General features: G+C 47.3%; 59 protein-coding genes and 1 riboswitch (2 of these 60 running past the window's edge). Of the genes, 32 read left to right on the forward strand and 27 right to left on the reverse strand.

Annotation, left to right across the window (positions count from 1 at the left end; genetic code table 11):
- The 7 genes from M2404_RS09430 to M2404_RS09460 form a co-directional block, all read left to right on the forward strand.
- Positions 1 to 359, forward strand: the 3' end of a protein-coding gene (locus M2404_RS09430; protein WP_259239473.1) for a DUF3667 domain-containing protein. The gene continues 568 nt to the left of window position 1, outside the view; 359 of the gene's 927 nt are visible here — the last part of the coding sequence; its start codon lies beyond the left edge, outside the window; its stop codon occupies positions 357 to 359.
- Positions 360 to 458: 99 nt separating this feature from the next.
- The gene (locus M2404_RS09435; protein ID WP_259239474.1) at positions 459 to 998 is read left to right on the forward strand and encodes a hypothetical protein; all 540 of its coding nucleotides are present in this window, start codon (positions 459 to 461) and stop codon (positions 996 to 998) included.
- 240 nt (positions 999 to 1238) lie between these two features.
- Entirely contained in the window at positions 1239 to 1952 is a 714-nt protein-coding gene (locus M2404_RS09440) for a hypothetical protein (protein WP_259239475.1), read from the forward strand.
- Between the two features lie 100 nt (positions 1953 to 2052).
- Entirely contained in the window at positions 2053 to 3054 is a 1002-nt protein-coding gene (locus M2404_RS09445; protein ID WP_259239476.1) for a DUF4062 domain-containing protein, read from the forward strand.
- A gap of 769 nt (positions 3055 to 3823) precedes the next feature.
- Positions 3824 to 4189 carry a cupin domain-containing protein gene (locus M2404_RS09450; RefSeq protein WP_259239477.1) on the forward strand — a complete coding sequence of 122 codons (366 nt, stop codon included), beginning with the start codon at positions 3824 to 3826 and terminating at the stop codon, positions 4187 to 4189.
- A gap of 115 nt (positions 4190 to 4304) precedes the next feature.
- Positions 4305 to 4682, forward strand: a complete 378-nt coding sequence (locus tag M2404_RS09455; protein WP_259239478.1) for a hypothetical protein — start codon at positions 4305 to 4307, stop codon at positions 4680 to 4682.
- Positions 4683 to 4946: 264 nt separating this feature from the next.
- Positions 4947 to 6407: a carbon starvation CstA family protein gene (locus M2404_RS09460; protein ID WP_259239479.1), complete on the forward strand. Its 1461-nt coding sequence runs from the start codon at positions 4947 to 4949 to the stop codon at positions 6405 to 6407.
- A gap of 65 nt (positions 6408 to 6472) precedes the next feature.
- On the opposite strand, the gene M2404_RS09465 is transcribed toward M2404_RS09460, so the two are convergent.
- From M2404_RS09465 to M2404_RS09490, 6 genes are all read right to left on the reverse strand, one after another.
- Positions 6473 to 8353 (reverse strand): tetratricopeptide repeat-containing diguanylate cyclase, encoded by a 1881-nt coding sequence (locus M2404_RS09465; RefSeq protein ID WP_259239480.1) that lies wholly within the window; start codon positions 8351 to 8353, stop codon positions 6473 to 6475.
- 88 nt (positions 8354 to 8441) lie between these two features.
- Positions 8442 to 8798 (reverse strand): YdbL family probable chaperone protein, encoded by a 357-nt coding sequence (locus M2404_RS09470; RefSeq protein WP_259239481.1) that lies wholly within the window; start codon positions 8796 to 8798, stop codon positions 8442 to 8444.
- Positions 8799 to 8805: 7 nt separating this feature from the next.
- Positions 8806 to 8994, reverse strand: a complete 189-nt coding sequence (locus M2404_RS09475; protein WP_068235700.1) for a YnbE family lipoprotein — start codon at positions 8992 to 8994, stop codon at positions 8806 to 8808.
- On the reverse strand, positions 8991 to 11579 hold the full coding sequence (locus M2404_RS09480) for a YdbH domain-containing protein (RefSeq protein WP_259239482.1): 2589 nt from the start codon (positions 11577 to 11579) through the stop codon (positions 8991 to 8993). Before M2404_RS09480 ends, M2404_RS09475 begins: the two co-directional genes overlap by 4 nt.
- Positions 11580 to 11736: 157 nt before the next feature.
- Positions 11737 to 13452 carry a M28 family metallopeptidase gene (locus M2404_RS09485; protein ID WP_259239483.1) on the reverse strand — a complete coding sequence of 572 codons (1716 nt, stop codon included), beginning with the start codon at positions 13450 to 13452 and terminating at the stop codon, positions 11737 to 11739.
- Positions 13453 to 13585: 133 nt separating this feature from the next.
- Complete coding sequence (locus tag M2404_RS09490) at positions 13586 to 14188, reverse strand: hypothetical protein (RefSeq protein ID WP_259239484.1); 603 nt, start codon at positions 14186 to 14188, stop codon at positions 13586 to 13588.
- Between the two features lie 98 nt (positions 14189 to 14286).
- Between M2404_RS09490 and M2404_RS09495 the strand changes: the two genes are divergently transcribed.
- Positions 14287 to 14556, forward strand: coding sequence for a DUF3081 domain-containing protein (locus M2404_RS09495; protein WP_259239485.1), 270 nt, complete (start codon positions 14287 to 14289; stop codon positions 14554 to 14556).
- A gap of 176 nt (positions 14557 to 14732) precedes the next feature.
- Positions 14733 to 14906, forward strand: a riboswitch (Lysine riboswitch).
- 91 nt (positions 14907 to 14997) lie between these two features.
- A complete protein-coding gene (gene lysC, locus M2404_RS09500) occupies positions 14998 to 16347 on the forward strand; it encodes a lysine-sensitive aspartokinase 3 (protein WP_259239486.1) in 1350 nt (449 codons plus the stop codon).
- Positions 16348 to 16366: 19 nt separating this feature from the next.
- Here lysC and M2404_RS09505 read toward each other — a convergent pair whose 3' ends face one another.
- From M2404_RS09505 to queC, 3 genes are all read right to left on the reverse strand, one after another.
- Positions 16367 to 18229, reverse strand: a complete 1863-nt coding sequence (locus M2404_RS09505; protein ID WP_259239487.1) for a DUF885 domain-containing protein — start codon at positions 18227 to 18229, stop codon at positions 16367 to 16369.
- A gap of 231 nt (positions 18230 to 18460) precedes the next feature.
- Positions 18461 to 19699, reverse strand: coding sequence for a dicarboxylate/amino acid:cation symporter (locus M2404_RS09510; protein WP_259239488.1), 1239 nt, complete (start codon positions 19697 to 19699; stop codon positions 18461 to 18463).
- A gap of 94 nt (positions 19700 to 19793) precedes the next feature.
- Entirely contained in the window at positions 19794 to 20462 is a 669-nt protein-coding gene (gene queC, locus M2404_RS09515; protein WP_259239489.1) for a 7-cyano-7-deazaguanine synthase QueC, read from the reverse strand.
- A 113-nt stretch (positions 20463 to 20575) separates the two neighbouring features.
- On the opposite strand from queC, the gene queE reads away from it, so the two are divergent.
- Both queE and M2404_RS09525 read left to right on the forward strand, forming a co-directional pair.
- Positions 20576 to 21241 (forward strand): 7-carboxy-7-deazaguanine synthase QueE, encoded by a 666-nt coding sequence (queE, locus tag M2404_RS09520; protein ID WP_259239490.1) that lies wholly within the window; start codon positions 20576 to 20578, stop codon positions 21239 to 21241.
- Positions 21242 to 21655: a hypothetical protein gene (locus tag M2404_RS09525; protein WP_259239491.1), complete on the forward strand. Its 414-nt coding sequence runs from the start codon at positions 21242 to 21244 to the stop codon at positions 21653 to 21655.
- On the opposite strand, the gene M2404_RS09530 is transcribed toward M2404_RS09525, so the two are convergent.
- Positions 21646 to 22224 (reverse strand): LON peptidase substrate-binding domain-containing protein, encoded by a 579-nt coding sequence (locus M2404_RS09530; protein WP_259239492.1) that lies wholly within the window; start codon positions 22222 to 22224, stop codon positions 21646 to 21648. The genes M2404_RS09525 and M2404_RS09530 overlap by 10 nt on opposite strands.
- A gap of 77 nt (positions 22225 to 22301) precedes the next feature.
- Between M2404_RS09530 and M2404_RS09535 the strand changes: the two genes are divergently transcribed.
- Positions 22302 to 23501, forward strand: coding sequence for a DNA recombination protein RmuC (locus M2404_RS09535; RefSeq protein ID WP_259239494.1), 1200 nt, complete (start codon positions 22302 to 22304; stop codon positions 23499 to 23501).
- Positions 23502 to 23513: 12 nt separating this feature from the next.
- On the opposite strand, the gene M2404_RS09540 is transcribed toward M2404_RS09535, so the two are convergent.
- Genes M2404_RS09540 through bepA form a run of 4 tightly spaced genes read right to left on the reverse strand, consistent with a single transcriptional unit; the run spans position 23514 to position 26336 of the window.
- Positions 23514 to 23933: a DUF2069 domain-containing protein gene (locus M2404_RS09540; protein WP_259239495.1), complete on the reverse strand. Its 420-nt coding sequence runs from the start codon at positions 23931 to 23933 to the stop codon at positions 23514 to 23516.
- A gap of 3 nt (positions 23934 to 23936) precedes the next feature.
- On the reverse strand, positions 23937 to 24515 hold the full coding sequence (wrbA, locus tag M2404_RS09545; RefSeq protein WP_259239496.1) for an NAD(P)H:quinone oxidoreductase: 579 nt from the start codon (positions 24513 to 24515) through the stop codon (positions 23937 to 23939).
- Positions 24512 to 24859, reverse strand: coding sequence for an arsenate reductase (glutaredoxin) (gene arsC, locus M2404_RS09550; RefSeq protein WP_259239497.1), 348 nt, complete (start codon positions 24857 to 24859; stop codon positions 24512 to 24514). The genes wrbA and arsC overlap by 4 nt, the downstream gene beginning before the upstream one ends.
- A gap of 31 nt (positions 24860 to 24890) precedes the next feature.
- Positions 24891 to 26336 carry a beta-barrel assembly-enhancing protease gene (gene bepA / locus M2404_RS09555; RefSeq protein WP_259239498.1) on the reverse strand — a complete coding sequence of 482 codons (1446 nt, stop codon included), beginning with the start codon at positions 26334 to 26336 and terminating at the stop codon, positions 24891 to 24893.
- A gap of 206 nt (positions 26337 to 26542) precedes the next feature.
- Between bepA and M2404_RS09560 the strand changes: the two genes are divergently transcribed.
- Entirely contained in the window at positions 26543 to 27616 is a 1074-nt protein-coding gene (locus M2404_RS09560) for an AI-2E family transporter (protein WP_259239499.1), read from the forward strand.
- Positions 27617 to 27638: 22 nt separating this feature from the next.
- Here M2404_RS09560 and M2404_RS09565 read toward each other — a convergent pair whose 3' ends face one another.
- The 4 genes from M2404_RS09565 to M2404_RS09580 form a co-directional block, all read right to left on the reverse strand.
- The gene (locus tag M2404_RS09565) at positions 27639 to 29675 is read right to left on the reverse strand and encodes a TonB-dependent receptor family protein (protein ID WP_259239500.1); all 2037 of its coding nucleotides are present in this window, start codon (positions 29673 to 29675) and stop codon (positions 27639 to 27641) included.
- Positions 29676 to 29679: 4 nt separating this feature from the next.
- Positions 29680 to 30786, reverse strand: a complete 1107-nt coding sequence (locus tag M2404_RS09570; RefSeq protein WP_259239501.1) for a PQQ-dependent sugar dehydrogenase — start codon at positions 30784 to 30786, stop codon at positions 29680 to 29682.
- A gap of 132 nt (positions 30787 to 30918) precedes the next feature.
- Entirely contained in the window at positions 30919 to 31383 is a 465-nt protein-coding gene (gene bcp, locus M2404_RS09575) for a thioredoxin-dependent thiol peroxidase (RefSeq protein ID WP_259239502.1), read from the reverse strand.
- Between the two features lie 13 nt (positions 31384 to 31396).
- Positions 31397 to 31924, reverse strand: a complete 528-nt coding sequence (locus tag M2404_RS09580) for a glycine cleavage system transcriptional repressor (RefSeq protein WP_259239503.1) — start codon at positions 31922 to 31924, stop codon at positions 31397 to 31399.
- Between the two features lie 179 nt (positions 31925 to 32103).
- On the opposite strand from M2404_RS09580, the gene dapA reads away from it, so the two are divergent.
- From dapA to M2404_RS09655, 15 genes are all read left to right on the forward strand, one after another.
- Positions 32104 to 32988 (forward strand): 4-hydroxy-tetrahydrodipicolinate synthase, encoded by an 885-nt coding sequence (dapA, locus tag M2404_RS09585; RefSeq protein ID WP_259239504.1) that lies wholly within the window; start codon positions 32104 to 32106, stop codon positions 32986 to 32988.
- A gap of 30 nt (positions 32989 to 33018) precedes the next feature.
- Entirely contained in the window at positions 33019 to 34077 is a 1059-nt protein-coding gene (bamC, locus tag M2404_RS09590; protein WP_259239505.1) for an outer membrane protein assembly factor BamC, read from the forward strand.
- A 91-nt stretch (positions 34078 to 34168) separates the two neighbouring features.
- Positions 34169 to 34885, forward strand: coding sequence for a phosphoribosylaminoimidazolesuccinocarboxamide synthase (purC, locus tag M2404_RS09595; RefSeq protein ID WP_259239506.1), 717 nt, complete (start codon positions 34169 to 34171; stop codon positions 34883 to 34885).
- Positions 34886 to 34970: 85 nt separating this feature from the next.
- A complete protein-coding gene (locus tag M2404_RS09600) occupies positions 34971 to 36029 on the forward strand; it encodes a DUF2066 domain-containing protein (RefSeq protein ID WP_259239507.1) in 1059 nt (352 codons plus the stop codon).
- The gene (gene hda / locus M2404_RS09605) at positions 36029 to 36724 is read left to right on the forward strand and encodes a DnaA inactivator Hda (RefSeq protein WP_259239508.1); all 696 of its coding nucleotides are present in this window, start codon (positions 36029 to 36031) and stop codon (positions 36722 to 36724) included. The genes M2404_RS09600 and hda overlap by 1 nt, the downstream gene beginning before the upstream one ends.
- 125 nt (positions 36725 to 36849) lie before the next feature.
- A complete protein-coding gene (gene pheS / locus M2404_RS09610) occupies positions 36850 to 37830 on the forward strand; it encodes a phenylalanine--tRNA ligase subunit alpha (protein WP_068235781.1) in 981 nt (326 codons plus the stop codon).
- Positions 37831 to 37845: 15 nt separating this feature from the next.
- Complete coding sequence (pheT, locus tag M2404_RS09615; protein WP_259239509.1) at positions 37846 to 40233, forward strand: phenylalanine--tRNA ligase subunit beta; 2388 nt, start codon at positions 37846 to 37848, stop codon at positions 40231 to 40233.
- Positions 40234 to 40235: 2 nt separating this feature from the next.
- The gene (ihfA, locus tag M2404_RS09620) at positions 40236 to 40532 is read left to right on the forward strand and encodes an integration host factor subunit alpha (RefSeq protein ID WP_068235786.1); all 297 of its coding nucleotides are present in this window, start codon (positions 40236 to 40238) and stop codon (positions 40530 to 40532) included.
- A 154-nt stretch (positions 40533 to 40686) separates the two neighbouring features.
- A complete protein-coding gene (locus M2404_RS09625; protein WP_259239510.1) occupies positions 40687 to 41628 on the forward strand; it encodes a YbgA family protein in 942 nt (313 codons plus the stop codon).
- A gap of 1 nt (position 41629) precedes the next feature.
- A complete protein-coding gene (gene phrB, locus M2404_RS09630; protein WP_259239511.1) occupies positions 41630 to 43051 on the forward strand; it encodes a deoxyribodipyrimidine photo-lyase in 1422 nt (473 codons plus the stop codon).
- A complete protein-coding gene (locus M2404_RS09635) occupies positions 43048 to 43491 on the forward strand; it encodes a nuclear transport factor 2 family protein (RefSeq protein WP_259239512.1) in 444 nt (147 codons plus the stop codon). Before phrB ends, M2404_RS09635 begins: the two co-directional genes overlap by 4 nt.
- Positions 43492 to 43526: 35 nt before the next feature.
- Positions 43527 to 44783: an NAD(P)/FAD-dependent oxidoreductase gene (locus tag M2404_RS09640; RefSeq protein ID WP_259239513.1), complete on the forward strand. Its 1257-nt coding sequence runs from the start codon at positions 43527 to 43529 to the stop codon at positions 44781 to 44783.
- Positions 44783 to 45547: a DUF1365 domain-containing protein gene (locus tag M2404_RS09645; RefSeq protein ID WP_259239514.1), complete on the forward strand. Its 765-nt coding sequence runs from the start codon at positions 44783 to 44785 to the stop codon at positions 45545 to 45547. The genes M2404_RS09640 and M2404_RS09645 overlap by 1 nt, the downstream gene beginning before the upstream one ends.
- Positions 45544 to 46785, forward strand: a complete 1242-nt coding sequence (locus tag M2404_RS09650) for an SAM-dependent methyltransferase (RefSeq protein ID WP_259239515.1) — start codon at positions 45544 to 45546, stop codon at positions 46783 to 46785. The genes M2404_RS09645 and M2404_RS09650 overlap by 4 nt, the downstream gene beginning before the upstream one ends.
- Positions 46786 to 47019: 234 nt before the next feature.
- A complete protein-coding gene (locus M2404_RS09655) occupies positions 47020 to 47211 on the forward strand; it encodes a CsbD family protein (RefSeq protein ID WP_259239516.1) in 192 nt (63 codons plus the stop codon).
- Between the two features lie 33 nt (positions 47212 to 47244).
- Here the strand turns inward: M2404_RS09655 and M2404_RS09660 are convergent, their stop codons facing one another.
- Positions 47245 to 48078: a CvfB family protein gene (locus M2404_RS09660; protein ID WP_259239517.1), complete on the reverse strand. Its 834-nt coding sequence runs from the start codon at positions 48076 to 48078 to the stop codon at positions 47245 to 47247.
- 137 nt (positions 48079 to 48215) lie between these two features.
- Between M2404_RS09660 and rlmF the strand changes: the two genes are divergently transcribed.
- Positions 48216 to 49145 (forward strand): 23S rRNA (adenine(1618)-N(6))-methyltransferase RlmF, encoded by a 930-nt coding sequence (gene rlmF / locus M2404_RS09665; RefSeq protein ID WP_259239518.1) that lies wholly within the window; start codon positions 48216 to 48218, stop codon positions 49143 to 49145.
- Positions 49146 to 49170: 25 nt separating this feature from the next.
- Here rlmF and M2404_RS09670 read toward each other — a convergent pair whose 3' ends face one another.
- Positions 49171 to 49377 carry a DUF2061 domain-containing protein gene (locus M2404_RS09670; protein ID WP_259239519.1) on the reverse strand — a complete coding sequence of 69 codons (207 nt, stop codon included), beginning with the start codon at positions 49375 to 49377 and terminating at the stop codon, positions 49171 to 49173.
- A gap of 125 nt (positions 49378 to 49502) precedes the next feature.
- On the opposite strand from M2404_RS09670, the gene M2404_RS09675 reads away from it, so the two are divergent.
- Positions 49503 to 49790 carry a hypothetical protein gene (locus M2404_RS09675; RefSeq protein WP_259239520.1) on the forward strand — a complete coding sequence of 96 codons (288 nt, stop codon included), beginning with the start codon at positions 49503 to 49505 and terminating at the stop codon, positions 49788 to 49790.
- Positions 49791 to 49792: 2 nt separating this feature from the next.
- Here M2404_RS09675 and M2404_RS09680 read toward each other — a convergent pair whose 3' ends face one another.
- Both M2404_RS09680 and M2404_RS09685 read right to left on the reverse strand, forming a co-directional pair.
- Positions 49793 to 51307 carry a DUF3413 domain-containing protein gene (locus M2404_RS09680; protein ID WP_259239521.1) on the reverse strand — a complete coding sequence of 505 codons (1515 nt, stop codon included), beginning with the start codon at positions 51305 to 51307 and terminating at the stop codon, positions 49793 to 49795.
- A 6-nt stretch (positions 51308 to 51313) separates the two neighbouring features.
- Positions 51314 to 51538, reverse strand: a complete 225-nt coding sequence (locus M2404_RS09685; protein ID WP_259239522.1) for a YejL family protein — start codon at positions 51536 to 51538, stop codon at positions 51314 to 51316.
- A 70-nt stretch (positions 51539 to 51608) separates the two neighbouring features.
- Here M2404_RS09685 and yejK point away from each other — a divergent pair, with 70 nt between their 5' ends.
- Positions 51609 to 52655 carry a nucleoid-associated protein YejK gene (gene yejK / locus M2404_RS09690; RefSeq protein WP_259239523.1) on the forward strand — a complete coding sequence of 349 codons (1047 nt, stop codon included), beginning with the start codon at positions 51609 to 51611 and terminating at the stop codon, positions 52653 to 52655.
- Here the strand turns inward: yejK and M2404_RS20335 are convergent.
- Genes M2404_RS20335 through M2404_RS09710 form a run of 5 tightly spaced genes read right to left on the reverse strand, consistent with a single transcriptional unit; the run spans position 52606 to position 55476 of the window.
- Positions 52606 to 52806, reverse strand: coding sequence for a DUF2897 family protein (locus tag M2404_RS20335; protein ID WP_405047780.1), 201 nt, complete (start codon positions 52804 to 52806; stop codon positions 52606 to 52608). The two genes, yejK and M2404_RS20335, sit on opposite strands and share 50 nt — an antisense overlap.
- Positions 52803 to 53489: a M15 family metallopeptidase gene (locus M2404_RS09695; protein ID WP_259239524.1), complete on the reverse strand. Its 687-nt coding sequence runs from the start codon at positions 53487 to 53489 to the stop codon at positions 52803 to 52805. Before M2404_RS09695 ends, M2404_RS20335 begins: the two co-directional genes overlap by 4 nt.
- Positions 53486 to 54628 carry a succinyl-diaminopimelate desuccinylase gene (dapE, locus tag M2404_RS09700; protein ID WP_259239525.1) on the reverse strand — a complete coding sequence of 381 codons (1143 nt, stop codon included), beginning with the start codon at positions 54626 to 54628 and terminating at the stop codon, positions 53486 to 53488. The genes M2404_RS09695 and dapE overlap by 4 nt, the downstream gene beginning before the upstream one ends.
- A complete protein-coding gene (locus M2404_RS09705; protein WP_259239526.1) occupies positions 54625 to 54978 on the reverse strand; it encodes an ArsC family reductase in 354 nt (117 codons plus the stop codon). Before M2404_RS09705 ends, dapE begins: the two co-directional genes overlap by 4 nt.
- 3 nt (positions 54979 to 54981) lie before the next feature.
- The gene (locus tag M2404_RS09710; protein WP_259239527.1) at positions 54982 to 55476 is read right to left on the reverse strand and encodes a PTS glucose transporter subunit IIA; all 495 of its coding nucleotides are present in this window, start codon (positions 55474 to 55476) and stop codon (positions 54982 to 54984) included.
- Positions 55477 to 56053: 577 nt separating this feature from the next.
- On the opposite strand from M2404_RS09710, the gene yfbV reads away from it, so the two are divergent.
- Positions 56054 to 56499, forward strand: the 5' portion of a protein-coding gene (yfbV, locus tag M2404_RS09715) for a terminus macrodomain insulation protein YfbV (RefSeq protein WP_259239528.1). It continues 1 nt past the right edge of the window; the window shows 446 of its 447 coding nt (coding positions 1–446); its start codon is at positions 56054 to 56056; only part of the stop codon is in view: it crosses the right edge, with 2 bases visible at positions 56498 to 56499.

Consider the following 56499-nt stretch of genomic DNA (forward strand, 5'->3'; position numbering starts at 1 on the left):
TGCTGCCACTATTTGCATTGCTACTTAAGCTGTTGTATATCCGCTCTGAGCGTTACTACACCGAGCATTTAATTGTGGCACTGCACAGCCACAGTTTTATTCTGCAATTCTCAGTGTTATATCTGGCATTGCAGGCACTGGCTGCCGTTAGCTGGCCCTGGCTGGTGCAGCCTGTTGAATGGCTGGCCACCGCCACCCTGATTTGGATCCCAACGTATTTATTGTTATGTCAGAAGTTTTACTATCAGCAAGGCTGGGGTAAAACTCTGCTGAAATTCTGGCTTACCAGCGCCTTGTATAGCATTTTGTTTATGTCGGCAATTATTGGCTTAATTATCTTAAGTATTTTGTGGTCTTAAACGGGTAGCGCAAAAAGATAAAGCATAAAATTTGCGCTGCAGCGCACAGCTGCCTGCTATCTTTATTGCCAGTATCAATAAGTAACAGGCGGCTGGCAAATGGCACAGTTTCTGGATGTGATTATCGGCAGTTTTCTTGGCAGCAGCGTGGTAACGGCCTTATTGGGGTTGCTGTTTTTACGGCGTAATAAAACCATTGAAACCCAGATAGAAGCCCAGTTTAGCCAGGGCTTAAAGGTGTTTGAATCTACCCGTAACTGGAAAGAGCAAGCACTTGCCGAGCTGTTTGGCCCGATGCAAATGCAGTTAGAGCGCACCAAACGCGCCTTTCAGCGCTGGGATAATAAAAACCTGCATTTAGAGGCCGAGGTAATTCAAAAGGGCAATATCGCCATTCGCGATCTGTTACTGGCCAAAGGCCATCTGATCCCCGCACAACTTATGACCCACGCTGTTAGCCTGATAGAACACTACGACGCCTGGATAGAAGCCTATAACCGCATTCGCAATGACAATAACCTAACCGCGCAAACCGATTTCGTTTTTGTCGGCCCGGCAGGGTATCCCTTCCCAGCCAAAGCAGAACAGGCATTTAAAGACGAGTTTCACGCTTTGCAGCAAGCATTGTATGGCGTGTAAATTAAAATAAATTGCATGGGTAAATAAACAGTTGCAGGTGAATTTATTGTTAGCAATTAAATCGCAAGCTTAAACCACGCTTTCGCCAGGCAAAGCATTATGTTCAACCAGAAATCTGTTGATTTACTTAATGTTATTGGCTAGTGTGATTTCATTTACAAAATGATAGAAGGGAGTTTACACAGCGTGAAAGCCTGTACGCTCCAAGCTATAAAGCTGTTATATTTTACTGAGCATTCTATGGAAGTAGCTGATATACCAATAAATAAAGCCCGTGGAATTAAACTGGCGTGTTCGGCTTATGATGAATTCTCAAATGCGGCTGATTTCATTTGGAAAACACCACGGTTACTTGACGCCGAGCGCGAAGAAGAACTTGCGAAGTTGCCGATATATTTTCCAAATGCACCTCAATTAGCGTCTTTACGCTGGCAACATGAGAGTGCAAAGTTAGATAGAACATTTCCCTTTTTAATGAGCCGTGGAAACTTATTCTCTATTGCTTCGCTTTATGAGTCATATTTGCACTTACTTGCCAAGGATATCGAAAAATTAACTGGAAACCCGCTTAAATTGGCTCGTGGTCAAGGGGTTTCAAAAATATACAATTACTTCAAGGCTGTTGGTTTAAATTATTCTGCAGTCGATTTGTTTGAGCAAGTCGATGCAGCTCTGAAGATTAGAAATTGTCTTTTTCATGCCAGCGGGATTTTGGATTGGTGTAAGAACCCCGAACAGATTGTTAGGGTCGTAGACGATTTGATTTATCTCAGTAAAGATCATCGGCAGCGCCGCATTAAATCAGATAATCGCGACAATGAAGTGATTATTTCAAAGTCAAAATTTGGACATAGATTGGAAATTATTAATCAGTATCCTTGGATAGTGGCTTTTTATTTTCGAGATTATTTTGTCGGTCTTTGTCTGGAGGCTAAAGGCAAAGGTAAAATATAACAAGCCGCGTCATTCGGGGCCTAAGGCCCCTGCGACGCTCACAAGTTCGCGCGCATGCGCGGGGCGTTAGGTGTCGCACAATTTACATTGCAGGAATTCAATGGAAAAGAGATATCAGGTATTTGTAAGTTCAACTTACGCAGATTTAAAGGAAGAGCGGCAGCGCGTCATTCAAGCCCTTATGGAAATGGATTGTATCCCCGCTGGAATGGAGTTGTTTCCTGCTGCAGACGAAGAGCAATGGGAATTTATAAAGAAAGTAATCGACGACTGTGATTACTATTTATTGATTATAGGCGGTCGGTACGGCTCAATTACTGATGATGGCATAAGTTACACAGAAAAAGAATTTGATTATGCCGTAGAAAGTGGACTCAAAGTAGTCGGCCTGATACATGGTGAGCCGGATGACATTCCATTTGGAAAGTCAGAAAAAGATGAGAGGTTGAGGAATAAATTATTTACCTTTAGAGACAAGGTTATTGATGGCCGTTTGGTTAAGTTCTGGACTGCGGCAAAAGAGCTTCCCGGTCTAGTGGCTCTCAGCATGACTAAAACTATTAAAATGTATCCTGCCACGGGCTGGGTCAGGGCCAACAATATAGCCAATGAAGACATTCTTGTGGAGCTAAATGAACTAAGAAAAGAAAATTCCACACTGCAAAAAAAGATAAATGACAATAAAGTGCAGAATGCCTTGGATGTAACCGATATCGCTGATATCGACTCAAGATTTACAATTCATGGGGAATACAAGGTCTACCGGCTCGGCCATGATGTGAGGAGCTACACCTTTGAAAGTGTAATTTCTTGGAAAGAAATGTTCACGCTAATATCTCCATATCTTGTCGACTATTACAATGAATCAGGCGTAGATAGCAAATTGGCAAACTGCTTACTTGAACGGGAAGGAAAATCTGGCAGTAGCGTTTCTATAAACGAACAAGAATTTAAAACTATAAAAATACAGCTTGAAGCCTACGGGCTTATAAAAACAGAGCGCCTGAAAACTGTTAAAGGAAATATGGCAACATTTTGGTCTTTAACTGAGAAAGGCAAGAAGTTAATGATCGAAAGCAGACTAGTGCGTCAAAACACCTAACACATATGAGCCTTCCCGGACTCAATAGGCAAAACCACTCTTCTGGCCGCATCAGCGGCCAGGCTGTTGTCCATCAGCAAGATAGGCTGCTTTATCTGTCATCATGGTTGCCAGGCGACAGCCTGCAACAAACACATATCGGGGGCTCTCTTATCTCACTCTTAATAAGTGCCTGCTGATAGGTTTTGCCTCACTACTACCTTCCAGATACGCCACCTCAAAGAAGTCTTTGTGCGTATCTAAGCCTATAAAAGTTATGCTACTGTTAACTACGCTGACTGCCAGTACTGCATCTTCATCAAATACGGTATGGCTCTGGCTGCAAAGCTAACCCATGCACCCGGATGTCAGCACCATGTGAGGGAGCGCGCAATTGCTCGCAAGGCACGCACTTGGAATCAAAATCTGGTATGTAATCTGGGCGGTGATTATAAAAATGGGAAGCAAATTTTTATGCGAGTGTGGATATCACGTGAGGACAAACATGTTTGAAGGACATTCTATATACAGAATGTTAAGCGATAACGATGTCGACTCAATTGATGATTCTGATAACGCAAAAGATCTCGTTGAATTATGGCTCGGTTCTCAGGAAGTAATAAGATGTAAGGGCTGCGGTTGCCTCTATCTATGGGATCCGAGTGCCAATCTATATGAGAAATATGTAAAAGTTGGCCTTTAAGTGCTTTGGATGTAATTCTCAAATGCTGGCTGTAAACGGGCGTACACTGCTCACTCCTGCGGCAGTACATAAATGTATGGATAAAAGATGACGTTTAACGCTATAAATTTTAAAGATAAATTTTCTAAGTTTTCTGAGCACTGGTCCCCTCGTGTTATCGCAGAAATGAACGACTATCAATTTAAACTGGTGAAAGTAGAGGGGGATTTCGTTTGGCATAACCACCCGGATACAGATGAGGTTTTTATTGTGATTGAAGGCACGCTGAATATTGAATTTCGGGACGGTGTTGTTAGTTTGAATGCCGGTGAAATGTTTGTGATACCAAAAGGGGTAGAGCATAAGCCTGCTGCCGCCAATGAATGTAAAATTATGATTGTAGAGCCTAGAGGTGTTGTTAATACAGGTGACTCGGGTGGTGAGCTAACGGCAGAAAATGATATTTGGGTGTAATGTGCGGCTAACAAACAGCTTAATACATGGATCGCAGACCACTTACACAGATTTAAGGCAACATAACACAAAGCAGCAGATGCGTATTACGCGTCTGCTTTAAACGTAGGTAACCATGAGAACTCTATTTTTATCAACAATAGCCATTTTTCTATCAGCCTGCACTGACCCGTGTGTAGATGAAATTATTCGTCAAGTTGCTGACAAAGAACAAAAAACTGCCGCTGTACATATACGCCGAAACTGTGGTGCTACCACAGGCTATGTCGAGCAAGTTTACATTGTAGTTTCTGGTGCAAGTTATAAAGATGCCGAGCCGATTTTTACAGCTGACAAGGTTGATAATCTGGCTGTTAATTGGTTGGATGGCCGAACTTTAGAAATTAGCTATGATGCAGCCAGAATATTTAACTTCAAAAACTTCTGGCACTCTGCTGAAGTTGATAACTTTCAATACGTTATTAAAGTTGTACTACGTGAGAGCAGCCAGTGATTAGCAGTGTTAGATAAGCAAACCGGCTATAAACCGGCTTGCTCCAGTAAGGTTGCCATATGCTGCAGAAATGCACTTTTCCTGAGCACCGGGAGATTGGTGGGGTAAGCACAGTTGCCGGTCAATTTCGCTGTGCTGCATCTGCGACTATAGGCTAGTATTCAGTAAGGAAATACCGTGTTATTCTGCCGGATCATAAAGTAAATGCTAACCACGTGTCATAGTTGATTTACCTAAGTACCTAAAATAATAAGGAATTTTCTAATGCTGATTTTCTTTGCCTGCATAGCCATACTTCTTGTAGGCTATAAGTTCTACAGCCCCTTTGTTGAAAAACAAGCCGGTATAGACCCTAATATCAAGACGCCTCAAGAACGTTTAAACGATGGCGTTGACTATGTTGCAGTTAGTCCCTTTAAAGCGTTTTTAATCCAGTTTTTGAATGTTGCCGGTGTTGGCCCTATTTTTGGTCCTATTTTGGGTGCGTTATACGGCCCTGTAGCACTTGTCTGGATAGTTATCGGCAATATCGTTGGTGGCGCAGTACATGATTACTTTTCTGGTGTAATGAGCCTGAAAGAAGATGGCAAGAGTTTGCCAGAAATTGCTGGTAAGTATTATAACGTGGTGTTTAAAGGCGTTATGCTGGTCTTTACTGCCATGCTGCTGTTCTTTGTTGGTGTAGTGTTTATTATGAGCCCGGCAGGGCTATTGAGTAATTTGTCTTATTTTGAAGGTACTTTTTTAGCAGGTAATACCTTTTGGGTATTGGTAATACTGGTGTACTACTTTTTAGCGACCTTGCTACCGATTGATAAAATTATCACTAAGCTGTATCCGGCATTTGGTTTGCTGATGATTGTTATGACAACATTAATTGCTGGTGCATTGCTGATGGAGGCGCCGCATCTTCCTCAGGTAAATGATATTTTTGCCTATTTTCATGGCCATCATGATCATGACTTTTTAGCACCAAATCCGGATGGTTTGCCAATTTGGCCATTGCTGTTTTTAACCATTACCTGCGGTGCTATAAGTGGTTTTCACTCGACACAATCGCCTATGATTGCCCGTTGCCTTACGAATGAAAAATATGCCCGTCCGGTTTTCTACGGCGCAATGATGTGTGAAGGTATTGTGGCTTGTGTTTGGGCTTTGGCCGGTATTGCTGCGTTCCCGGGCGGTTATGTTGAGTTAAAAGCTATGCTGGCTCAAGGTGGCCCTGGTTTAGTGGTTAACCATATTGCGACCAGCTACCTTGGCATTTTCGGTGGCGTTATGGCTATTCTTGCCGTGGCTATTTTTCCGATCACCTCAGGTGACACCGCGTTCCGTTCGTTGCGTCTAACCATTATGGATGCCTTTAAAATTTCGCAAACAACCGTGCACAGACTTGCGTTGGCGGTGCCAATACTGGGCGTTGCCTATTTGATGACGTTCCTGGATTTCTCGTTGATCTGGCGTTATTTCGCGTTCTCGAATATGCTGTTATCAACCAGCGTATTGTGGTTAGCAACAAAATATCTGTTTGACAGAGGCACGTTCCACTGGATTACCAGTGTTCCGGCTGTAATTGGTACAGCTATAACGGTGGCTTATATTGCTACTGCGGGTATTGGCTTGAATTTGCCTGCTACATACAGCAAGCCGATAGGTATAGTTGTAGCGGTAGTGTGTTTGATAGGGCTGGTTATGGCGCATAATAAGCGTACTGCAACAGCGTAAAACATTCGTTTAAAAACGGCGCTTGTGTTATCGGCGCCGTTTTTTTATGCCTGATATATCTACATTTACTGGCAGGATCTGTTCCGGCCGTTAGCTTTGGCTTTATATAACGCATCATCTGCACGGCCCAGCGTAATATTTAATAACTCATCGTGTCGGCTTTGTGCAATACCTAAACTGCAGGTAATAGAAAACGGCTGTTTACTGTCATTCACCTCAATAGCTGCCACGGCATGGCGTAAACGTTCGGCTATTATCTCTGCCTGTTGTAGTGTGGTATCGGGCAGTACAATCAAAAACTCTTCGCCACCGGTACGGCCAAAGTGATCCTGCTCACGCAATAAGCTGCTGACAGTAAGGCTAAACTGCTGCAGGGCTAAGTCGCCTGCTTCATGGCCATAACGGTCGTTTACCTGTTTAAAGTGATCCAAATCCAGGCTCAAAAAGCTCAGTGGCAAGGTGGTATCAAGCGCTTTTACCCGTTCTTGCTCGGCCAGCAACATAATACGCCGCCGGTTGGCAATACCGGTTAGCTCGTCTGTCATGGCAAGGTTATGCAGCCTGCTGTTGCGTTTTTTTAATGACACAGCTGCACTAAATAAAATCAGCAGTAGTAAGGCAATTAAGCTTAATGCAACGTATTGCCAGCGCTGAGCCAGTTGCAGGGTGCTGACGTGCTGTTGCATCAGGGCTTTTTCTGCCGCCAGTTGCTGGTTGCGCTCTTGTTGGCGGGCTGAGTCAAACTGGATGCGCAGTAAATTACTTTGTTGCTCTCTGGCTAGCTGCTGTTGCTGCTGATTACTGCTGACATAGTGCTGCAGCATTTGGTAGGCTGCAATGCCATCACCGGTTGCTGCCAGCGCCGCTGCCCTTGCCTGATACAGCATCAGCCGGTAACGTGGGTTGTCATCAATACTGAGATACTGTTCTGCCAGTGTAACCTGATGTAGCGCATCTTCGGGTTGTTGCAGCGCAACAAGGGTTTCGCTGTGGTACAGCGCCAATAGCCCTTTGTAGGTGGCTAGTGACGAGTGATCCTGTACGGTGCTGCTCTCCAGCTCGGCAAGTGCCTGGCGGTGAAACAGTGAAGCGTTATCATATTGTTGCAGCAGGTTATATATCCACACCAGGTTTACTTTTATATACGTTTGCCAAAGTGGTTCATCCAGCTGCTGGTATGCCTGCAAAGCTTGTTCAAACAGCTCGAGTGCCTGCTTTGGCTGGCCCAGTTCGGCATAAGAAAAGGCTTTTTCGTTCAGGATCATCGCCAGGCGGAATTGCTCCTGGGGGGCAGTAAATTCCTGCTCAGCCTGTTCCAGATAGTTCAGTGCATCCTGATATAAACCCATGCGGCGGTAAGTGGCAGCGATGGATAACACTAAATCATTGATGTAAGAGCGGTACCCTAAGCTAAGCTGCAATTGGTAGGCACTGACATAGTGCTGCATAGCATCAGCATAATTGCCGCGGTAAGAGTCAATACTGCCCAGCAAGCTTAAACTAATGGCGATACTAAGCGGGTTTTCACTGGCACTGGCGGCATCATAGCTTAGCCTGGCATTTTGTTCGGCCAGCTGGGTTTGCCCAAGTTGGCTGTAAAGATAATAACGGCAGACATAATAGTCGGCTAACGTTTCATAATCATGCTTTGCTTTAGCCTGGCTGATTTTTTCATCACTAAAGCTGATACCCTGTTCTGGCTTATCAAAATACGCCAAAGTACAGCGCAGCCGGTTAAGCATGCTGGTACGTTTGGTATCGTTGGCGGGCAGGGCGGCTTCAAGTTCAAGCAGGGTTTGCTGATAATCTGCAATGCTGAAAAATGGCCGTTCGCCACGTTCTATTTGTTTAACCAGGGCATCAAACTGCTGTGGTTGCAGCGCACCGGCGCCGTATAAACTGGCGCAAAACAAGCAAACAAAGCCGATATAAGGTTTTACTGGCATAAATATGCCCTATGCCAATAAGTTACAGATTCCGGCATCTTGTTTGCAGATGCCGGCTTGGTATGTATAACGCTTAAAGGGCCGGGGCTCAGGGCTTTTTAACCCAGTTACCGTCAAGCAAAATATAGTGCCCTGCGCTGGTGCGCTCGAGGGCTTTTTTGCCTGCCATTGCTTCTACATCGGCTACTGCAATATTGTTTTGCTGCGCCAGTTTGGCGTATTCAGCCCGGCGGGCGTCGTTAATCAGTTTAACAATATTGGCTGCGTCGCCGCTGTTGTTAACTACACCTAAATAGCCGTTAGCCTGCTCGCCAACCAGGCCTTGTGTTTTGGCCTGGCCCAGTGCCGACATCGCTTGTTGTAAGTTCATTGCCAGTACCGGCAGGCTAATGGCAAACAGCGCAGGTAACAGCAGCAGTTTTAATTTATTAAACCGTTTCATCATGTGCTCCTTAGAATAAACCACTGTCATCGCTGAACAATTCATCCAGCTGTTTATCGACTTTAATATAGATTTCGTGCTGAATCTTTACATTCAGGTTAATGTTAATCGGTTCGGCCGGTAAAGCCACCTGCACTTTGGGGGTACAGGCGGCCAGTAACAGTGCCAGCACGACTGCTCCGCTAAGTTGTTGTATCATGGTTGTACTCCGTTAGCGCGTTTTGCGCCTGACTGTTGTAAACGTTGTTGCACCCGTTGCTTTATTTTATCGCTGATTTTACTGCTAAGCTGCAGGCTGGTGATCAGCGCCGGTATATCTTCTTCTAAATTAATATTTAAATTTATTGCCCGGCCAGCTTCCAGCGCCGGGTTTTGTCCTTTCAGGGTTAAGCCCAGCAACAATTTACCACTGGTATCATAGCTGACATTACTTGATAGCACTGAATAATGAAAATCGTCCAGTGCTTCCAGCACCACTTTCATGCCCTGATTGGTTGCTGCCATAGATTGCGCTGTCGGTGGCCGGTACTGTAACTTGCCGCCGGGGCTTTCTGCAGCAATACTACCATCTTTTACGCTGGCCCCATTACGCCCCAGCAGCAGCGGAATAGTGCCGGAGATCCGGCCATTGCCGGTAAGATCGGTAGTAGGGTGTTGTTGCAGCAACTGGGTTAAGTCTATTTGTTTTAACTCCAGTAATAATTGTTGCTCTGCCAGGGTTAAGTCCAGCAATACCGGTTGCACCTGTATCTGCCCGCCCATAGCCAGCAGCTGTAATTGTTGTATATCCAGTTTACCGGCAGTAACGGCATCGGTACCGGCAGTATATTGCGCATTTAATTTTAGCGGCCCCACCACTACGCCGTGTTCAATTTCGGCTACGGTGGCATCAGTAGTACCAAGCTGCAGTGTATCGGCCTGGTATTGTAGCTGCAGTGCTGTGGTTAACTCTTTAAACAAGCTGCGATCATAAATGCCACTGATACCCGACAAATTAACATTAGCACGGGCACTGATTGCCGGTAGCAGAGTTAGTTCACCGGTGCCACCGATACGGCCACGGCTAAACTCGAGTAAATCGGGCCAGGCGGTTAAGGTTGCGGCCAGCGGGTTACCGGCCAGCAAAAACATATCATCCAACTGCCAGCTAAGTTCAAGCTTATCCTGCTGATAACGCAACTGATGTTTCAACCCCAGGCTGGCTGCATTGCTTAGATGGCCGTCAAGCGTTAAGGCGCCAAGTTCACCCCTGAGTTTACTTTGCCACTGCCAGCTTTGGGTTTTTAACTGTGAATGCTCAAGCCCGGCCATACTAAGGTTGATATCGCTATATAATTGAACCCGGCTGAAGCGGGCGTCTCCGCTAAACCGGCCGGGGCTGATATTGAGTTTAATATTGCGGCCATGAATATCCGGTGCGCTCAGGGTTGCGGCACTGGCGGTTAATTGCTGTACATCCAGCTGCCAGCTGTCAGAGAGCCAGTAAGCGTTAAAGGTGCTATTAAGCTGTATATCGGTCAGTTTAGTGTCGGGTGCCGGGTTAAACAGCTGCTGCTTCAGGCTTAGCGTAGTTTGTTGCAACTGCGCACTGATTGGCGGGGTAAGGTTAAGCATTACATTGCTGGTTAAGCCCAGCACGGTTTTACCTTCGCTGTTAAGTGCAACATAAAGTGGCAGGGCGTTAAGTTGTGGTTGGTTTTTACCGTCGGCATTAACGGTAATATGCAGCGCATCAGCATTCAGGCCCAATTGCAGTAAGTCACCGGATAACTGCGGCTTTAATAAAGTTAGCTGGCTGTTTAACTGATACTGGCTAAGTTCACCTTGCTCAAGAGCAAGTTTAGCGGCTACCGTGCCTTGTAACTGGCCTATGCCCGGCAGGCTAAGCGGGGCGGGCAGGTTAGCACTTAGCTGCCAGTTACCGCTGGCTTGCTGGCTAAAGCCGGCCAGGCTGAGTTGCTCTGGTAGTGCCAGCTGCCAGCTACTTTGTACTGTTACCGGTGCGGTAAACTGTGCCAAAGCATCTGCAGGCAGCTCAATTTGCCACAGTTTAAATTGTTGTAGTAGCCAGGGCGAAGGCGGGGCAATATCCAGTTTAAACTCGCCACTGGCGTTGATGCCGTTTTGGGCTGAAAGTTGCTGGCTAAGCTCAAGCCAGGCGCTGTCATCCAATGTAAGTTGGGTATTAAGCAGAGGCAGATTTTGTATGGTCTGATAATCACCGCTTAGTTTGAGCCGCGCGATATTGATGCTGCCTGCATCGGTGCTGGCAGCATCAGCAACAGTAAGCTGGTACTGCAGTTTTTGTTGCTCTATGCTCAGTTCAGCCTGGAGCTGATAACTGCAGCGGTTCTGGCCGCAAGGCAGGTTAATACCAAGTTGTTGCAGCGAAACGCTGCCGGGTAATATGGCTGGCAATTGCCAGTTTTCCGGCAGGCTAAAAGCAGGTTCTGATGGTGTTGCTGTATTGGTGTCGGGCTGCGGCCAGCGGGTAAGGGTAATATTGCCGCTACCCAACTGTACATGATCAAGCGCCACACTAAACCATGCCGGAAACTGCCAGCTCACTGCAATGTCATTTAACTGTACGTGAACATCTGCAGCGTCAATATTGAAACTGAGCTGGCTTAACTGCAATTGGTGCAGTGACAGGGTTTTAACCTCGTAATGCAGATTTTGTACGGGCAGGGCGGCTAGCGTTTTTTGCAGGTACCAGTAACCCGTGGCCACTAACAGCAGCACTAGCGCTAAACTTGTAAGCAGTGTTTTATGCCACCAGCGCATGGGATTATCCTTTAGTCGATTGAGCCGACAGTAAGCTGAACTTACTGAATAGATTATGAATATATCAGCTGGGCCGGGTTATCTCTATCTGGCAGTGGGATAAAGATAGCAGTAATAAAAAAGGGCAGCCTTAGCTGCCCCGGTATTTTAAAGTTTTTTACTTACGCGCATCGGCTGAGGCATCGCGTATTGCTTTAAATTCGTTACCCTGATTCCAGTTTGGCCAGGTACGGCTGTTAGCCAGCTCGTTGCCAACCTGATAAAACAGGAATAAGTCTTGCTGGGCGCCGCGTAAATCCCAGTCGTCGTTCCACTCGTCATTAACCTTGTGGTAGCAGCAGGCATTGTATTCAGCACGCTGGGCTTTGCCCCATTCTATGCCTTTTTCAAAGTGGTCGTTACCGCCCTTTGCATAAAGAATTGGTACGCCTTTTTTCGACAGGTTAAAGTGATCTGAACGATAAGCGATACCGGCTTCCGGGTTATGTTCACGCACGGCATAACGGCCTTGTTGTTCGGTATACTTAATCAAAATATCTTCAGCATTGTTATTACCCAGGCCAACAATCACCATATCTTTCATCGGGCCATACACGTTCATTACGTCCATATTAATGCCTACCACGGTTTTCTCCAGCGGAAATACCGGGTTAGCGGCATACCAGGCTGAACCTAACAGGCCGCGTTCTTCAGCTGTTACCGCAACAAATACCACTGAGCGCTCTGGTTTTGCCTGTTCGGTGAAATATTCAGCCAGTGCCAGCAAGCCGCCGGTGCCGGATGCATTATCCTGAGCGCCATTAAATACTTTGTTTTTCGGGTTAGAGAAGTCCATCCCCAGGTGATCCCAGTGGGCCATATACAGCACGTATTCGTCCGGATATTTGCTGCCTTCGATATAACCTACCACATTGCTGGATACCAGCTCGCGCAGATTGTTATTTATGCTGACAGATGCGGTGGCATTCAGCGCTACCGGTGCAAAATCTTTTTCCAGCGCTTTTTTATGCATGCTGGCTAAATCGGTACCAATATTAGCGAAAAGCTTTTCGGCGGCTTCTGCCGTTACCCAGCCTTCTACTTTGGCGCGATCCATGTTTTTGTTTTCGTTGATTAAATCAAATTTAATCGGTGAGCCATGTGCTACTACCCCCCAACCATAGCTTGCCGGTGCGGTTTCATGAATAATCAGCGCCATAGCGGCACCCTGGCGGGCTGCCTCTTCAAACTTGTAGGTCCAGCGGCCGTAGTAGGTCATGGCATTGCCGTTAAATAATGCCGGGTCCTGGGTAGCAAAGCCCGGATCGTTTACAAACATCACCACGGTTTTGCCTTTTACATCCAGTCCTTCGTAGTCGTTCCAGCCATATTCCGGCGCTACTATGCCGTAGCCGACAAACACCATTTCGCTATCAGTTACTGTAACCTGTTCGGTTACCTGGGTGGTCCAGGCTGTCATATCGTCGCGGTAGTTAAACTGCGCCGGTAACTTATCGCCTTTTAATGTCATGGCTGATACCAAAACCGGATCAATTTGTACCAGTGATACCGGTTGTTTATAGCTGTCACCATCAATAGGTTTTAAACCGATGCGGCGGAAATTGTCTTCCAGAAAAGCTACGGTTAATTCTTCACCTTTTGTGGCAGGCGCGCGGCCCTGAAATTCGTCTGCTGACAGTGTTTTGATGTATTCGCCTAAACGCGGATTGACTTCGGTAAACTGTAATTCGCTGCTTTTAGCTTCAGTTTCGCTTACGACAGTAGAGTTAACTTCAGCTGTTTTTTCGCTGGCTGGTTGCTCTGAACAGGCAGTTAATACCGCCATGGCTGTCAGCGCAGTAGCAAGCGCGCTAAAGCGGGAAAGGGTAATCATAGTGGCTCCGTGGTTTTTCTTGTTGTTTGCTTCGTTATCTGGCGCATTGGGGCGGCACCAGTTGGACAAAATCAGTTTATCTTAGCCTAACTGAAATCAGGCAACCAGCTTACCGGTCGCCTGTGCCGTGGTATTAGTCTTTATAGCCCCATGGTGTTGGTGGCAGAGCAACCGGTTTGGTTAAATCAAAATCAACCCTGAACTCGCGGCCTTCACGCACCAAACGGTAGCTAAAGGTTTGCGGGTAAATATACATCTGCCAGATATTGGTATTTGACTGCGGGTTACCTAAACGGGAAAACAACTCTTTAGAATATTGATCGGCCGGAAAGCTTTGCACTGTAGGCCAGCCCGCGTCTGTCGTATGGCCGCCATACATGGTAGAAACGTCATGGCTACCGTTTTTTTTGCGGTGATCGTGTTTTAAACTCAGGCCAGAACCGGTTTTAGTAATAATCCAGGTACGCGAGTGATCATCACCAACATGAAACGGAATTTGTAATTGGGTGTCTGTACAGTTACGCACATGCATAACTAAACGGCCTTCAAAGCCTCCACTTTGCGGGTTATCGACACTGATTTTGCCCTCATAGGCTTTGCCGCAATGGGCGCGCAGGTTGTCGAAATAGGCGTCGTGGCTGGCGATAGAAACCAAAGGGGCGTCCTGTACAACGTTTGCTGCAGCGGTAGCAGAAAATGTCAGGGCGATAGCGGTTGTAATGAAGGTCTTTTGCATATATTTCTCCTTATAAGACGACCGGACTATAACCTTTGTCCGTATTGGCTGCAAACCAGTGTTACTCTTAAAGCAACAGATACAGGAGCAAAAGACAGATGCAAAATGAATTGGATGCTAAATTTTTATTCAGCGTGTTTAGCAAAATAGAAAAGCACGGCAAGGCTATAAATAACGAGCTTGGTGCCGGTTTTGAACTGGATGGCGTAACGGTAAATTCCGGTTTTGACGGTTACGAAGCGTATTTTAGCAATGGCAAGGTGCAGCTAACCCTGGGGTTTCATAATAAATGGCATAGCGATGCGAATTCAGAAACCGATATGGATGAATTTATGGCGCAGCTGCGGAAAATTAACCGGCAGTACTAATTTATTTCACGGCGGCTAAGGATTTGTTCAGTTTAAACCGCTACCATAGCACGCAATTGTAAGCGCTGGCAGACGCAGCAGCAGGCGTTAACTGTGTAACTGTTTTTTAGACGGCTAAAAGGCTATTGCCTGAGCGATAAAAACAAGGTAAGGTGTCGCCCGTCAATCATATCTGATAGACCAGAAGAGGTGCGTTAGCCAGGTAGTTCAGGACAGATGTCTATACATCGCAGCCTGAATAAGGGGGGACTAACGCCGAGAGAGGTGCAGTTATAGAGCTGCACTTCTCGGTCGTTAAGGCTGAATCCTTGCGACTGTCACCTGAATTTCGGTGGAGAGCTTCTGGCCTTTGTTAATTACACAAGCGGTCTGTTGCCATTCTCGTTTTGCTGTTAGCAAATGCCATGCTCTGCTTATTATGTTTTATAAGGAGAGGCACCCTTGTCCAAACTTATTGTTGCAAAATTTGGCGGCACCAGTGTCGCAGACTTCGATGCTATGTCACGTTGTGCCGACATTATTCTGGCAGAACCGGCTATTCGTTTAGTGGTGGTTAGCGCCAGTTCCGGCGTAACTAACCTGCTGGTTGATATTACCAAACATACAGATATTACCGAGCGCTATGCCTGCTATCAGGGCATTGAGCATATTACGCTGGCCGTACTTAACCGCTTGCAGCACAGCGATACCGTAGCGGCTGATATTGAGCAATTGCTGTCGGCTCTTAAAGAGTTGATAGAACAGGGCGGCGCGGTATACAGCGGCGCGCATAAAGATGAAATTCAATCTTTTGGTGAGCGCTTAAGCTCGGTGTTGTTTGCTCAGGTATTGCGTGAGCGTGGCGCTGCCGGGCTGTGTTTTGATGCCCGCCGCGTATTACGCACCAACAGCCGCTTTGGTAAAGGCGAGCCGCAAATAGAGCAAATTAGCGAGCTGTGCGCCATACAATTGCACCCTTTGCTGGCGGATAACGTAGTGGTTACCCAGGGCTTTATTGGCGCCGATGATATCGGCCAGACTACCACGCTTGGCCGGGGTGGATCTGATTACAGTGCCGCGTTGTTGGGTGAAGCTTTACATGCAGCAGTGGTACAAATATGGACCGACGTGGTAGGTATTTTTACTACCGACCCACGCTTAACCGAGCAGGCGCGCTGCATTAAAGAAATCAGCTTTGATGAAGCTGCTGAAATGGCCACCTTTGGTGCCAAAGTATTACACCCGGCAACCTTAATACCGGCAATGCGGCGTAATATCGGTGTATTTGTCGGTTCCAGCCGCGAGCCACAGGCCGGAGGTACCTGGATAGCCAAAGAGGTAAAAGAGCGCCCGCCGTATCGGGCTATAGCGCTCAGAAAATCCCAAACACTGATCACAGTTAAAAGCCCTGCCATGTTGCATGCAGCTGGGTTTTTAACCCGGGTGTTTGATATTTTAAGCCGGCATCAGATTTCGGTTGATTTAGTGACTACCTCTGAAATCAGTGTAGCGCTAACATTAGATGAAGGCGGTATGAGCAGTGCTTTCAGCGTTTCGGTAGAACCTGCAATTAACGAGCTGCGCAGTTTTTGTGAAGTGTCTGTAGAGCAGGGCTTAAGCCTGATTGCCGTAATTGGTAATCACCTACACAGCAGCAAAGGGGTCACCGGTGATTTATTTAATACCCTGGAGCGCATTAATATGAGGCTGATATGCCATGGCGCATCAAAGCACAACTTATGCTTTTTAGTGCAGGATGCCGATGCCCCGGCAGTAGTAAAACAGCTGCACCAAAGTTTATTTAGTGCTTAATGCTGGGGCAAGTAGGTGGTCAGGGCAGCTCATGCGCTATTGTTGTGTTAAGTGTTTGAGTGTCAGCTGCTATCCAATCATCAAGGCGCTGTCGTAACAGATGCAGCGGTAGTGCAGCGCCACCTAGTATCAGATCATGAAAGGCCCGGACATCAAATCGTTCTTGAAAATGTGCTTCAGCTTGCTGGCGTAAGCTTAAGATTTCATTCATGCCTATTTTAAATGCTGTTGCTTGCCCGGGAAACATCAGATACCGCTGTACCTCGGCAACAATGGCATTATCATTTATCGGTGTATGAGCTCGGAAATAGTCGATAGCCTGCTGCTCTGTCCATTGTTTTGCATGTAAACCTGTGTCTACCACCAGGCGGACCGCGCGCCAGATTTCAGTCATTAAACGACCGAACTCATTATACGGTTCCTGATAGGCACCCATCTCTTTCGCCAGAAACTCTGCATAGAGTGCCCAGCCTTCAGTGTATACTGTAGAACGGGCCACGCGTCGAAAGGTAGGCAAGTGTGTCAGTTGCTGAGCTACCGATATTTGTAAATGATGGCCTGGCAGCCCCTCATGATATGCTATGGCTTCCATTTCCGGTTTAGGCATTGCAGCCATATCAATCAGATGCGCATAGTAGACACCTGGTCTGGAGCCATCAGGAGTACCTGCCATGTAATGTTGGGCGGCACCAGCTTGCTCGCGGTAGGCTTCTACCCTCCTGACTTCAAGTGTTGTACTGGGTAGTAGACCAAAGTACTCCGGCAGTTTTTGTTTCATTTTTGCCAGATAAGTGCTGGAGTCGGCTAGATAAGCTTGTCTGCCCTGATCGGTATTGGGGTAGAAAAAACGATTGTCCTCGCGAATAAAATTAAAAAAATCGGCCAGAGAACCGTCAAATTTCAGCTGTCGCTTAAGCTGTTCCATTTCTGTAGTTAAGCGGCTGACTTCGTCTAAGCCCAACTGATGTATCTGTTCGGCTGTCATAGAAGTGGTGGTATGAAATGCTAACTGATAGGCATAGTAGTCTTTGCCATTTGGCCGCTGCCAAATACCGGTGTTAACCTTTGGAGCTAATAGCAAACTTGCCTGACACCAGTCTATCAATTGTTGGTAGGCCGGAGCAACATGCCGTAGCAAAGCTTGCTCTGCAGCTTTTATCAAGGTTTGGGCTTGTTCGGTGTTGATAAGGGCCTGCTGCTGTAACGCTGCAATTTTTGACATGCTATCTTGCCATAAAGGTGACTCCTCACCTTGCGTAAAAGGCTGGCCGCTGATCAGGTTTTGACTTTGCTGCGCAATAGCCTGTAGCGCAAAAGCTGGATAAATGACGCCATGCTTCTTATTAGCTTCTGCCCGCGCAGTCAATTGACTGATGGCGGTACCGAGATGATTGAGTCGGCTAATGTAGTCTCTCATATCCTGTTCGTTTTCAACCCGGTGAGAGGTGATGATAAATTGTGGCAGGGAGGTGTGTAGTGAGAACATTTGATTAAAAATATAATCGGAATGTCTAAAGATATGCCTCTGCTGTATAATTTGCTGCTGATACAGCCAAAGATCGTAAGATGTTTTGCTTTCTTTATCGAGCAAATGAGGATTGAAGGACTCGACCATATGGGTGCTGACTTTATTAAACCAAGCATATTGCTCGATTAGAGCTTGTTCACTGAAGTCATCAAGCTTGTCGTAGTGCAGTTTTGAGCCTGATCGTGTCATTTGCATCGGGCTAAACGAGAGCTGCTGTCGGTATATTTCTTCAAACCAATTATTTAGTCTGGTGCTCTCTTGTTGAATAGCCAGCTGTTGAGCTGACTGAGTGTGAGCGTGTGCACTGTAACATAGCGCAGCATAGAGCATAAAACCGAAAATGCGAGCTTTCATCTGGTTCAATCCTTTACAGAGTTTTAGCCACTCTTACTTTATAATGGGTTGACTGACAAGATGATTCTGATGGTTACAGCAAAATTGTCGATATTAGGAAGGCCAAACTGACACCACCTGGTTGGCTAGGTGTTACGCGACTACCCCGGTATCGTATCGCTGCTACCTGAGGTACCGTTTAGCCTTTCGCAATTATCTCGGTGAAGGTTATGCACCTTCTGGAAAATCAGGTTAGCGATGTTGTTGTTTCTGTTGGGGGAAGCTTTCTGAGGTCACCAAACCTTCAGAGCGGCCAATCACCAGTGCTACCATAGTATCGCCTGTTACATTGGTGGTGGTGCGCATCATATCGATAATCCGGTCTACTGCGGCAATAAAAGCAATACCTTCAATGGGTAAACCCACCACGCTTAACGTTACCGTTAGCATAACCATTGCCGTACCCGGTACACCTGCAGTGCCAACAGATGCTAATGTTGCAGTACCGGCAATCAGTAAGTAATCGAAGGCGGTAAGATCGATACCATACAGATGGGCAATAAAAATGGCGGCAATGGCCGGGTAAATACCGCCACAACCGTCCATATTAATGGTTGCACCTAATGGCAGTACAAAACTGGCATAATCTTTTGATACACCTAAGTTTTCGGTTACCACTTTATGGCTTACCGGCAGGGTGCCGTAACTGCTGGCGCTACTGTAGGCTACCAGTTGTGCCGGTAAAATGGCTTTAAAGTAATCGCGTACACGCATACCACCAAACAACTTAACCAGGCCGCCATAGGTAAATACGATATGGATAATGCAGGCCAGATAAATAGCCAGAATAAACTTGCCCAGTGGCAGTAAGGTGTCCAGGCCATAGTTACCTACCACCCAGGCCATTAAACCAAATACGCCAAGCGGGGTTAGTTCCAGTACCATGCGGGTGATCTGATACATAATATCGGCACCGGACAGCAGTACTTTTTTCATCGGTGCCGCTTTTTCGCCAATTTTATTAATGGCGATACCCACTAAAGCTGCAAAGACAATAATCTGCAGAATATTACCGTTTACCATAGCTGCCAGCGGGTTAGTAGGAATAAGGTTGGTTATCACATCGGCTACCGGTGGAATGTCGCGCGGTTTTATCTCTGCAGCAGTTAATTGTACGGTATCGCCCCAGTTCACCAACGAGCCTACTGTTAAGCCAATTAAACTGGCAATAAAGGCCGTTAGCAAGAATAAGCCCACGGTTTTAAATGCCAGCCGCTGCATTTTGCCACTGTCGGCCAGTGAGGTAATACTGCTTATCAGGGCAAAAAATACCAGCGGCACTACCAGCATACGAATAGCGTTGATAAAGAAGGTGCCTAACGGTTTAAATATCGTGGCCGTTTCGCCCAGCAGGACACCGGTAGTAACACCCAGCAGTAAGGCACCCAGTACTCTTTGCCAGAACGGAATTGCAAACCAGAAAGCCAACATAAAACAGCGCCAAAATTCAATTTTACGCCATTATAGAGACAACAAAAGCGGCAACAAGGCCGCTTTTCTATATGTTATAACCAGTTGTGCGGTATTAGCTCAGGTTTTGCTCATATGGCAGTGGATCTGTAACGTTATTCAGCGTAAAGGCTTCTAACCGCTCCTGGCAGGAGCCGCACTTACCGCAGGCTTTTTCGCGGCCGTTGTAGCAGGTCCAGGTTTTACTGTAATCCAGCCCCATTGCCAGGCCATCAGCCAGGATCTCTATTTTGGTTTGTGCCAGATAAGGGCTGATGATATCGACCGGTTCGTAGTTGGCTATCTGGCAGACATCATGCATTTTTTGCACAAATTCCGGCCGGCAGTCGGGGTAAATAAAATGATCGCCCGAGTGTGCTCCGTAATATACCTGCGATGCGCCCAGCGATACCGCGTAACCTACCGCCAGCGACAGCAAAATCATATTGCGGTTGGGTACTACGGTAGACTTCATATTATCTGCAGCGTAATGGCCTTCAGGAATATCAATATTGTCGGTTAATGAAGAGCCCGCCAGCAGTTGGTTAATCGCAGAAATATCAACAATTTTATGCTTGATACCCAGTTCCTGACATACCTGTGCGGCGCACTGCAGCTCTTTTACATGGCGCTGGCCATAGTTAAAAGACAAAGCGTATACATCATGGCCGGCCTGCACAGCTTTGTGTAACACAGTGAAGGAATCCATCCCTCCGGAGTAAATCACTACAACTTTGTTCGGCATAGCAGGCTCTCTCTTGTATAATACGGCTTAAATTTTCTGTAAATGCTGCCGGCCCTGAAGCCGGGCGCGCATTGTACTGTAATTCAGCCACAGGCTAAAGGGCAAAGCACAGAGTGTATAAAGTTAACGAGGTTTTTGAAACCATTCAGGGCGAGGGTAGTTTTACCGGCGTCGCAGCTATTTTTATCCGGTTGCAGGGCTGCCCGGTAGGATGCAGCTGGTGCGACACCAAACACACCTGGGATATTAAAGACGAGCTGGCAAGGCCGCTGGGCGATATTGTGATCAAAACTGCTGAGACAGAGCACTGGGCAGGGGTTACGGCTGAGGATTTGCTGGCACTGTTTGCTAAAGAAGGCTATCAGGCTAAGCATGTGGTTATTACCGGTGGTGAGCCGTGTATGTACGACCTTAACCCTTTATGCGAATTGCTGCACCAACATGGCTACAACACGCAAATTGAAACCAGTGGCACTTTTGCTGTTCAGGCACCCGCGCAAACCTGGGTTACCGTATCACCTAAGGTGAATATGGCTGGTGGCTATACCGTATTGCAAAGTGCGCTGGACAGAGCCAATGAAATTAAACACCCGATAGCAATGGAAAAACATGTCGATGAATTGCGGCAGTTATTGCAACATACTGATACTAAAGCTAAGCTGATTTATCTGCAGCCTATCAGTCAGCAGCGCCGTGCCACAGAACTGGCAATAGCAATGTGTAAAAAATATAACTGGCGGCTTAGTGTACAGGTGCATAAATATTTAGGGATCAGCTAAATGCCACAAAATATTGAGCCGTTTTTTCAGCGTTATGCCGACGCCTATTCCAATTACCAGCTATCGCCTTTGCTGGAGTTAGTCTCGTTGCCGTGCATGTTATTAGCCGATGAAAGCAAAATAATGTTTTCTGAGCCTGAAAGCCTGCGCCAGTATTTTGAACAGCAATTTGAACAGTACCGCGAGGTAGGGGTAAGCCGGGTAAGTTTCCGCCTGCAAAGTCAGGTGCGGTTGTCAGAAAGCTTAAGGTTTGTCAGTTTGTACTGGTATTTCTATGGTAAGGGCGATCAGGTGTTGTTTACCTGCCATACCTCTTATACATTGCAGCCACAGCAAGGAAACTGGCAATTGGTTGCCTTAGTAACTGACGACGAGCAAGCGGCTTATCAACGGGTGCGTAACGCTCAGGCCTGATGCGACAACCAGGCTTGTAAGCTGTCCAGGCACGGTGCCGGGCTGTTTTCCTGCGCCAGTTGTTGTTTAAGTGCAGGCTGCATAGGAATAAGCTCCAGCCAGCGTGATGCCAGCCAGGCGGCGTCAGTATATTTAGGCGTTGGATATAGCTGCTTTATAGCCGGGTATTGCTGTAATAGCTTTTGCAATTGTCTGATAAGCGGGGTGTACTCTGCATTAACATCTGTGGTTGCCCAATTTGCCATAGGTTCGGTTTTTGCAACGTGCAATTGATCAGGCTCTTGCCAGCGTTTAGTAATTTTTACCCGTTCAATGCCAGCTATGGTAATACCCAGCAAGCCATCCTCCAGTTGTTCAAAATCTTCAATCTGCACCCGCGTTGCCAGTGGTAAAATACGATCAGCATGCTGCTTGCTGACATAAGGGTTAATTTGCGCCAGGGCAAAATCGCGTTTACCGGCACTGGCTTCGCTTACCAAACGTATATAGCGTGGCTCAAATACCCGTAACCGCATACGGCCTTCAGGTAAAATAAAACTGTTTAGCGGAAATAATGCCAGTTCTTTCATAGTGCTGCTGATAAAGTTGTATAGTTGCCTGTTATACGTAACATGAGCGGCAATGGTTTGGCAGCAGCAGAGGTTTTATGACACTACAACACTGGATTTATCTGATAACAGCGGTGCTGACACTAAATATCGCGTTATTACTACTGTTATTATTACGCCGTGCGCCGGGCAGTGGCCTGGCTGAACAACTGGCTCAGCATAAGCTTGAGCTGGTGCAGCAGCAGGGGCAGTTTCAGCAACAATTGCTGGAACAACAGCATTTGCAGCGCCAGCATTTACAACAACAGCAGCAAGAGCATTTGCTGCAGGTATTACAAAAAATAACTGACACCCAGCAATCAGCCCGTTTTGAGCTGAGTAAAAACCTGCAGCAGCAAGCGATTATGCTGGCAGAGCAGGTAAAGCAATTAACACAGAGTATTGATCAGCGGTTAAAAGACATTGCCGGTCAGGTAGAGCGCCGTTTAAGTGAAGGTTTTGAAAAAACGAATCAAACCTTCACCGATATTGTTAAACGGCTGGCGTTGATTGATGATGCGCAGAAAAAAATTACCGAGCTGTCTACTAACGTTGTCAGCCTGCAGGAAGTATTGGCTGATAAACGCTCACGCGGTGCTTTTGGTGAAGTACAGTTAACCGCGCTGATCCGTAATGTAATGCCCGAGCAGCATTTTTCACTGCAGCATACGTTGAGCAATGGTCGTATTGCCGATTGCGTACTGTTTTTACCCAAGCCCAGCGGTAACATTGTTATCGATGCCAAATTTCCGCTGGAAAGCTATAAAAAGATGACCGAGCCACAATTTGGCCCGGAAGAGCGCAGGCTGGCGCAGCGCCAGTTTAAGCTGGATATTAAAAAACACATTAACGATATTGCCGATAAATACATTATTGCCAATGAAACCTCGGATGGCGCAATTATGTTTTTACCTGCCGAGGCTATTTTTGCTGAGCTACATGCCTATCATGCCGACATTGTCGAAGAAGCTTACCGGCGCCGGGTGTGGTTAACCTCGCCAACAACGTTAATGGCCGTACTAACCACGGCCCGTAGTGTGCTAAAAGACGACGCGACACGCAGGCAAATTCATTTAATTCAGGAACACCTGATTAAGCTGGCAGAAGATTTTGACCGCTTCCGTGGCCGCTTTGATAACCTGGCGAAGCATATTGATCAGGCTGCGACTGACGTAAAGCAGATCCATACGTCAGCGCATAAAATAAGCAGCCGTTTCAGCCAGATAGAAAAAGTGGAATGGCTGGAAGAACGCGATTAACCGGTGAAAGTATTATTGCCTGGGGTCGTCTTTGAGCTTGGGTATTTTTAGCCCGAGCTCCTGGCCACGATGGCGGGCATAGTAAGTACAACCGACAAACATCAGGCTGGCCAGCACCAGTTCAATTACTGACAATAGCTGATGCATACCGCTGCTTACCCACAGGTTGGTCAGGCTGTGCAAAAAATAAATCATCACAATAAAGTTAGCCCAGGCCATGGTATAAGCATGGCCTTTTACAATGCCATACAAAGGCAGCCACAGCGGCAGCCAGAGTAAAGCAAGTAATACATAGGCATTACCCATTTGTGGTGGTGAAAGCCATAAAATCCATAGTGGTTGTAATAACCACAAACCAAAAAAACCAAGCCGGCCCAGTAATAAGTAGCGTGTTGTTTTAGCCGACATCGGCGTAGTACTGCCTGGTTGCATAATTTATAACCTGTGTTGTTTTAATTGCAGGCTTAACGTAGCCAGCCGTTTACCAAACGCGATGGCCAGCCGTTGTTCATCTACGCTGAGTTTGTCATCGCTGTGGTGGCCGCTGACATGCGTAGGGCCGTAGGGAGTGCCACCGGTTTGCGTTTGGTGCAGCTCTGGCTCGCTATACGGAATACCTGTTAGCAGCATACCATGGTGCAACAGTGGCAGGCTCATGCTAAGCAAGGTAGCTTCATTACCGCCGTGCATACTACCGGACGACGTAAAAACACCTGCAGGCTTGTCAATTAACTCACCTTTAAGCCAGACACTGGTGGTGCTGTCCCAGAATGCTTTGGCATCCGCTACCATATTGCCAAACCGCACCGGGCTGCCAAAGGCCAGGCCGTCGCAACCGGCTAGTTCTTTAACATCTACCAGTGCATGGCGGCTGGCGTGTTGTTTGTCCAACGGTGGAATACAACGCACCAATGCTTCGGCGCCGCTTTGTTGTACGCCAATAGCAATTTTGTCTGCCAGTGCCGCTACTGCCCCGTGGCGCGAATAATACAAAATCAGAACGCGGCAGCTCATGATAGTAACGGCAGAATATTACTGGCCGGACGGCCAATAACGGCCTTATTGCCCTTAATAATCACCGGGCGCTCAATCAGTTTGGGGTGTTGTGCCATAGCAGCAATCAGTTGCTGTTCGCTCAGGGCCATATTGTCCAGCCCCAGTTGTTTGTATTCTTCTTCTTTATTGCGCAATAGTTGGCGGGCCGGCATAACCAACATACCCAGTAAAGTTGTTAGCTCATCTGCAGTTAGTGGGGTTTTTAAATATTCGACTACCTCAACAGCTTGTGCCTTTTGTTGCAGCAGATCTAGCGCTTCACGGCTCTTTGAGCAGCGTGGGTTATGCAAAATTTTTATCATTAGTGGTTCCTGTTGCGGCAGGGCCTGAGCGCTACATACGCTGCAGGCGGTTAAATTCGGCCTGTAGTTGTTTTTTCTTTGCTTCCAGCCGGCGGTTTTCGAGCTTTTGCTCCGGCTTAAGATGATTTAATGCTTCGTTAAGATCATCAATGGCTTTGGGGTAGTTAGCCATCTGGTAAGCTAAATCGGCTCTGGCTTCATAGTATTTGCCAAAATCCCCTAATGCTTTGTAGGCATCTGACAGTAAATCATAGGCCAGTATGTTGTCATTTTTGTAGAACAGCAGGCTTTTCAGCAAATGAATTGCCAGATGGTGACCATCTGATTTCATCGCCGCATTGGCATAGTTTAGCGTAACTACCTGATTATTTGGCCGCAGCAGGTATTGCTGTTCCAGCATATCAAGACAAAGCTGATACTCTTTTTGCCCTAATAAAATGTCAGTATAAACATCAATGTAGTATAGGTTATGCTCGTCTTTTTCCAGCAACTGTTCAATAAGTTTACGGGCTTGATCCAGTTTACCGTTGTCAAGCAAGGTTATGGCCAGGCCGTATTGGTTAGCTTTGGTATTACCCCCGGGCTCGCTCAGTTTTTTGCGGAAGGTATGCTCGGCGTCTTTTTTATTGTAATGATAACGCGCCAGTACTCTGGCTTTACTTAACGTAAAATCCTGGCTGTCGGGAACAAAGCGCTGCGGGAATTGCTCTGCCCGCATCCGTGTGTCGCTTACCCGGTTTTGCGATAACGGGTGGGTTTGTAAAAAAGCCAACTGCTGACTAATAAAACGGTTTTGCTCTGTCAGTTTACGAAAAAAATTAGGCACGGCATAAGGGTCAAAGCCGGTATCTGCCAACACCTGCATACCAATGCGGTCGGCTTCCTGCTCGTTACTACGGGTAAAGTTTATTGCACTTTGCTGCGCAGCGCCCTGGGTTGCCATCATCGCCGCCATGCCAGCTTCCGGGTTAACCGTAGCCAGTACAATAGCACCTAATACGCCAGCCAGCGTTAACGGGGCTTTTTGGCTTTGTGCTTCAACAAAACGGGCAATATGGCGCTGCGTTACGTGGGCAATTTCGTGCGCCATAACAGAGGCAAACTCACTTTCAGTATCTGCAATGGCCAGGGTGCCGGTATGGGATGCGATATTGCCGCCCAAGGTAGCAAAGGCGTTTATGTTTCTGTCTTGCACCCAATAGAATTTAAAGGGAAAACGTACATCGTTAGAGCGCGCGACTAAACGGTTACCCAAAGAATTTATATATTCGTCAAGCAGCGGATCGTACACCATAGGCAAACTGCCACGGGTTTGGCGCATCATTACATCGCCAAGCTGTTTTTCTTTATCCGGTGTAATGACGCTAAAGCCATTGCCACCCAAATCCGGCAAGCTACTGGCAGCGCATACTGAGCTAATCAGGCTGGCTGCAAACAGGCAGGATGTTAAAGAGTTGATTACTGCTGAAAATTTCATGATAACAACGCCCGGGCTCTTCTGTGTGTCAGATCAACAATGCAGACTTTGTCTGCTATTTTGCTGATTAGTTCCAGTGTTTGTGTCGTGCTAATTTACCATATATTTTGTCAGCTCAGAGTGTTAACTGCCAAATTATCTGTGATCTTCGGTATACTCAAAATACGACAGCAATTGTTTAACCCCCTGTAACACGGAGTAATAATATGCTGGACTGGCTGAAAAAATGGTACGCCAATAAGTTTTCTGACCCTCAGGTTGTTACGTTATTCCTGTTATTGCTGATCGGCTTTATGGCCATTTACTGGCTAAGCGGTATTTTGGCACCGGTGTTGGTGGCCATTGCCTTTGCCTACTTGCTGGAGTGGCCTGTGGTACGGCTTTGCAAGTTAGGTTTGTCACGAGGTGTCAGTACCATTGCGGTGGTGGCTGGTTTTGTTGGCCTGGCTACACTGACCCTGATGTGGATTATTCCCATTTTCTGGTATCAGGGGCGTAATTTACTGCGCGATTTACCACAGATGATAGATCAGGGCCGTGCTTATATGCTTGAGCTGCCTGAAAACTTCCCCGGTATTGTCAGTGTTGAACAGGTGAATATTTTAATGCATTCAGTTGATGAGCGGGTGATGGCCTTTGGCCGTAATATGCTGGAGTTGTCGCTGGCTTCTATTGTTGATTTGGTGGCGCTGCTGATTTATCTGGTATTGGTGCCGCTAATGGTATTTTTTATGCTTAAAGATAAAGCGCAGTTAACTGCCAGTTTTGCCCGGTGGCTGCCAACAGAGCGTAAGCTTATTACCCAGGTGTGGCATGAAATGAACACCCAGATCATGAACTATATCCGCGGCAAGATTCTCGAAATTCTGATTGTTGGTACGGTTAGCTATGCTGTGTTTGCGCTGTTTGGGCTGAACTACCCGTTGTTACTGGGTGTGCTGGTAGGGTTGTCAGTGTTAATTCCCTATGTTGGTGCCGCAGTAGTAACCTTGCCGGTAGCATTGGTGGCGTTTTTTCAGTGGGGGCCAACAGCCGAATTCGGTTATCTGATGCTGGCATATGGCATTATTCAGGCGCTGGATGGTAATTTGCTGGTGCCGTTGCTGTTTTCTGAGGCGGTAGATTTAAACCCGGTATTTATTATTATTGCTGTGCTGTTTTTTGGCGGTCTGTTTGGTTTTTGGGGTATTTTCTTTGCCATTCCGCTGGCATCACTGGTTAAAGCCACTATTAATGCGTGGTCGACCAGAATACATCCATACTCTGAGCCGACCGATTAGCAGCCAACCAATTAACACCCGGTTACCAGTTGTAGCCGATGCTGATACCGGCACTGAGCTGACGGCCCGGTGCCGGTTCAATGGCCCGGCCATTGCTCTGGTTTACAATAACTGAACCCACATAATCTTTATCGCTGACATTATCCAGTACCAGCCAGTAAGCCAGGTTAAGCTGTTGCCATTGCTGGCTGTGGCGCGCACTAAGTGAGAATGTCAGTGCAGAAGGGGCACTGTTGCTGTTGGCATCATCAATATACACCTGGCTGCGATACTGGCTGTGCAGGGCAAATTCAGTGTTGTCCTGCCAGGGTTGTACGGCCAGTTGCCAATGTAGCTGGCTGTCGGCTATGCCTGGTAAACGTTTGCCATCCAGGCCGGCATCAGCAAACTTTGCCGACAGATAACTGGCCGTAAGTTGCTGGCGAAAATAAGCATTAGTTTGCCAGTTAAGTTGCAGCTCAGCACCATGGCGCTCGGTTTTAGCGGCATTACGGTAACTGGTTCTGCCACCCGTGTTGCTGTCAACTAACAGCTCATTTTTACTGTCAATGCTAAAATAGCTCAGGCTGGCGCTTAAGCTGTCACTTAACCATTTAAAACCGCTTTCCCATTGCCGGTTTGTACTGGCGTTTAACGCCAGATTCACGCCGGTATCGTCGGTCTGGTAAGCAATTTCTGCCAGAGTAGGGCTTTCAAAGCCGGTACCTGCACTGACAAACCAGCTAAGCCCCGGCGCAATACGATAACTTAACCCCAGCGCAAAGGCATCGTTGTAAAACTGTTTCACGCCGCTGTCATCAGGGTTTTCTGGCAAAATAAAGCGATCGGCAATACTGAGTTTTAATTCACTGTAACGCCAGCCACCCTGTACCTGCCACAATGCTGCCGGTTGCCAGTTAAAGCGGACAAAGGCATCGGTGTTATCGGCACTGTCGGTCTGGTCGCGACGTAAATCGCCGCGCTGCCCAAAGTCATTAACAAAACCCAGGCGCTCATCGTCGCTTTGTACCAGGCTACCGCCAGCACGTATGCTGTAGTTATCACCGGCCAACAACCGGTAACTGCCATTAATACCTTTAAACTTGCGTTGCAGCACCACTTCGCCACCGGCAGAGGATAATGCGCTGCCGGTAAAGGCCAGACGTTGGTTTACATGGCGGTCACCAAGCCAGGTAGCCAACTGCCAGCGGTCCGGATCATCATAGGCTGATAAACTCAGGCTCAGCTGGCGGTGGCGGCTGTTTTTTTCGGTATCAAACTGTTCAGCTGCGCTGTCTGTTTGCTGTGGGTTTTGCTGCCAGGCGCTCAATGTTATGCCAAGTGGGTCCTGCAGAGTAGGATCACGGGCGTAATCAAGCCGGGCGCTAAGGTTGACACTGTCAGCCAGCAGCGTTTTATACAATAGCTGCGCCTGCTGTTTTTCTGCGCCAGAGTGCGGCCGATAGCCATCGGTGCGAAACTGTTTTATTGCCGTGCTTAAGCTGTGATCACCGCTAACCCAGTCAGCCTGCAACTGGTATTGGCGGTGTTGCTCGCTGCCTGCCACACTGGCAGTAACAGCGTTTTGCACCGGTGTGCGGCTGTACAATGAGATAACGCCCCCCGAAGCATTACCATACAGCGCTGCCAGCGGGCCTTTTAGTACTTCTACCTGCGCTACGCTGTCTAGCAAAACGCTGGATAACTGACCCTGGCCATCAGGCGTAGACAGCGGTATACCGTCTTGTTGCAGGTGCAGGCCACGAATGCCAAAAGCACTACGGCTACCAAAACCACGGATACTGACACGGGTGTCCTGGGCAAAATTAGCTCTGCTATCTGCCTGTACTCCGCTAATGGCGCCAAATATCTGCGCGCTGTCGATGATAATCCCTTGCGCAGGCAAAGGACTAAGCTCTACCGAAGCTGCACTGCTTAACCATGCTTCTGGTTGAGCAGAGGCACTAATCACAATAACTTCGGTTTCTTCAGCGTATAAACTGTGGCTGAGCAGGCATGGCAATGCCAGTACCAGCGCCGGCAATGCCGGTTGGCTGGCAGTAGATTTTACTTTTTTCACCGGACTATTTCGCCGGTGTTAAACGTAATAACTGGCCGTCAGAGCTGTCAGTCAGTAAGTAAACGGCACCATCCGGCCCTTGTTCAACGTCACGGATACGGTGGCCAATCATAATACGTTCTTCGTGGTTTACTTTATCGCCATCAAGCTCCAGGCGCACCAGTTGACCAAATTTTAATGAGCCTACCAGCATGTTGTTTTTCCACTCACTGAACAGATCTGCGGTGTAAAATATCAGGCCACTTGGTGCTATGGACGGTACCCAATAGTGTAACGGTTGCTCAAGGCCATCCTGCTCTGTTTTGCCAATTACACCGCCGCCGTACTCTTCGCCGTATGTGATCAGCGGCCAGCCGTAATTTTTAGTCGGCTCGGCAATATTAATTTCATCGCCGCCCTGAGGGCCGTGTTCATGTGTCCACAGTGCGCCGGTTTGCGGGTGCAGTGCCGCACCCTGAATATTACGGTGGCCATAAGACCAGACTTCCGGCCTGGCTTTGCTGTCTTTAATATAAGGATTGTCTTTTGCCGGTGTACCATCGGTATTAATGCGGATCACTTTACCTATGTGGTTGTCCAGCTTTTGTGCCTGATCGCGCTGGCTGCCACGATCACCGGTGGTAATAAACAATTCGCCGTTCTTATCAAATACCAGGCGGCTGCCAAAGTGATGGTTGCTTTTATATTTTGGCTGCTGGCTAAAAATCACTTTTACGTCAGTCAGTTTGTCGGCGCCTAACTTAGCGCTGGCCACTGCAGTGCTGTTACCATCTGCGCCAGGTTCGCTGAAACTAAAGTATATAGTGTTGTCGGCAGCAAAATCGGGTGACAATGCAACATCCAGCAAGCCGCCCTGACCACGGGCATCAATATCAGGTAAACCTGCCAGCGGCGCACTTTTGTTACCTTCTGCGTCAACAATCAGCATACCGCCATTACGCTCTGTAACCAGTACTTTGCCGTCAGGCAGGAAAGCCATCCCCCAGGGGTGTTTCAGCCCGGAGGTAACACTGCTTACGGTCAGAGGCGTTTTTTCCGTTGTCAGATCCGCAGCCTGTGTAGCCGGAGCTATTGTCAGAGCAATAAGCACTGCCATTAAATGTTTTTGCATGTGGTACTCCTGTAAAGATTGGATAATCAGCGATTAATACAAATTGACGGTAAAAACCATAGCAGGTTACGCCATGCACTACGGCAAAATTAAGACCAACTACAGTGCAGGCACGGCGTATTGTTAACAGGGTTAGCCTAAATAATTTAACACCACCTGATGGTGATCTTTGGTTTTAAAGCTATCAAAGACTTTTTCTACCTTACCATCCTGAGCAATTAAGAAACTAATGCGGTGTAAACCGTCATAGATTTTGCCCATAAATTTTTTCTCGCCCCAAACACCAAAGGCATCAGCAACTTTATGATCTTCATCGGCAAGCAGTGTGAAATTTAACTGGTCGCGCTGGGCAAATTTCGCCAGCCGGGCAGGGGTATCTGTACTGATCCCTACCACGGTTACGCCTTTAGCTGCCAGCTCGGCTTTACTATCGCGCAAAGCACAGGCTTGTACGGTGCAACCCGGTGTCATTGCTTTGGGGTAAAAATACACTAGTACCCGCTGTTGTTTTAGCAATGCAGATAACTGTACCGGATTATTCTGTTGATCTTGCAGGGTAAAGTCAGGTGCGTTAGCACCAGCACTTAAATAGGTCATTAGGCACTCCTTTTCAGGTTTGGGCATGAAAACTGCCGGTTAAATTCATGGTTTGCATTAATGCTGTAATGTCTGCTTTTATCTGCTCTGGCTGCTCGCCTTCAGGTAACTCCAGTGTCATCAGCGTATGCATTACGGTTTGGTTACTATCGGCACCGGGCCGGCTTTCTGATTGCAGGGAGCCAATGTATACCTGCCGGCTTGCCAGTAAGCCGGTAATCGCGCCAAGGGTACCAACCCGGTCCGGCCCGGTATATTCCAGCACATAGTGTGCGGCTACCGGTTTGCGCTGATGGGCACTGGTACGTTTGGTCATGGTGGTCAGATCAAGTTCCAGCCCCAGGCTGGGCAATAAATATTCTATCCGGCTAATAGCAGCAGGATCGCCGGACAACAGCATAATAAACGTAAATTCGCCGCCAAAAATAGCCATGCGGCTATCAATAATGTTGCAATTACAGTCGGTAACCAGACGCGCCAGTTTACTGACTATACCAGTACGATCGGTTCCGATGGCGGTAACAACAAGTTGTTGTGACATAATAAAATCCCGGCAGAAACATAAAACAGACTAAGTAAAACAGTGCGCGGCAGTGTAGCACACGGCGGAAATATTTCATCCCCGGGCACCAAGTTGCAATAAGCATGGATCCATTCTTGTGTTTGCTGCCTGCTGTCTTTAACATAGGCGCCCTTAACATAAAAAGGGTTGCGCTTTACATGTTTACAGGAAGCTGGGTTGCACTGATAACGCCGATGACGGCTCAGGGCGAAATTGATTACACAGGCTTAACTGCGCTGGTTAATTTTCATTTGAAAAATGGCACTCAGGGCCTGGTAATAATGGGTACTACCGGAGAGGCTGCCACTATTGCTTTTAATGACCAACTACAGGTTATTGCTGCGGTATGCAAACAGGTTAATGGCGCTATTGCTATTATTGCAGGTAATGGCGCTAATGCCACTGCAGAGGCGGTAGAGCGCACTAAAGCGTTATCAAAATTACCCATCGACGGTTTTTTAACGGTAACGCCGTTTTATAACAAACCCATGCAAAAAGGCATGGTATTGCATTTTAATGCGGTGGCACAGGCGACAGACAAGCCGGTATTACTGTACAACGTACCTGGCCGTACCGGAGTAGATTTATTACCTGAAACAGTAGCCGAGCTGGCAAAAACAAAAAATATTGTTGGTATTAAAGAAGCTACAGGTTCAATGCAGCGTTTAGCTGAGTTACAGCAATACTGTCCGGCTGATTTTGCGCTGTTAAGTGGTGATGATGCCTCGGCAGCTGAATTTATGCTGCAAGGTGGCCATGGTGTTATTTCTGTTACCACTAATATAGCTCCGCGTTTAATGGCAGACTTATGTCATGCCGCCACGCAGGGCCAGCGTGCAGAAGCTGAAGCAATTGATCAGAAGCTGCAGGCACTGCACCACGATTTATTTATTGAAGCTAACCCCATTCCAGCCAAGTGGGCATTGCACAGAATGGGGCTGATAGGTTCTGACATGATGCGCTTACCACTAACGCAGCTGGAACCAATTCATGCGGCAGTAATCGAACAGGCATTAAAGCAGGCTGATATTGAGCTGCCATAATGCATAGCGTTATTTATTAGGAGTAGTTAAGTGCAATATTGGGCCAAAAGTAGTATTGCTGCCAGCGTGTTGCTGGCAGGTTGTTCCATGTTTGACAACAGTCAGGTTGATACCGGCAAAGAGCAGCGCAGCCTTGAAAGCATTAAAGTGCCGGCTGGCTTACACCAACCCGCCAGGCCAGGCCAGTTCGATATCCCAGCTACAGACGCCCCAGCGGTTGATGTTGAAATAAAAGCACCATCTCTGGTGTTGGCAACGGCGTCCAGCAGCCGGGTAGAAGAGGGCGAGCGTTTGGCACGCGTCTGGTTTGACCGTAACGATTTTACCGGCGATTTGATCCCCTTTTTGCAGCAGGCTTTAACGGCACAATTTGCAGAGAAAGGTGTAACCCTGCAGCAAACGGACGAAAAAGGGCTGGAGTATACTACCGGCTGGATAACGCGCTCAGATGAAACCGGTTTTTGGTTTTGGAAGTCAGCTACTGCAACCGAACAGGCCCGGTTTAAATTGTTATTTGAACCACGCCCACATGGCCGCTCTGCCAGTTTAACGGTAACGATGCTTGAACATGAACATTTTGTTGCCGAAAGCAAACTGGCTGGCCGCGAAGCACATCGCCAGGAAGTGGCGTTACTAAACCAGATTATTGACCGGGTTGGCAAAGAGGAAATTGCGGTTGCACTGGCAAACAAGGCCAAAGCCCCCGATGTTTCTGTTGAACCAGGCTTAGATAAAGACGGTAATGCTGCTTTATTAAGCAGCCAGTCAGTTGATGTGGTGTGGTCGCAACTTGAAGCGGTATTTGCGGCATTAAATTTATCAGTAACCGATATGAATCGCTCGACATTTACCTATTATTTGAGTTACCAAAAACCGACACAGAGCTTTTGGAGCAGCATTTGGGGTAAAGATGCACCCATTCAGTTACCATTACAGGACGGTGAATATCAACTGGTGCTGAAGCGTAATGACAATGGCACGGCCATTATTATGCAAAACAGCAGTGGCGAAGCGCTAAGCCCTGAAACCGTGCTGACATTACATGAGCCGTTCGTACAGGCTGTACGGCAGGCAAGGGTTGAGCTTTAATTACAAAGCAAACAGAAAACGCAGTTGAATAAAGAGCAAAGATCTTTATACTCTGCGGCTGAATTTTTCGCTGCGCGGCTGGAGTTTTAGAATGGTTCAGAAGACAACCGAGTTATACCGTGGTAAGGCTAAGACGGTATATAACACAACAGATGATAACTTGCTGGTGTTACACTTTCGTAATGATACTTCAGCTTTTGATGGTGAGCGTATTGAACAGCTTGACCGCAAAGGAATGATCAATAACAAGTTTAACTATTTTATTATGCAAAAATTGCAGGCTGCCGGTATTCCTACTCAAGTAGAAAAACTGCTGTCTGACGATGAAGTGCTGGTTAAAAAGCTTAAGATGATCCCGGTTGAATGCGTAGTACGTAATTTTGCAGCCGGCTCTTTGGTGCGCCGTTTGGGCGTAACTGAAGGTATGGCATTAACTCCGCCCACTTTTGAACTGTTCCTGAAAAACGATGCGCTGCATGATCCTATGGTAAATGAGTCATTAGCCGTATCTTTTAACTGGGCAACTGAAGCGCAATTGGCAAAAATGAAACAACTTACTTTTAAAGCCAATGAAGTATTAGCTGCGCTGTTCGATGCAGCCGGTATGATGCTTGTTGACTTTAAACTGGAGTTTGGTGTTTTTAACGGCGAAATTGTGCTTGGCGATGAGTTTTCACCGGATGGCTGCCGTTTATGGGATAAAGCTACCCGCAAAAAGCTGGATAAAGACCGGTTCCGCCAGGGGCTGGGGGGCGTGGTAGAAGCCTATGAAGAAGTGGCTAACCGCCTTGGTGTTAAGCTGGATTAAAGACTAAGTTCGCGATAAAGCCACCATAAGGTGGCTTTATTCTTTATAAAGGTATTTTTCCGGTACTGGCCAGAGGTTGCATCTGATGAAACACTATTTTTTGCTGATTGGATTTTTACTGGGCATTTTTTCGGCGCAGGCCGCTTTTGCTACTCAAATCGCCGGTTTATATCAGGCGGGTGTAGATTCTGCCACATCAGGCAATGAATGGCAGCGCCAGGCGCTTGCACAGGTGTTGGTGCGTGTCAGTGGTAAAGCTGAAGTAACAGAGTTACCCCAGGTTAAAGCTGAACTGGCCAAAGCAGCCAGTTATGTTAAACAATTTGAAAATGTGCGCCAGGCTGGCGGCAACCGGATGCGCGTATTGCTTGATGCTGATAAAGTAAACCAGTTGCTACAACAGCAGGGTGTGCCGGTGTGGGGCGCATTACGGCCTGATACATTAATCTGGCTGGTAGAGCAAAACGGCGCAGAGCGCCAGTTCGTGCGCCAGAGTAGCCATCAACTGAATGTTGCAATGCAGCAGGCATTTCGCCAGGCGGCTTTGCCATTAATGCTGCCATTGTATGATATGGATGATTTGCTTAATTTAGCAGAAACAGACGTTTGGGCAGGTTTCTGGCAACCTGTTGTTGCAGCCAGCAGCCGTTATGGCGCTGATGTTGTGATTATAGGCACAGTGGAGCGCCAGACAGTGGATGGCACAGAGCAGCTGCGGCTAAACTGGCAGCGCCAGGAAGACGGCCGGACCTTACGTGAGGAAATTACTGCCGCTGATGAAGCCACACTGATGCAACAGTTTACAAGAGTATTGGCAGCTCAACTGTCAGAGCGTTATGCCAGTGTATTATCGGGTGAAAACGTAGGGCAGTTTGTACTGCAAGTACAACAGCTCAGCGATCTGGCCGATATCGTGCAGGTGCAGCGCTTATTACAACAGGTTGTTGGCGTGTCGCAGGTAACTGTAAGCAGCTATCACGCCGGTGTGGCGCGTTTTACTGTACAGGCCGGTATTTCTGCTGACGGCTTGCTTAATGCTTTGCGGTTCAATAAACAGTTACAACCGCAATCCGCTGGCGATGCGATAGCAACGGATGAACCGGCGCAACCAACGCTGGCGACATACCGCTATCTGAGGCCCTGATGCAACCGCTACAATATACGCTGGCGGTAACTTTGCCGGAAGATGAAACGCTCGACAGTTTTTATGCTGCCGGGCAAACCGCTGCGGTCGCATTTTTAAAAAACTATCTGCAAAAGCCGGCTAGCCAAAGCCCGGTTTATTTGTTCGGAGCCAGTGGCAGTGGTAAGTCACATTTGTTATACGCTGCCTGCGTACAGGCGCAAGAGCAGGGGCTGACCAGCCAATTATTGGCGCTGGATGACTGGCGGCTGCTAAGCCCACGTTTGCTCGATGATTTAGAGCAGCTTGATCTGGTGTGCCTGGATAATATTCAGGCTATTGCCGGTGAGTTAAACTGGCAAACTGCGGTGTTCGATTTATATAACCGCATGGCAGAGCAGGGTAAAGCCCTTATTATTGTTGGCAATGAAGCGCCGCAGCAACTTGGCCTGCAACTGGCCGATTTGGTCTCCAGGCTGCAGGCTTGCACCGGGTTTCAGCTGCGTTTGCTTACCGATGACGACAAGCACAAGTTGCTACAGCAAAAAGCCCGTCTGCGTGGCATGGAGCTACCGGATGAAGTGGCTCGTTATTTATTAAACCATCAGGATCGTGACATCCGCGCTTTGGTGTCTACTCTGGATAAACTGGATAAAGCCACCATAGTGCATCAGCGTAAGCTGACCATTCCCTTTGTTAAAGAAATCCTCAGTTAATCCGCAATATTATTTCAGCCCGCTTTTTAGAAAAAATGCCTTAACAGCCTGCGTTTAGCGCTAATTCTGGTGTATCATTGGCGGCTTTGACACGATTTAACCCCCTAGCTGCTTTGAGGACACGCATGAACCTAACAGCAATATTGGAAAACGCCTTGCAGGCCGTTGCCGGCGCCGCAGATATTCCGGCACTGGAAACTATCCGGGTCGAGTTTCTTGGTAAAAAAGGCAGTATTACTGAATTATTAAAATCCCTCGGTGCGATGGACCCTGAACAGCGCAAACAAGCCGGTGCTGAGATCAACGAACTAAAACAACAGGTGCAGGATGCGTTAAATGCACGGCGCGATCTGCTGCAAAATGCCCAGCTGGCCGCCAAACTGGCGCAAGAGCAAATTGATGTAACCTTACCGGGCCGCATGCTGGAAACCGGTGGCTTACACCCGGTTACCCGCACTATTGAGCGTATTTCGGCGTTTTTCGCTGAACTTGGCTTTGAAGTAAAGCAAGGCCCGGAAATTGAAGATGACTTTCATAACTTTGATGCGCTGAATATTCCGGAACATCATCCGGCACGGGCTGATCACGATACCTTTTATTTCAACCCGAAACTGATGCTGCGCACTCAAACCTCCGGCGTGCAAATCCGCACTATGGAGCAACAACAGCCACCACTGCGCATTATTTCGCCTGGCCGTGTGTACCGTAACGACTACGACCAAACGCATACGCCGATGTTTCATCAGGTTGAAGGCTTAATGGTCGATACCAAAGTCAGCTTTACCGAGCTAAAAGGCATACTGCACGACTTTTTACATAACTTTTTTGAAGAAGACTTACAAATCCGCTTCCGGCCATCATTTTTCCCGTTCACCGAGCCTTCAGCTGAAGTGGATGTAATGGGCAAAAACGGCAAATGGTTAGAAGTACTGGGCTGTGGCATGGTGCACCCCAATGTTCTGCGCTCTGTAGGTATTGACCCTGAAGTGTACAGCGGCTTTGCTTTTGGTATGGGTGTAGAGCGCCTGACTATGTTGCGCTACGGTGTTACCGACTTGCGTGCCTTCTTCGAAAACGATTTACGTTTTTTAAAACAGTTCAGATAAGCGGAGTTAATTTAGATGAAATTCAGTGAAGCCTGGTTACGCGAGTGGGTAAATCCAGCCATTGACACCAACACCTTATCTGAACAGCTGTCTATGGCTGGCCTGGAAGTTGACGGCATTGAAACCGTAGCCGGTCAATTTCATGGCGTGATGGTGGGTGAAGTGGTTGAGTGCGGCCCGCATCCGGATGCCGATAAATTACAGGTAACCAAAGTGAGTATTGGCGGCAGTGAGCTGCTGGATATTGTGTGTGGTGCAAAAAATTGCCGTAAAGGCTTAAAAGTGGCAGTGGCTACCGTAGGCGCCGTATTGCCGGGCGACTTTACCATTAAAGCTGCTAAGTTACGCGGCCAGCCTTCAAATGGCATGCTGTGTTCATTATCTGAGCTTGGTATGGCAGATGATTCAGATGGCATTATTGAACTGCCGCAGGATGCACCGGTAGGCCAGGATATCCGCCAGTATCTGCAACTGGACGACCGTATTATTGAAGTAGATTTAACACCAAACCGGGCTGATTGTTTAGGTATTAAAGGCCTGGCGCGTGAAGTGGGTGTGTTAAATAAGCAAGCCGTAAGCGAGCCACAGATCACCCCGGTTGCTGCTGTAATAAGCGATAAAAAAGGCATTACGTTAAGTGCGCCTGATGCCTGCCCGCGCTATTTGGGCCGTATTGTACGTAATGTAAATGTACAGGCACCAAGCCCGTTATGGCTGACTGAAAAACTGCGCCGTTGTGGCGTGCGCAGCATTGATGCGGTGGTTGATATTACCAACTTTGTGTTACTGGAGCTGGGCCATCCGATGCATGCCTTTGATCTGGCTGCTATTGATGGTGATATCAATGTGCGTTTGGCTGAAGAAGGTGAAAAGCTGGTATTGCTGGATGAAAGTGAAGTAACACTAAAAGCCAACACCCTGCTGATTGCTGATAACAGCAAAGCACTGGCGATGGCTGGTGTGTTTGGTGGTTTGCACAGCGGTGTTACCGCACAAACTAAAGACGTATTTTTAGAAAGCGCGTTTTTTGCCCCGCTGGCCATTGCCGGTAAAGCACGCCAGTACGGTTTACACACTGATGCCTCACACCGCTACGAGCGTGGTGTTGACCCGCAACTACAACATGCTGCAATGGAGCGTGCAACTGCTTTGTTACTGCAAATTTGTGGGGGCGAAGCCGGGCCTGTTGTTGAAGCAGTATCTGAATCTCATTTACCCAAAGTGGCAGATATCAGCCTGACTGAAGCCAAGCTGGCGCGTATTTTAGGTATTAGCATTGCAAAAGCCGAAGTAACAGCTATTTTCAGCCGGTTGGGGCTGAATGTCAGTGAAACAGCCGATGGCTGGCAGGTTAGCGTGCCGGGTTACCGCTTTGATATCAGCATTGCTGAAGATTTAATTGAAGAAGTTGCCCGGGTATACGGTTACAACAGTATTCCGAATGTTGCACCGCAAGCTGCACTGAAAATGCGCAGCTTTAACGAGGCAGAGCTGAATGTTCAGCGTTTGCGCACGGTGCTGGTAGACCGCGGGTATCAGGAAGCCATAACCTACAGCTTTGTTGACCCTAAAGTGCAGCAGCAGCTGTTTCCACAGCAACCGGCACTGGTGTTGCCTAACCCTATTTCAGCCGACATGTCGGCTATGCGGTTAAATCTGTGGCCTGGTTTGTTGCAAACTGTGCAATATAATCAGAACCGCCAGCAAAGCCGTATTCGTTTATTTGAGTATGGTCTTAAGTTTATACCTGATGCTACAGCTGAAGGTGGTGTGCGCCAGGAAGCGGTGATCGGCGGTGTTATTGTTGGTTCAATGCACAACGAGCACTGGAATATGGAAAACCGTGTTGCAGATTTCTACGATGTGAAAGGCGATGTCGAAGCGCTGTTAGCACAAACATCTGCAAGCGGGCAGTTCCGTTTTGTTACTGCAGAGCACAGTGCTTTGCATCCTGGTCAAACTGCCGCGATTTATCGCGGTGATGTGTTAGCCGGCTATGTTGGTGCACTGCACCCGGAAGCCGAGCGTAAACTTGGCATTAAAGGTAAAACCTATCTGTTTGAACTTAATATGGCTGCGCTTGGTCTGCGTGATATAGTGCAGGCACGTGAGTTGTCTAAGTACCCTGCCAACCGGCGTGATTTAGCGGTAGTAGTAAAATCAGAGGTGCGTTTTGCTGATATAGCTGCTACTATAAAAAAAGTTGGCGGAAATCAATTAGTTGACCTAAAATTGTTTGACGTGTATACAGGGCAGGGTGTGGCAGAGGGTTTTAAATCGCTTGCCATTGCACTGACCTTGCAGGATATAGCGCGTACCCTGGAAGATAAAGATATCCAACAGTTGGTAAATCAAGTAGTTAACGCGCTTAGTGAAGAGTTCAACGCAACGTTGAGGGATTAAGAATGGCGCTTACCAAAGCCGATTTAGCAGAACGTCTGTTTACAAAATTTGGTGTTAGCAAACGCGATGCCAAATTAATAGTGGAAGCTTTTTTTGAAGAGATCCGCGCAGCACTAGAGGCCGGTGATCAGGTAAAGTTATCTGGCTTTGGCAACTTTGACCTTAGGGTTAAAAATCAGCGCCCTGGCCGTAATCCAAAAACGGGTGAGGATATTCCTATTTCAGCCCGTTGTGTTGTGACTTTCCGGCCGGGACAAAAGTTAAAATCCCGTGTTGAAGTTGGTACCAGCAAAAAATAAGCTAGTGTTATTCTGAATACTGAATAACAAAGCGGCAAGTTGCGCAGGCAACTTGCCGTTTTTTTATGCATATAATACCGCTCTGCAAAAAAATTCCGATCCAAACTGTTTCGCCTGCTGTAATTAAAGTAGGCTTATATTTAACGGCAATGTTATGGCAATAAAAGTAGGGATCAGCGCCTGCGTACTAGGCGAAAAGGTGCGTTACGATGGCGGGCATAAAGCATCTGCTTTTTGCTTACAGCAACTTGGCCCCTGGGTTGAATATGTAGCGGTATGTCCTGAAATGGCGATAGGTATGAGTTCGCCGCGTCCGGCAATCAGGTTGCAGTTAGATGCCGGGCATGGTGTTCATCTGGTGCAAAGCAATAACAGCGCTATTGACCACACTGTGGCCATGCTGGATTTTACTGAAAAAAAGCTGCCGCAGTTAGCTGCTCTTAGTGGTTATATTGTCTGCGCTAAATCACCCAGCTGTGGTATGGAGCGGGTAAGGTTATTTGATGCGGCAGGCCAGCAGCTTGGTAAGCAGGGGGTAGGCCTTTACACCCGCCAATTGATGCAGCACTATCCCTGGTTGCCGGTAGAAGAAGATGGCCGCTTATTTGACCCGGAGCTAAAAGAGAATTTTATCTGCCGGGTATTTAGTTGCTACGACTATCAGCACACTATGCAGGATGGTTTTTCTGTCGGTAAGCTGGTGGCATTTCACAGCCGGTATAAGTTTCTGGTTATGGCGCATAGCCCGGTAGCATACCGCGAACTTGGCCGGCTGGTTGCCAGTGCCAAACTATTTTCAGCGCAGGAACTACAGCAGCGTTATCTGCATGATTTAATGCAGGCGCTGAAAAATATCGCTACCCGTAAACAACACACCAATGTGCTGCAGCATTTGCAGGGCTTTTTAAAGCATGGTTTAACCGCTGTAGCAAAGCAGGAGCTGTCTGAGCTGATCCATCGTTACCGTCAGGGCTTTGTGCCGCTTATGGCTCCACTTACGCTGTTACAACACCATTTAAAGCAAGACCCTAACGCTTATATCAGCGCCCAGCGGTATTTTTCACCTTATCCGGAAAATCTTGGACTGAGGGCCTGATATGCAGCAACTGAATGTGGTGTGGTTACGCAACGATTTGCGTAGTTTTGATAATGCCGTACTAAGCAGTGCAACAGAAGATGCAGCCAGAACCGGTGCGGCTGTGCTGGCACTGTATATCGCTACGCCAGATACCTGGCAGTTACATGATATGGCAGCCATTAAGCAGGATTTGCTCCGCCGGCGGGTTAAGCAACTACAACAAGAACTGGCAACACTTAATATCCCGTTATTAGCCATAGAAGGCAGCAGTTACCAGCAAATCCCTGTAGTTTTTACCCGGCTTGGCCAGCATTTTTTATTAAAAGTATTTGTACAATCTGAGTATGAGCTGCGCGAGCAGCAGCGTGATAACCTGGTTGAACACGCTGTGCAGGTTAGCAATGGTCAGTTTATCCGTTTTGATACTCAGTGCATTATGCCTCCGGGCTCTGTGCGTACCCAGCAGGGTGATATCTATAAAGTGTTTACCCCGTTTAAACGCAGTTGGCTGGTGCAGTTAAAGCAGCAAGGTATAAGCTGCTATGCCCGCCCCAAAGCATTGGCGCAGGAAAAATTGCAACTGCCTGATTTTCCGGCGTTAAAACCAGGCGATAACAGCTCTGCGGCCTGGCCGGTAGCCGAGCAGGAAGTACTGCAGTTAATGCGGGCTTTTTGCCGCGAAAAAGTACACGACTACCAAAATTCCCGCGATTTTCCTGCCATAGAAGGTACATCAAAGCTGTCGGCTTATCTGGCTATTGGCGTTGTTTCTGCAGCTCAGTGTATCGCACGTTTGCAACTTGAAGCTGCCGATAGCTGGCAGCAGGATAAAAGCGGTGCTGAAGTCTGGCTGTCTGAACTCATCTGGCGTGAGTTTTACAAACACATTTTGCTAGCTTATCCCGATTTAATAAAACATCAGCCATTTCAGGCTGAAACTGCTGCTATTCGCTGGAGTAACAACCCTTCGCTGTTTAAGGCCTGGTGTGAAGGTATGACCGGGTATCCGATTGTTGATGCAGCGATGCGGCAGCTAAATAAAACCGGTTGGATGCACAACCGGCTGCGCATGATCGCCGCCAGTTTTCTGGTTAAAGATTTGCATATCGACTGGCGTTGGGGCGAGCGTTACTTTATGTCAAAGCTGATTGATGGTGACTTTGCTGCCAATAATGGCGGTTGGCAATGGGCGGCATCTACCGGTACCGACGCTGCGCCTTATTTCCGTATTTTTAATCCGGTCAGCCAGAGTGAAAAGTTTGATCCAAAAGGTGATTTCATCCGTTTTTATGTGCCAGAGCTAAGTAAGCTGCAAGGTAAAGCAATACATTGGCCACACGGGGTAGGTACTGCCAGCGGGTATCCTGCACCGGTTGTTGATCATGCTGAAGCCCGTAAACACACATTAGCGCTTTTTGCAGAGGTAAAGAAAACAGCATGAGTACTGCCGCAACCCCACGCATTGACCAATTTCTGGCATTTTATAATGGTTTGTCCGGACAGAATATAGAGACATTACCACAGTTGTATCATGCTGATGTCAGCTTTATTGATCCGGTGCACCAGCTACATGGCCGTAACGCACTAACAGAATATTTTACTCATGCCTATGCCCGCTTACAACACTGTGAGTTTATTGCCTTGCAACAAATGGAGCAGGGCGAGCAGGGGTTTATCAGTTGGCAGATGCAGTTTAGCCACCCGGCGATTGGTAAAGGTAAAACTATAATGGTGAATGGTTGCAGTGTATTACGCTGGCAGGATGGTTTAATTATTTATCACCGTGATTACTATGATTTAAGTGAAATGGTGTACCAGCACTTACCGGTTATTGGCTGGTTAACCGATAAAGTAAAACAACGTATGGCCAACGGTCAGTAAAGCAGCCAGAACATAGAGTGTTATAAAGGAAGTATATGCGTATAGCGGTAGTGGGTGGTGGTATTTCAGGCATGATGGCGTGGTATTTGTTGCAGCAAAAGCATGACGTAACGTTGCTGGAAGCGAACGATTACCTTGGTGGCCATACAGCAACAACAGATGTCGAAGTTGCAGGTAAGTCGTACGCCATTGATACCGGCTTTATTGTGTTTAATAACTGGACTTATCCTATATTTAACCGCTTTATTGCAGAGCTTGGTGTTGCATTTAACCACACTACAATGAGCTTTTCGGTCAAAAACAGTGCGCAAAACCTGGAGTATAACGGTAATACCCTTACCAGTTTATTTGCTCAGCGCCGTAACATACTGCGGCCATCATTCTGGTTAATGCTTAGCGACATTATGCGTTTTAATAAACTGGGTAAACGCCTGCTGGCAGCTAATGACGCCGATCTGGATCTGGCCCTGGGGGATTTTTTACTAAAGCATAATTTTGGTAATGGTATTCGTGATAACTACCTAATGCCAATGGGGGCGGCAATCTGGTCGGCTGGCCTGGCGGATATGCCGGCATTTCCGGTGCGTTTTTTTCTGCGCTTTTTTAATAATCATGGTCTGCTGAATATTACTGACAGGCCGCAATGGTCAGTTATTAAAGGCGGTTCCCGAAGCTATGTACAGGCTTTGTTAGCAAAACTGGGGCAGGATAAAGTAAAACTGCAGCAACAGATTAATGCTGTTGTGCGTAATGAGCATGGGGTTACATTAAGCTTTGCTGACGGACGCACTGAACAGTATGACAAGTTGATCCTGGCCTGCCACAGCGACCAGGCGCTGCGATTGCTTGGCGATAATGCCACAGAGCAGGAGCGTGTAGTATTAGGTGGTATTGCGTATCAACAGAACGAGGTTGTGTTGCATACCGATACCTGTTTATTACCCAAATGCAAGCGGGCCTGGGCTGCCTGGAATTATAACCTGGACGCCAATACCAATGATCGCGCCACGCTTACGTATAACATGAATTTGCTGCAGGGTATCAGCGCCCCTGTCACATTTTGTGTCACGCTGAATAATACTCAGGCTATTGATCCGGCTAAAATAATCCGTGTTTTCCAGTACGACCATCCGGTATACAACCATTACACACTGGCTGCACAGCAGCAACGGCATAAAATCAATGGTCATCATCATACCTATTACTGCGGTGCATACTGGCACAACGGTTTTCATGAGGACGGCGCCAGAAGTGCAGTAGAAGTTGCTGCGTTATTAGGAGTGGATTATTAATGCACTCTGGTCATGCGGTATATCAGGGCGAGGTAGGGCATTTACGGCTGGCACCGCGCGAACATGGTTTTAGTTACCCGCTGGCGCAATATTGGCTTGATTGCAGCAAGCTGGAGCAAACCGCACTGCAAGCCTGTGGTATTAAGTATGAACGCTTTGGCGCACTGAGCTTTAGGCGCAAAGATTATCTGCCTGGCAGCGGCAGTGTACATAGCGCTGTGTGCCAAAAGGTTGCTGAGCTGGGCGGTACTCATCCGGTGGCAAGGGTATTTATACTCACGCCGCTGGCCAACTGGGGCCTGTATTTTAGCCCGTTGACACTATACTACTGTTATGACGAGCAGGAGCGTTTTTGTTATTTACTGGCTGAAGTAAGCAACACACCCTGGAATGAACGGCATTACTATTTACAAACTATACCTCTGCAAGCTGCAGACTCAGGTATACATCAATTTGTGCATGATAAAGCCTTTCATGTATCGCCATTTCATTCAATGAATATGCAATACCACTGGCAAATAAGCAATCCGGCTCAGAGTCTGCAGTGCAGCATTCGCAATACTGAAGCAGATAAACATATTTTTAGTGCCTGGATCAACTTAACACGGCATGAGCTTAATGCGTTATGGCGGCGAAAATGGCTGATCCGTCAGCCATGGCAAAACGTACAGATAGTACTGCGAATATACTGGCATGCTGTAAAGCTTTATTTTAAAGGGATCCCTGTGCATGCCCACCCCAAAACGAAGGATACTAATGCATGACCATGAGCCTGACTGAAGTTTCAGTTTTTGATAATCTGAGCTGGTTTGACCGCTTATGCCGCAAGTTTGCGCTGGATTTTATCAGCCAACTGAAACATGGCGATATCACCGTGGTAGAAGGTAATCAACGTCTGCGTTTTGGTGATGAACACGCTGAATTAAAAACGGTTATTACCGTTGTTGATCCCGGCTTTTACCAGAAAATGGTTATGGCAGGCTCAGTAGGCGGAGGCGAAGCTTATATTTATGGCTGGTGGCGTTGTGACAACTTAACAGCACTGGTACGTATTTTTGCCCTTAATCTTGCCACTTTAGACAAGCTGGATTCGGCGATAACCCGTTTAGGCCGGCCGTTGCTAAAGCTACTAAACTGGCGCAACAGTAACTCGAAACAACAAGCCAGAAAGAACATTGCAGCACACTATGATCTTGGCAACGATATGTACCGGCTGTTTCTCGACAGTAGCATGATGTATTCCAGCGCTGTTTATCCTGACGCGACAGCAGATCTGGCCCAGGCGCAGCAGCATAAACTGCAGATAATTTGCGAAAAATTGCAGTTAAAACCTGAAGATCATTTGCTTGAGATTGGTACAGGTTGGGGCGGTATGGCGATATTCGCTGCTCAGCACTACGGCTGTAAGGTCACTACTACAACTATTTCACAGCAGCAGTATGATTACGCTAAGGCCCGTATTGCAGCGCTTGGGCTCCAGCAGCAAATTACTTTACTGCTACATGATTACCGCGATCTGACAGGCCAGTATGACAAATTAGTGTCGATAGAAATGATAGAAGCTGTCGGTGAAGACTATCTGGACACTTATTTTGAAAAATGCGCCAGCCTGCTAAAACCTGACGGTTTAATGGTATTACAGGCTATTACTATCGTTGATCAACGTTATAGCCAATATGTGCGTGAGGTCGATTTTATTAAACGCTATGTATTTCCCGGTGGCTGTTTACCGTCAGTCAGCCGGATGACGGATGCCATTAGCCGTAAAACAGACTTTGCTTTGCGTCATTTGCAGGATATAGGTTTTGATTACGCCAGAACGCTAAAAGACTGGTGCGATAATTTTATGCATGCCCGCGATAGGGTGCACCAGTTAGGGTACGACGATAACTTTGTCCGGCTATGGCACTTTTATCTTTGCTACTGCGAGGGCGGATTTAGAGAGCGGGCCACCAGCGCGGTACATTTGGTGTTGTCTAAACCACAAAACCGCAGTGCTTAACTATTGATTAACCGGCAAAAGTTGCAATGACGCCGGTAAAAGCTACTTACCTTTATTAAACAGCATTTAACAACCAAGCAGAATGAATAAATAACACTATGAAAAACATAGTGTTATTTCTATTTTTATTTATGGTACATGCTTTGCTTTATTAATACGGCAACTGCAAAGCGCGGCTGGGTGTTGAACACGTATTTGCAGTGTTTAGTAATTAACTAACAGTGGAGCAAATTTATGAATAGTGATATTGCAGAAGGCAAATGGCGTCAGGTGAAAGGCTCTGTTAAAGAAAAGTGGGGCAAGTTAACTGATGATGACCTGACAGAAGTAAATGGCCGCTTTGAAAAGTTTTGTGGCAAAATGCAGGAACATTACGGCATGACCCGTGAAGAAGCTGAAGATGAATTCAGACGCTTCAGAGGGTGATGCCACCAGTTAAAAAGGGCCGTATGGCCCTTTTTAACTGTTTACCAGAATGATACCGGCTTCCAGAATAACGATTTTCTTGTCTTTGTATAAAGTACCGATAGCCTGCTTATAAGCTTTTTTGCTAACACCAAAGGTAGCATAAATCAGCTCTGGTGAACTCTTGTCGGTTAACGCCAGCTTACCGCCGTTTTGTTGCAGCTTTTTCAGCACCTGCTCGGTAAGTTCCAGTGCTTGTTTATATGTTGTGGCGTTTAAGCGCAGATCAATTTTGCCATCGTCGCGTACTTTAACAATAAATGCCTGCATTTTTTCGCCGCGGCGCAGTGGTTTAAACACCTCATTTTTGTACAATACGCCCCAGTGCTGATGATTCACAATGGCTTTATAGCCAATGTCGGTTTGTTCACTGACAATAATGTCGACTTTATCTCCAGGCTTATATTCAGGAGTAGTTTTGTGCAAGTGCCGGTCAAGTTTGCTGGATGCCACGATGCGGTTGCTATTATCGACATAACAATACAATAAGTACTTATTGCCTTCTTTTAGTGGAATTTGCTGTTCACTAAAAGGCACCAGCAGGTCTTTTTTCAGGCCCCAGTTAACAAAAGCGCCTACTTTAGTGGTAGCAATAACCTGCAACTGTGCTACTTCACCCACTTTAATTTTCGGTTGTTCAGTTGTTGCAATAAGCTGATCTTCTGAATCCAGATATAAAAATACATCCAACTGCTGGCCAATCTCCAGACCTGCTGGTGCAACGTTATTGGGCAGCAGAATTTCACCCCAGCTTAAACCATCCAGATAAAAGCCAAATTTAACCTGTTTTTTTACCGTTAAACGGTTAATTTTTCCAAGAGCCAGCATGCCGTATCCAAAAGTGCGCCCCAAGCGGGCAGATTACAATGGCGGCTATTGTAGCGGTTTTTTTGCGGTACTGCTTCATATTAGCCATAGCATGATAAACTTAGCGCAATTTTTCCTGATACAGGCTCTGCTATCAAGTGTCTTCAGCACCGTTACTCCATCCGCGTAATCTTCATCAGGGCCGTTACGACTTTGCCGCACTGATTGCAACTTTACCGCAACTTGAAGCTTATGTGCGGTTGAATCCGTCGGCAGAGGCTACCATCGACTTTACCGACAGCCAGGCTGTGTTGCTGCTTAATCAGGCTTTGCTGGCAAAATATTATCAGGTGAAGTACTGGCTGCTACCGCCGGGCTATTTATGCCCGCCGATCCCAGGCCGGGCAGATTATGTGCATTATCTGGCAGATTTGCTGGCGCGCAGCTATAGCGATTTGCCAACAGGTAAACAGATTAAATTGCTTGATATTGGTACCGGGGCTAATGTGATTTACCCGGTTATCGCCAGCCAGAGCTATGGCTGGCAGGTGTGTGGCACCGATATTGATGCCGTGGCAGTGAAGGCCGCAACGCTTATTGTTGCAGCTAACCCGGCGCTTAAATCGCATATTAGTATTGTGCAGCAGCACGACACAAAGGCCATTTTCAGTGGTGTAATTAAAAGCGGGCAACGGTTTCACCTGACGATGTGTAATCCGCCGTTTTTTGCATCCGGGGCAGAAGCTGAAGCGGCAAGCCGCAGGAAATGGGCTAATCTTGGTAAAGCCGCTCAGGGGCAGCAACGTAACTTTGCCGGGCAACAACATGAGTTATGGTGCGAAGGCGGAGAGCTTAAATTTATCAGCCAGATGATCACTGAAAGCCAACTGTTTAAACAGCAGGTATGCTGGTTCAGTACCTTGGTGTCACAGCAAAAGCATGTGAGTATACTGAAAAAACTGCTACGCAGTGTCGGTGCTGTACAATCTGAGGTAATTGAGATGCGCCAGGGGCAAAAAACCAGCCGTATTCTCGCCTGGAGCTTTCTGACACCACAGCAGCAAATACAGTGGCAGAGTGTTGTTTAACATAGTGCCGTTAACGGCCGGCCTGTTAATTTATACACTCGACTTTTTTATCTGCTGAAGCGGTATTGCCAAGTTTTTGCCAGATTTTTTCGTGGAAAAAGTAACCCACAGTGTTAACTGCAGGTTCTACCACTGCGATCAAGCCGCCCAATATGAAGCTGCCAGTGATCAGGTAAGTAACGGCAAATGCTATGGTGAAATGCATAACAGCAAAAGTGATGGTCTTGGTCATGGTGGTATCCTCTGTAATCGCTATGAACTAAATGATAACGGTTCTTAATATTTTTTAAAGTGAATAAACCAGCTTAAGTTAATCGCTTTTATGAATGATGTCGTAACACGCTATCGGAGATAGATATGGACTGGCGGCAGTGGTTAGAGGTAAAACAGTTTGAGTTTTTATTGCATTGGTTTATGCGGCGCCAGCGCGAGCTAAAACTGGCAGAGCTAAACGAGCCTTTGGCCTATGATGGTTTTAGTATGTACGATCAATTATGTCTGCAGATGTTAAAAGAAGCTGAAGTCGCTTATATAGAACGGTTTTCTGAGCCGGTAGCACCTATCGCATTAACCAATATATTGCATCTGGCAGAGTTAGAGCTAGCGGGCAGGCCACCCAAGCGGCCTGCGCAAACCGTGCATTAAGGCTAATGGCCGGGTGTTTCGATCCGTTTTAATGCATCAATCAACATGGGTAAATCAAGTTTATCGTTTAGTGGCAGTAATGTACCTGCAGACCAGACACCGTAACTACCATCGGCACGTAGTATAACCATCTTATCTTTTTTAAAGCTGATAATTTCCTGGCCACTGATATTGAGCTTGGGTAATGAGCGGGGTTTTAGCAGATTGTCGCCCAGCCAACTTGCATGAGCGCTACAACCAGCCTGTGCCAGCAGTGTTGGCAGCCAGTCCAGATGCTGGGTTACCTGATGCGGTTGTAACCGGCGTAACGCGGCCCAGTTTGACCAAACCTGAACCGGTGCCAGATTAAACTGATTGTGGCTGCCGATGATGTTCATCAGCACTATATTGCTGTACTGCTGATATTCTTCCCAGCGCTGCTCCGGGATGTCATCAAACACAATCGCAAACTGACCGGCTTGCCCTGCCTGCAGCCAGGGTAGGCTGGCAACTTCAGTGTCTGCGCTGCGGCTGATGCTGATGTTAGCTGGCGAAAGCTGGGCCAGCCAGCCTGGTTCAGCCAGCAGTTGCTGCTCGGTTTGATTATCTATCATAAACTTGCCATACAGTAAGTTTAGTAAAGCTTCATTAACTGCGCGCGGTGCAAAGTGCTGTTCCAGTGGCCTTAAGCCTTTGCTGGCAACAGTGTTTTTCAGCTGTTCGCTAAAGTCGCGGGTAACCAGTAGCAGGGTTGATGCTCCGGCCTGATCAGCATGACACTCCAGTGCCTGATGAACAAACTGATTTGGTAAGCTGAGCTTATCCAGCTGCACCAGAGCGCGCTGGTTTAAGTCTACCAACTGATAACGGGCCAGAAATGTTTTCGCGGTGGCCGGGTAAGATAAAGGCAATACATTGTCTTGCTTGGTAACATCGTACTTCAGATTGGCATCAGCATATATATGCAGCAGGTGGCTTAACATAAAACTGCTGATAAAAAGTGCAAATAAAGGTGTTGCGATGCCAGACTGTTTTAAGCGCTCTACTTTTTTCCAGCAGTAGTTGCTTAGCGTTAACTCAACGGCCAGCAGCAAAGAGCCAACAGCCAGTACAATCAGCACGAAATTACGTAAATTGGTAACTATTTGCTGGCGTAGTAACTCAGTGGCCTGATCAATTGAGGCGCTGCCGATGTGATAACCGAGGCTGGCATAAACGTAAGCATCAAAAATCAGCACCACCAACGCCGTGGTTGCCAGTATAGCGGCTAAGCCACGTACATGGCGCTGGTACGGAAATACCAGCGACACCGGGAAAATAGTCAGGATAAAAAACATAAAACACAAAAAAGCGGTGTGACCAATCCAGTTTAACAGTAGGTACAGCCAGCCTAAAACAGAGGCAGGCGAGGGTTCTGCTAACCAGTACGCTGAAGTAACGGCAAGCGCCAGCAGAATATTAAAAAAACTGAACCAATGGCCCCAGTTAAGCAGGCGGTTTACTTTTTTTACCAGTGACAGATTATTTTCCAGCACCATACGCGCTTAATTCACTTTGGTATTAACGGCATCGGTTAATGCCTGATTAAAGTGGGCAACAATGGTTTGGCGCTGTGCTACCGGTACGCTGCTGTTAACAACATGGCTGATGGCGTTACCCAGACACATCAGGCTTAGTTCTGTGGTGGCTTTTTCGTTGTGCAGTACATCCAGTAACTGATTTACCAGTTTTTCAATCTGAGTGGTGGAATACTTTGATACAATTGGCATGAATTATCCGCAAGTCATGTGGTTTAAACAGTTAGAATAGTAACAGAATTCATTTTAAACAGGAAAAGTTATGTCAGTAGATGTGCAGCAGTTGGCGATAAATTACCTTGAACTGGATGAACAAACGCAGAGTAAAGCGCACTACCGGCCGTCTTTGGTTGCCCCTACGGCGGCAGTAGCGCATTTGGTAGAGCAGTTACACCTGGCTTATAACGGTAAGCCCGCCAAAGGCTACGCTGCTTTTAGCGCTGATAAAGATCCGCAGGTTATGACAGTATTAAATGACTGGCAAAAGCAAACCTCAGATTTTCTTGTACTGGCTAATACCTCTACCGCAGCGCTGGAGCAGCAACTACTGGCGCATCAGTTGCCGGAAAGTGGCTATTTGCTGATTTGCCATTATCGCTATCTGGCCAGTGATTACCTGCTGTTTTGTCTGTTAGGCAGTAAAGACCACTTTTCTTTGAGCGACGATCTGGAATTGGCGACATCACGCCATCTGGATATTGCCAGAATGCAACTGGCCGCCCGTATTGATTTAACCGAGTATGGCAGCTCGCCAGAGCAGGGAAAGTATATTAGTTTTATCCGGGGCCGTGCCGGGCGTAAAGTAGCCGATTTCTTTCTTGATTTTTTAGGTTGTGAAGAAGGCACCGATGCGCGGGTAAACAGTAAAGTGGTACTGGCGTCGGTGGAAGAGTACTTTAGTGCTGCCGAGTTTGACAGTAATGAAAAAACAGATGCCCGTAAACAAGTGTTCAGTTACTGTGAAGAGCGGGCTAAAGCCGGGCAGGATGTGGTGTTAAGCGAATTGTCGGCTGTTATTGACGAGCAGGAGCAACAGGGCTTTTTACGTTATTGCCAGGAGCAACAGCTTGAGGTGGCAGAGCAGTTTCCGGTAGAAGTAAAAGAGCTGAAAAAGCTGATTAAATTTGCCGGGCAGGGCGCCGGGCTATCGTTAAGTTTCGAGCAGAAATTGCTCGGTGACAGAGTGCAGTATGATCCGCACAGCGATACGATTTTGATTAAAGGCACACCGCCTAACCTGCGCGATCAGTTGCAGCGTTTTATTCAGGGCTATTCGGCGTTTGATCGTGAGCAGGGCTCTGCTGAGTAGTGTTACGTTGTGTGGTAGTGTTGTCTGCAATGCCCTCTGGCTGTTTTGCTGATGAGGGCATTTTTAACTTTGCCGCGTGTTTTATCAGCAAAATATTACTGATCACCAGGCCAAAGGCCAGGGCTAATGCACAAAACAGGGGCCAGTTCATGGCGCTGCCAGACAAATGTTAGCAACATAGCGCTGAAAAATAGCATCGAGGTGGGTTAATACTAATTGCTGCTCTGCCACAGGGTGTTGTGTCAGGCACTGGCGCAATAATGTACTGTTAAAGTTGGCCAGGTAAGCACTGGCCAGTGGTTGATAACTTATATGCCAGGGCTCTGCAGCAACCCCTCCCTGAAACTCGCGGTAGGGTAGAAAAAAGCCAAAGTCGGCTGCATATGCACTTAACCACTGCTGTAGCCGGTAAAATGGGCCATCCTCGCCATATTCTGCCGGTTCCAGTTGCGGTTTATAGTCTGGGGGGACTGCGGCTGCGTCGTATACATCAAGGTCTGTGCCCCAATGATGGCGGCTGGCACCGGGCAATGCAGAGTACAAGAGTACGGCATCGAGTTTAGCTTTTCCGGTTAAACTATTAATATCAATAGCTTGCCCATCCTGAGCGTAAACAGGCCTTTTTCCAGCTAATTTGGCCTGCCAAATAGCTGCCTGGCGCTGATAGGAACGAAAAGCAGAAACAAGAGTTATCTCAATGCCCTCTGTTTTGGCTGCGATACATAATGCAGTAAAGGGTTGCGCGATATCTTTATGTAACATAAAACCGTCCGGGCGCTTTAGCAGATGCTGCTCGCTCAGGCCGGTCAGGATGTCATCGCTGCAGTCGATCATAGGCTCAGTTCAAGTTGTTCCAATACGGCTTCGTACATTTTGGCCAGCTGCTCCAGCTCGGTTACCGACACACATTCATTAATTTTATGAATAGTGGCATTGCAGGGACCAAGTTCAACCACCTGAGCACCGGTTGGGGCGATAAAGCGGCCATCTGAGGTACCTCCGGTAGTTTCCAGCCGTGTTTCAAAGCCCTGAACCTGATAAATGGCTTTCACTGTTGCTGCGACTAAACTGCCACTGTCAGTTAAAAATGGCAGGCCGTTTAATGTCCAGGCCAAATCATAGTTCAAACCATGTTTGTCCAGCAGGGCAATAACTCGTTGCTGTAGTTGTTCTGCGCTGCTTTGGGTGCTGTAGCGAAAGTTAAACATAACGTTTAATTCGCCGGGGATCACATTGGATGCGCCGGTACCGGCATGTATATTGGCAATCTGAAAACTGGTTGCCGGGAAATAAGCATTGCCGTTATCCCATTGTTCTGCTGCAAGCTCAGCTAAAGCAGCGGCTGCTTTGTGCACCGGATTCTCTGCCAGTTGTGGGTAGGCGACATGGCCCTGAATACCTTTTACAGTAAGCTGCCCGGTTAATGAACCGCGCCGGCCATTTTTAACTACGTCACCGGCTTTCTGGCTGCTGGAAGGCTCACCAACAATGCACCAGCTAATCTTTTCGTTGCGGGCTTCCAGTGTTTCTATCACTCTTTTCGTACCATTGATGAACGGGCCTTCTTCATCACTGGTAATAAGATAAGCCAAATCGAATTTGGGAGTGGGGAAGCGCTGCAAAAAACGCTCTGTTGCTACCACCATTGCTGCCAGGCTGCCTTTCATATCGGCCGCGCCACGGCCATACAGCGTATCACCGATAATGGTTGGTTCAAACGGTGGTGTGTGCCATTGTTCTACCGGCCCTGTAGGTACTACATCAGTATGGCCGGCAAAACAAAATACCGGTTTGCTGTTACCACGGCGAGCCCACATATTTAACGTGTCGTCAAAATGCATAACCTCAATATTAAAGCCCACTGCGGCCAGGCGCACAGCCATGACTTGCTGGCAACCGGCATCTTCCGGAGTGACAGAGGCGCGGGAAATTAGATCCTGGGTTAATGCCACTACGGCGCTTTGGCTACTCATGTGTTTAATCCAAAAATTTGTTGATAGTCGCCCGGTTTAAAGCCTAAATGGTATTTACCGTTGTACAGCAGTAGTGGCCGTTTAATCATCGCTGGTTGCGCCAGCATTAGCGCCAGTGCCTTTTGCTCGGTCAGATCGGCTTTATCACTCTGATCTAACTGCCGGTATGTTGTGCCCCGGGTATTAAGCAGGTTTTGCCAGCCGCAGTGAGTGGCGAAGGTTTGCAACTGCGCAGCTGTTAAACCATCAACGCGGTAGTCAATAAACTGGTAAGGGATTTGCTGTTGCTCCAGCCAGTTACGAGCTTTTTTTATCGTGTCACAATTTTTTATGCCGTATAGCGTAGTCATATTTTATTTGTTCTTTAGCTGAATAATTATGGCGATATCCGTTGCCGCTGCAACATAGCGCTGCATACAGAATATCGCCTCGATAGCCGGGTGGGGTAATACCATCAATGCTGCATAGCAGCCCTGGCCAGCTTGCAGATAGTGCGGGTCCAGCCGCAATACAGGTTGACCTGCGCTAAGCAATTGCTCTGAATCTGCCAGATACTCAATGCCTTTGCCCAAACCGCTCATGACGCTGGAAGGAAAGTCCAGTTGCAAAGTCAGGCCGCTGCTGTGTTTAAACCGCAACCTGCGTCTGCCATTCAGGCTGCACTGATACAGGCTGTTAAACGGCGCTACCACAGTGTTTTGCTGTAATTTAATACATAAAGCCTGTTGCACAATACCACTGTTATACAACAACTCCGGGTGTGAGCTTATTGGCAACAAAGTGCCGCAGGCCGGGCTTTTTACAGCAATACCTTCTATTTCGTTAAGTTGCGTTAGCCAATTTAGCAACAGCGGCAGATCCTGATACAGAGTATAGCGTTTATCCTAATCTAAACCGGCATGATTACTCAACGAATTCCTGCCATAGCGGGCCAGGTTAAACAAAATATCACCTGTTCCGTTTTTACTAAATGTGACATTTTAACGGCCTTAGTATTATTTTTTCATGAAATCATTATTTTTACTGGCAAATAACCTGACAACAGCCGTACTTTTGCTGTGCTATATAGGGTTAGGTTGTCCACAGATTTTGTGGATAACTTTGTGTGTAACGCTGTTTAACTTGCCTAAGTTAGCGTAACTTAAAGACTAAATATTATGGCATATTTTTTGTTAGTTTGTGCTTAAGCTAAAGGTGGGTTTAATGCTGGTAAAAAGTGAGTTTCACAAGGCAGCCAAGGCTCAGTCCGGTTGAAATGTCAGTTTGCACTAATTGAATTACTGGTTTTTGCTGAGGCAAAGTGTAATTTTTATTTCCCATAATATCATACACCTTTGACTGGCCGGGCGAAGTGCTATTAATGTCAGGAGTAAAGTGGCTGGTTTTATGCTATCGTTCAGACATAGTTTTCGGTAGGAGGTGGTAATGCAGTATCCGCTTTATGCAACCCTGCGCGCCGGGCGCGAGTACAGTAAGTTGTGGCCCGCCAAAGCAGAGCTTAATAGCCTGTTTATTGAAAATAAGGTTATTTTACTGACATCAATCACCGGTCGTTATTTACCCGGTCTGGCGCTGCTGTTTGCGGCTGTACAATACAGTTATCTGGGCAGTGCATTTTTGCCACAAATTTTGGCGATGATGTTGTTCTTAGTATCGCTGCCGTTGCAAGGGCTGTATTGGCTTGGGGTGCGTGCTGAAACAAAGTTACCGCCATCAATTGCATCCTGGTATCAGCATATAAGGCAGCAAATGCAACAGCATGGAGTAGAGCTGGCCCCTGTATCACAACCAGGGCGTTACAAAGACCTTGCGGCTTTACTGAAAAAGGCCTATCAGCAACTGGATAAAACTTTCGTCAGGCAGTGGTTGTA

The organism is Rheinheimera pacifica (assembly GCF_024809855.1).
GTDB lineage: Bacteria > Pseudomonadota > Gammaproteobacteria > Enterobacterales > Alteromonadaceae > Alishewanella > Alishewanella pacifica_A.

What these genes read in the sequence shown, in the direction of transcription:
- M2404_RS09435 (WP_259239474.1), top strand. Translation starts at nt 459, where the DNA reads ATGGCACAGTTTCTGGATGTGATTATCGGCAGTTTTCTTGGCAGCAGC.
- M2404_RS09440 (WP_259239475.1), top strand. Translation starts at nt 1,239, where the DNA reads ATGGAAGTAGCTGATATACCAATAAATAAAGCCCGTGGAATTAAACTG.
- M2404_RS09445 (WP_259239476.1), top strand. Translation starts at nt 2,053, where the DNA reads ATGGAAAAGAGATATCAGGTATTTGTAAGTTCAACTTACGCAGATTTA.
- M2404_RS09450 (WP_259239477.1), top strand. Translation starts at nt 3,824, where the DNA reads ATGACGTTTAACGCTATAAATTTTAAAGATAAATTTTCTAAGTTTTCT.
- M2404_RS09455 (WP_259239478.1), top strand. Translation starts at nt 4,305, where the DNA reads ATGAGAACTCTATTTTTATCAACAATAGCCATTTTTCTATCAGCCTGC.
- M2404_RS09460 (WP_259239479.1), top strand. Translation starts at nt 4,947, where the DNA reads ATGCTGATTTTCTTTGCCTGCATAGCCATACTTCTTGTAGGCTATAAG.
- M2404_RS09465 (WP_259239480.1), bottom strand. Translation starts at nt 8,353, where the DNA reads ATGCCAGTAAAACCTTATATCGGCTTTGTTTGCTTGTTTTGCGCCAGT.
- M2404_RS09470 (WP_259239481.1), bottom strand. Translation starts at nt 8,798, where the DNA reads ATGATGAAACGGTTTAATAAATTAAAACTGCTGCTGTTACCTGCGCTG.
- M2404_RS09475 (WP_068235700.1), bottom strand. Translation starts at nt 8,994, where the DNA reads ATGATACAACAACTTAGCGGAGCAGTCGTGCTGGCACTGTTACTGGCC.
- M2404_RS09480 (WP_259239482.1), bottom strand. Translation starts at nt 11,579, where the DNA reads ATGCGCTGGTGGCATAAAACACTGCTTACAAGTTTAGCGCTAGTGCTG.
- M2404_RS09485 (WP_259239483.1), bottom strand. Translation starts at nt 13,452, where the DNA reads ATGATTACCCTTTCCCGCTTTAGCGCGCTTGCTACTGCGCTGACAGCC.
- M2404_RS09490 (WP_259239484.1), bottom strand. Translation starts at nt 14,188, where the DNA reads ATGCAAAAGACCTTCATTACAACCGCTATCGCCCTGACATTTTCTGCT.
- M2404_RS09495 (WP_259239485.1), top strand. Translation starts at nt 14,287, where the DNA reads ATGCAAAATGAATTGGATGCTAAATTTTTATTCAGCGTGTTTAGCAAA.
- M2404_RS09505 (WP_259239487.1), bottom strand. Translation starts at nt 18,229, where the DNA reads ATGAAAGCTCGCATTTTCGGTTTTATGCTCTATGCTGCGCTATGTTAC.
- M2404_RS09510 (WP_259239488.1), bottom strand. Translation starts at nt 19,699, where the DNA reads ATGTTGGCTTTCTGGTTTGCAATTCCGTTCTGGCAAAGAGTACTGGGT.
- queC (WP_259239489.1), bottom strand. Translation starts at nt 20,462, where the DNA reads ATGCCGAACAAAGTTGTAGTGATTTACTCCGGAGGGATGGATTCCTTC.
- M2404_RS09525 (WP_259239491.1), top strand. Translation starts at nt 21,242, where the DNA reads ATGCCACAAAATATTGAGCCGTTTTTTCAGCGTTATGCCGACGCCTAT.
- M2404_RS09530 (WP_259239492.1), bottom strand. Translation starts at nt 22,224, where the DNA reads ATGAAAGAACTGGCATTATTTCCGCTAAACAGTTTTATTTTACCTGAA.
- M2404_RS09535 (WP_259239494.1), top strand. Translation starts at nt 22,302, where the DNA reads ATGACACTACAACACTGGATTTATCTGATAACAGCGGTGCTGACACTA.
- M2404_RS09540 (WP_259239495.1), bottom strand. Translation starts at nt 23,933, where the DNA reads ATGCAACCAGGCAGTACTACGCCGATGTCGGCTAAAACAACACGCTAC.
- wrbA (WP_259239496.1), bottom strand. Translation starts at nt 24,515, where the DNA reads ATGAGCTGCCGCGTTCTGATTTTGTATTATTCGCGCCACGGGGCAGTA.
- arsC (WP_259239497.1), bottom strand. Translation starts at nt 24,859, where the DNA reads ATGATAAAAATTTTGCATAACCCACGCTGCTCAAAGAGCCGTGAAGCG.
- bepA (WP_259239498.1), bottom strand. Translation starts at nt 26,336, where the DNA reads ATGAAATTTTCAGCAGTAATCAACTCTTTAACATCCTGCCTGTTTGCA.
- M2404_RS09560 (WP_259239499.1), top strand. Translation starts at nt 26,543, where the DNA reads ATGCTGGACTGGCTGAAAAAATGGTACGCCAATAAGTTTTCTGACCCT.
- M2404_RS09570 (WP_259239501.1), bottom strand. Translation starts at nt 30,786, where the DNA reads ATGCAAAAACATTTAATGGCAGTGCTTATTGCTCTGACAATAGCTCCG.
- bcp (WP_259239502.1), bottom strand. Translation starts at nt 31,383, where the DNA reads ATGACCTATTTAAGTGCTGGTGCTAACGCACCTGACTTTACCCTGCAA.
- M2404_RS09580 (WP_259239503.1), bottom strand. Translation starts at nt 31,924, where the DNA reads ATGTCACAACAACTTGTTGTTACCGCCATCGGAACCGATCGTACTGGT.
- dapA (WP_259239504.1), top strand. Translation starts at nt 32,104, where the DNA reads ATGTTTACAGGAAGCTGGGTTGCACTGATAACGCCGATGACGGCTCAG.
- purC (WP_259239506.1), top strand. Translation starts at nt 34,169, where the DNA reads ATGGTTCAGAAGACAACCGAGTTATACCGTGGTAAGGCTAAGACGGTA.
- M2404_RS09600 (WP_259239507.1), top strand. Translation starts at nt 34,971, where the DNA reads ATGAAACACTATTTTTTGCTGATTGGATTTTTACTGGGCATTTTTTCG.
- hda (WP_259239508.1), top strand. Translation starts at nt 36,029, where the DNA reads ATGCAACCGCTACAATATACGCTGGCGGTAACTTTGCCGGAAGATGAA.
- pheS (WP_068235781.1), top strand. Translation starts at nt 36,850, where the DNA reads ATGAACCTAACAGCAATATTGGAAAACGCCTTGCAGGCCGTTGCCGGC.
- pheT (WP_259239509.1), top strand. Translation starts at nt 37,846, where the DNA reads ATGAAATTCAGTGAAGCCTGGTTACGCGAGTGGGTAAATCCAGCCATT.
- ihfA (WP_068235786.1), top strand. Translation starts at nt 40,236, where the DNA reads ATGGCGCTTACCAAAGCCGATTTAGCAGAACGTCTGTTTACAAAATTT.
- M2404_RS09625 (WP_259239510.1), top strand. Translation starts at nt 40,687, where the DNA reads ATGGCAATAAAAGTAGGGATCAGCGCCTGCGTACTAGGCGAAAAGGTG.
- phrB (WP_259239511.1), top strand. Translation starts at nt 41,630, where the DNA reads ATGCAGCAACTGAATGTGGTGTGGTTACGCAACGATTTGCGTAGTTTT.
- M2404_RS09635 (WP_259239512.1), top strand. Translation starts at nt 43,048, where the DNA reads ATGAGTACTGCCGCAACCCCACGCATTGACCAATTTCTGGCATTTTAT.
- M2404_RS09640 (WP_259239513.1), top strand. Translation starts at nt 43,527, where the DNA reads ATGCGTATAGCGGTAGTGGGTGGTGGTATTTCAGGCATGATGGCGTGG.
- M2404_RS09645 (WP_259239514.1), top strand. Translation starts at nt 44,783, where the DNA reads ATGCACTCTGGTCATGCGGTATATCAGGGCGAGGTAGGGCATTTACGG.
- M2404_RS09650 (WP_259239515.1), top strand. Translation starts at nt 45,544, where the DNA reads ATGACCATGAGCCTGACTGAAGTTTCAGTTTTTGATAATCTGAGCTGG.
- M2404_RS09655 (WP_259239516.1), top strand. Translation starts at nt 47,020, where the DNA reads ATGAATAGTGATATTGCAGAAGGCAAATGGCGTCAGGTGAAAGGCTCT.
- M2404_RS09660 (WP_259239517.1), bottom strand. Translation starts at nt 48,078, where the DNA reads ATGCTGGCTCTTGGAAAAATTAACCGTTTAACGGTAAAAAAACAGGTT.
- M2404_RS09670 (WP_259239519.1), bottom strand. Translation starts at nt 49,377, where the DNA reads ATGACCAAGACCATCACTTTTGCTGTTATGCATTTCACCATAGCATTT.
- M2404_RS09675 (WP_259239520.1), top strand. Translation starts at nt 49,503, where the DNA reads ATGGACTGGCGGCAGTGGTTAGAGGTAAAACAGTTTGAGTTTTTATTG.
- M2404_RS09680 (WP_259239521.1), bottom strand. Translation starts at nt 51,307, where the DNA reads ATGGTGCTGGAAAATAATCTGTCACTGGTAAAAAAAGTAAACCGCCTG.
- M2404_RS09685 (WP_259239522.1), bottom strand. Translation starts at nt 51,538, where the DNA reads ATGCCAATTGTATCAAAGTATTCCACCACTCAGATTGAAAAACTGGTA.
- yejK (WP_259239523.1), top strand. Translation starts at nt 51,609, where the DNA reads ATGTCAGTAGATGTGCAGCAGTTGGCGATAAATTACCTTGAACTGGAT.
- M2404_RS20335 (WP_405047780.1), bottom strand. Translation starts at nt 52,806, where the DNA reads ATGAACTGGCCCCTGTTTTGTGCATTAGCCCTGGCCTTTGGCCTGGTG.
- M2404_RS09695 (WP_259239524.1), bottom strand. Translation starts at nt 53,489, where the DNA reads ATGATCGACTGCAGCGATGACATCCTGACCGGCCTGAGCGAGCAGCAT.
- dapE (WP_259239525.1), bottom strand. Translation starts at nt 54,628, where the DNA reads ATGAGTAGCCAAAGCGCCGTAGTGGCATTAACCCAGGATCTAATTTCC.
- M2404_RS09705 (WP_259239526.1), bottom strand. Translation starts at nt 54,978, where the DNA reads ATGACTACGCTATACGGCATAAAAAATTGTGACACGATAAAAAAAGCT.